This is a genomic window from Pseudomonas sp. S04 (assembly GCF_009834545.1).
GTDB lineage: Bacteria > Pseudomonadota > Gammaproteobacteria > Pseudomonadales > Pseudomonadaceae > Aquipseudomonas.
Genome location: NZ_CP019427.1, coordinates 1920041 through 1976192 on the forward strand (window position 1 = coordinate 1920041; position 56152 = coordinate 1976192).

A 56152-nucleotide genomic window follows, 5' to 3' on the forward strand; every position below is an offset into this window, starting at 1 on the left:
GAACACTGTTTCCGAGCCGAAACTGCCTGAATTGACCGAAGAATTCTTCGCCCAGTTCGGTATCAAAGAGTCTGGCATCGACGGTTTCCGCGCCGAAGTTCGTAAGAACATGGAGCGCGAGCTGCGTCAGGCGATCAAATCCAAGGTCAAGAATCAGGTAATGGACGGTCTGCTGGCCGCCAACCCGATCGAAGTGCCTAAGGCCCTGCTGGAGAACGAAGTGAACCGTCTGCGCGTGCAGGCTGTTCAGCAGTTCGGTGGCAACATCAAGCCTGATCAACTGCCTGCCGAGCTGTTCGAAGAACAAGCCAAGCGTCGCGTTGTGCTGGGTCTGGTCGTGGCTGAAGTGGTCAAGCAATTCGACCTCAAGCCTGACGAAAACCGCGTACGTGAACTGATCCAGGAAATGGCTTCGGCCTACCAGGAGCCAGAAGCAGTAGTGTCCTGGTACTACAAAAACGACGAGCAGCTGAACGAAGTTCGTTCGGTTGTGCTGGAAGAGCAAGTTGTGGATACTGTTCTGCAGAAAGCTAGCGTGACCGACAAATCGGTCTCTTACGAAGAAGCGGTCAAGCCGGTAGAAGCTCCACAAGCCGACTGATTGTTTTTGCGTTAGAAGCACACACATAAGCCAGCCTTCGAGCTGGCTTATGCGTATTCAAGACATAACTATTTGGGAGTGACTGCAGAGCATGTTCCGTAATTCGTATATTCAGCAGAACTCTGATATCCAGGCCGCAGGCGGCCTGGTCCCGATGGTTGTCGAGCAGTCTGCTCGTGGCGAACGCGCCTATGACATCTACTCGCGCCTCCTCAAGGAGCGGGTGATTTTTCTGGTTGGTCCGGTAGAGGACTACATGGCCAACCTGATCTGTGCGCAGCTGCTGTTCCTTGAAGCGGAAAACCCGGACAAGGACATCCATCTCTATATCAACTCCCCGGGCGGTTCGGTGACAGCGGGCATGTCGATCTACGACACCATGCAGTTCATCAAGCCAAACGTGTCGACTACCTGTATCGGTCAAGCGTGCAGCATGGGTGCATTCCTGCTGACGGCCGGTGCTGCCGGCAAGCGTTATTGCCTGCCGAACTCGCGTGTGATGATTCACCAGCCACTGGGTGGTTTCCAGGGCCAGGCCTCGGATATCGAAATCCATGCCAAGGAAATCCTCTTCATCCGTGAGCGTCTCAATACGCTGATGGCCAAGCATAGCGGGCACACGCTGGAAGAAATCGAGCGTGACACCAACCGCGATAACTTCATGAGTGCAGAAGCCGCGCGTGAGTACGGCCTGATCGACGAAGTGATCGCCCAGCGCCCAGCTTAAAAATAAGCAGCTCAAAATAGGCTTGGTGGGCTGGTCTGATCACCGGCGGGCTTGAAAAAGCCCGCAATAGCCTTCATCTTGTGTTGCAAGCCTATCGGATTTGGATCGAACGAATGACTGACACCCGCAACGGCGAGGACAACGGCAAGCTGCTCTATTGCTCCTTCTGTGGCAAAAGCCAGCATGAAGTGCGCAAATTGATTGCCGGCCCCTCGGTCTTTATCTGCGACGAGTGCGTCGACCTGTGCAATGACATCATCCGTGAGGAGGTGCAGGAAGCCCAGGCCGAGAGCAGCGCGCATAAATTGCCTTCGCCTAAAGAAATCAGCGGCATCCTTGATCAATATGTGATTGGTCAAGAACGTGCGAAAAAGGTTCTGGCCGTAGCGGTATACAACCACTACAAGCGCCTGAACCAGCGTGACAAGAAGAATGACGACGTCGAACTCGGCAAGAGCAACATCTTGCTGATCGGCCCGACAGGCTCGGGTAAAACCCTGCTTGCCGAAACCCTGGCTCGTCTGCTGAATGTACCGTTCACCATCGCTGACGCGACCACCCTCACCGAGGCGGGTTACGTAGGCGAAGATGTCGAGAACATCATTCAGAAGTTGCTGCAGAAGTGCGATTACGACGTAGAGAAAGCTCAAATGGGCATCGTCTACATCGATGAAATCGACAAGATTTCGCGCAAGTCTGACAACCCGTCCATCACCCGGGATGTTTCCGGTGAAGGCGTGCAGCAAGCCTTGCTCAAGTTGATCGAAGGCACGGTCGCTTCCGTTCCACCACAAGGTGGTCGCAAGCATCCGCAGCAGGAATTCCTGCAGGTCGACACTCGTAACATCCTGTTCATCTGCGGTGGTGCGTTCTCCGGTCTGGAAAAGGTTATTCAAAACCGTTCCACCAAGGGCGGCATCGGTTTCAACGCAGAAGTTCGCAGCAAGGAAGAAGGCAAGAAGGTGGGTGAGTCCCTGCGTGAAGTCGAGCCTGACGATCTGGTCAAGTTCGGTCTGATCCCGGAATTCGTTGGCCGTCTGCCGGTGCTGGCGACGCTGGACGAGCTCGACGAGGCTGCTTTGATGCAGATTCTCACCGAGCCGAAAAATGCTCTGACCAAACAGTATGCCAAGCTGTTCGAGATGGAAGGCGTTGATCTGGAGTTCCGCTCCGACGCCCTGAAATCGGTCGCCAAACGTGCCCTGGAACGCAAGACCGGTGCCCGTGGATTGCGCTCGATCCTCGAAGGTGTACTGCTCGACACTATGTACGAAATCCCCTCGCAGTCCGAGGTGAGTAAAGTAGTGATCGATGAAAGCGTTATAGAAGGCAAGTCCAAGCCACTGTATATCTATGAAAACAGTGAGCCGGCTGCCAAGGCAGCGCCAGACGCGTAAGCGTCGCACTGCTGGATAAAGAAGGGGCCTTCGGGCCCCTTTGCTTTTGTACAGGCTGTTGCCGGCTGCGATCTTTATCGAGCGCTGCTAATCAGCTTGTTTTTTTGCAAGGCAGCCCCCATCTTGGTTTCAAGCTTACTTCCATCTGTTTACGGCCTTATGGCCGCCGTAGAGGCGAAATCATGAAGACAACCATCGAATTGCCTCTCCTGCCATTGCGTGATGTCGTGGTTTATCCGCACATGGTTATCCCGCTGTTCGTGGGGCGCGAGAAATCTATCGAAGCCCTCGAGGCCGCGATGACGGGCGACAAGCAGATCCTGCTGCTGGCCCAGAGAAACCCTGCCGACGACGATCCCGGAGAAGACGCGCTGTATCGCGTCGGGACCATCGCCACCGTGCTGCAATTGCTCAAGCTGCCTGATGGCACCGTCAAGGTGTTGGTCGAGGGTGAGCAACGTGGTGCTGTCGAGCGTTTCATTGAAGTGGACGGCCACTGCCGTGCCGAAGTTTCCCTGATCGACGAAGTCGACGCGCCAGAGCGCGAGTCGGAAGTGTTCGTTCGCAGTTTGCTGTCGCAGTTCGAACAGTACGTTCAACTGGGCAAGAAAGTCCCTGCCGAAGTCCTGTCGTCGCTCAACAGCATCGACGAGCCAGGTCGCCTGGTCGATACCATGGCCGCGCACATGGCGCTGAAAATCGAGCAGAAGCAGGAAATCCTCGAGATTCTCGACCTGTCGGCCCGTGTCGAACACGTGCTGGCGTTGCTGGATGCGGAAATCGACCTGCTGCAAGTCGAAAAACGCATTCGTGGCCGGGTCAAGAAACAAATGGAGCGCAGTCAGCGCGAGTACTACCTGAATGAGCAGATGAAGGCCATTCAGAAAGAGCTCGGCGACAGCGAAGAAGGCCACAACGAAGTCGAAGAGCTGAAAAAGCGCATCGATGCCGCCGGCCTGCCAAAAGATGCACTGGCCAAGGCCCTGGCTGAGCTGAACAAGCTCAAGCAAATGTCGCCGATGTCGGCCGAAGCGACCGTAGTGCGCACCTACATCGACTGGCTGGTCCAGGTGCCATGGAAGGCGCAGAGCAAGGTCCGCCTGGACCTGGCGCGTGCCGAAGACATTCTCGACGCCGACCACTATGGTCTGGAAGAAGTCAAAGAGCGGATCCTCGAATACCTCGCCGTGCAAAAGCGCGTGAAGAAAATTCGTGGTCCGGTGTTGTGTCTGGTCGGTCCTCCTGGGGTCGGTAAAACTTCCCTGGCCGAGTCGATTGCCCACGCCACCAACCGTAAATTTGTCCGTATGGCCCTGGGTGGCGTGCGTGACGAAGCGGAAATCCGTGGTCATCGCCGTACTTACATCGGTTCGATGCCAGGAAGATTGATTCAAAAGATGACCAAAGTAGGGGTGCGCAACCCGCTGTTCCTGCTCGATGAAATCGACAAGATGGGCAGCGACATGCGAGGCGATCCGGCATCGGCCTTGCTGGAAGTGCTCGACCCCGAGCAGAACCACAATTTCAACGATCACTATCTGGAAGTCGACTACGACCTGTCCGATGTGATGTTCCTGTGCACCTCGAACTCGATGAACATTCCCGCGGCGCTGCTCGACCGTATGGAAGTGATCCGCCTGCCGGGTTACACCGAAGACGAGAAGATCAACATTGCGGTCAAATACCTGTCGCCCAAACAGATCCAGGCCAACGGCCTGAAGAAGGGCGAGTTGGAATTCGAAGCCGAAGCGATCCGCGACATCATCCGCTACTACACCCGCGAAGCCGGTGTGCGTGGGCTGGAGCGCCAGATTGCCAAGGTCTGCCGCAAGACTGTCAAAGAGCACGCGTTGGAAAAACGCTTCTCGGTGAAAGTCACGGCCGACATGCTCGAGCACTTCCTGGGCGTGCGCAAATTCCGCTACGGCCTGGCCGAGCAGCAGGACCAGGTGGGCCAAGTGACGGGCCTGGCATGGACCCAGGTGGGCGGTGAATTGCTGACCATCGAAGCGGCCGTGGTCCCGGGCAAGGGGCAATTGATCAAGACCGGTTCGCTGGGCGATGTGATGGTCGAATCGATCACCGCAGCCCTGACGGTTGTACGCAGTCGGGCCAAGAGCCTGGGGATCCCCCTGGACTTCCATGAGAAGCGCGACACCCACATCCACATGCCGGAAGGGGCTACGCCCAAAGACGGTCCTAGTGCGGGTGTAGGCATGTGCACGGCACTGGTGTCGGCACTGACCGGGATCCCGGTACGGGCGGATGTCGCCATGACCGGCGAAATCACCCTGCGCGGTCAGGTCCTGGCCATCGGTGGCCTGAAGGAAAAACTGCTGGCGGCACATCGCGGCGGGATCAAGACGGTGATCATTCCTGAAGAGAACGTACGCGATCTGAAGGAAATTCCCGACAACATCAAGCAAGATCTTCAGATTAAACCGGTTAAATGGATTGACGAGGTCCTGCAAATTGCGCTGCAATACGCGCCGGAGCCCTTGCCCGATGTGGCTCCCGAGATAGTTGCAAAGGATGAAAAACGCGAGTCTGACTCTAAGGAAAGAATTAGCACGCATTAGTACGTATTAGCCTGGGGGGCTTCCTTGACAGTTTTTTAGAGCCCTTGATATAAAGCGGCTCTTAAGTGTCTGTAGGCCATTCAGCACTCGTTTTTGCTTTCACCAAAAAACTTAGAATCATCTCAAATAGATATAAGGGGACTTAGAGTGAACAAGTCGGAACTGATTGATGCTATCGCTGCATCCGCTGATATCCCGAAAGCTGCTGCTGGCCGTGCGCTGGACGCTGTAATCGAATCCGTCACTGGTGCCCTCAAGGCCGGCGACTCTGTAGTTCTGGTAGGTTTCGGTACTTTCTCCGTGACTGACCGTCCAGCTCGTATCGGTCGTAACCCACAGACCGGTAAGACTCTGGAAATCGCTGCTGCCAAAAAGCCAGGCTTCAAAGCCGGTAAAGCACTGAAAGAAGCTGTCAACTAAGCCTCACTCGGTTTTTTGCCTATCCGGGTCGGGGTCATGCCTGACCTGGCAGCGGGGCGGTAGTACAGGCGATTGGAATATTGCCTGGTGCGCCGGGGATCGCGGGTTCGAGCCCCGTCCGCTCCGCCAGTTACGAGAAGGCGCATCCTCGGATGCGCCTTTCTTCTATCCGGATTCTACCCACGCTCCACGGTTGCCTAATTTTGAAGTTCAACCGTTTCTGGGGGACGCATGCTGCAAAATATCAGGGACAATTCACAAGGCTGGATTGCCAAGACTATTATCGGGGTCATCGTTGCACTGATGGCCTTGACCGGTGTCGATGCCATTTTCCAGGTCTCCAGTTCGAAAAACGAAGTGGCCAAGGTCAACGGTGAAGAAATCAGCCAGAACGAGCTGAGCCAGGCGGTTGATATGCAACGTCGCCAACTCATGCAACAGCTGGGCAAGGACTTCGACGCGTCCTTGCTGGATGAAAAAATGCTGCGCGAATCGGCCCTCAAAGGCCTGATCGATCGCAAACTGTTGCTGCAAGGCGCCCATGATTCGAAGTTCGCTTTCTCCGAAGCGGCTCTGGACCAGGTGATCCTGCTGACACCTGAATTCCAGGTCGATGGCAAGTTCAGTGCCGAGCGTTTTGACCAGGTGGTTCGTCAGCTGGGCTACAGCCGCCTGCAGTTCCGCGAGATGCTGGCTCAGGAAATGCTGATCGGCCAATTGCGTGCCGGCCTGGCAGGCAGCGGTTTTGTCACCGATGCCCAAGTGCTTGCCTTCGCCCGTCTGGAAAAACAGACCCGTGATTTCGCGACCCTGAACGTCAAGGCTGATCCTGCCTCGGTCAAGCTGACCGATGCCGAGGTCAAGGCTTACTACGACGAGCACGCCAAGGAATTCATGACACCTGATCAGGTAGTCATCGACTATCTGGAATTGAAGAAGTCGTCCTTCTTCGACCAGGTCACCGTGAAAGACGAAGCGCTGCAGGATGCGTATCAGAAAGAAATCGCCAACCTGGCCGAACAACGCCGGGCTGCGCACATTCTGATCGAAGTCAACGACAAGGTGACCGAGGCGCAAGCCAAGGCCAAGATTGAAGAGGTGCAAGCGCGCCTGGCCAAGGGTGAAAGCTTCGAGGCCGCGGCCAAAGAGTTCTCCCAGGATCCGGGTTCGGCTGCCAATGGCGGTGACCTCGGTTACGCAGGCCCAGGTGTCTATGACCCGGACTTTGAAACAGCGCTGTACGCGTTGAACAAAGACCAGGTCTCGGCGCCGGTTCGCTCCAGCTTTGGTTACCACCTGATCAAGTTGCTGGGTGTTGAAGCGCCAGAAGTCCCGAGCTTCGCCAGCCTCAAGGACAAGCTGACGCGCGACCTGAAAACCCAACAGGTCGAACAACTGTTCGTCGAGGCGACCAAGCAACTGGAGGACTCCTCGTTCGAAGCCTCCGACCTGGCCCAGCCAGCAGCTGATCTGAAGCTGACCGTACACACTTCCGCGCCGTTTGGCCGTGAAGGTGGCGAAGGCGTTGCGGCCAACCGTGCCGTGATCGCTGCAGCGTTCAGTCCAGAAGTGTTGGATGAGGGTGCCAACAGCACCGCCATCGAACTGGATCCGGAAACCGTGATCGTGCTGCGCGCCAAAGAGCATCGCAAACCTGAGCAAATGCCTCTGGCCAGCGTTGATACCGTGATTCGTGCGCAATTGGTCAAGGAGCACGCCAGTGCTGCGGCCAAGACCAAGGCCGAGGAGCTGGTTACCGGCCTGCGCGACGGCAAGACCGCGATTGACAGCCTGGGCTGGAAAGTTACCGAAGCGGCCACCCGTGGTCAGGAAGGTATCGAACCTGCTGTGCTGCAAGCCTTGTTCCGCATGCCCAAGCCTGCTGCCAAGGACAAGCCGAGCTTCGACAGCGTGACCCTGGCTGATGGCAGCCTGGTGATCGTGCGCCTCAATGGGGTGAACGAAGCTGCTGCGCCTACTGACGAGGAGAAGGCTGAGTACCGCCGCTTCCTCGCGTCCCGCGTCGGCCAGCAAGACTTTGCCGCCTACCGCAAGCAGTTGGAAAGCGAGGCCGACGTCAAGCGTTACTGATGCCTGACTGACGCGTAAAGCTGCAAACAAAAAACCCCGGCCACCAGGCCGGGGTTTTTTGTTGGCCGTCAATCAGCTCCGGGCGGGAAACCCATGCTGGCGGGCGTTGAAAACCACCAGCAGGCACAACAGCAGTAAGGCGCTGACCAGCCAGGGGAATGTCACTGCGCCCAGGTGCTCGAGCACCACGCCGCCGGCCAGGCCACCACCGGCCATCCCCAGGTTCCACATGGTCACCAGCATCGACTGTGCGGTATCCGCCGAGTCGCCGGCCGCTTTCGCCAGGGCGGTTTGCAGCAGGGTGCCCAGAGCGCCAAAGCCCAGGCCCCAGATGGCCACCGCGGCATAGATCAGCGGCGCCGACTCGGTGGCCGTCGCCATCAGCAGCGCCGCCACGATAAACAGCAAGCAACTGAGCAGCATCAGGGGGCGCAGCCAGCGGTCGATCAGCAGGCCAGCGATCCAGATACTCAAAAGCGCCGCGAGGCCAAACACTAGCAGCACCTGATCAGTTTGCCCGGTGAGGCCGGCGGGCTCGAGGAATGGCGCAATGTACGTGTACAGGATCGTGTGGGCCAGCACGTAGGCCAAGGTCACGAACAGCACCGCCTTCAAGCCGGGCAGGGCGATGACCTGGCGGAGCGGCAGGCGCTTGTCGGCGCTTTGTCCGGGGAAGTCCGGGACCTGCCAGCGGACCCAGGCGATCAGCGCCACGGTGATGACACTGATCAGGGCGAAGCTCGTGCGCCAACCCAGCATATTTCCCACATAGGTGCCCGCTGGAACGCCTAGGGACAGGGCCAGTGGTGCCCCCAACATGGCCACGGCGATTGCCCGTCCCTGCAGGTGAGGCGCCACCATGCGGCTGGCGTAACCGGCCAGCAGCGCCCAGAGCAACCCGGCGAAGACCCCGGCAAAAAAGCGCGCTACCAGGGTCAACCCGTAACTTTCGGACAGGGCGGTGACGCTGTTGACGATGCTGAACCCGGCAATGGCGATCAGCAGCAACGGACGGCGGCGCCAGCCGCGTGTGGCGATCACCAGCGGAATGGCTGCCAGCAACGAACCCACGGCATACAGCGTGACCAGTTGTCCGATCAGTCCGTGCGAGACATTCAGGCCCTCGCTCATGGGCAGCAGTAGACCAGCGGGCAGGGCTTCAGTCATCACGGTGATGAAGCCGGCGATGGCCAGCGCCAGCAATCCCCCTAAGGGCAGGCGTTCGGTGCGCTCCGGCGCCACCGAGGGCAAGGGCGCGAGCAGTTCGGGTTCGTTCATGGGCATGAGGTCCGTTTCAGAGGGTGTGTAGATGGCGCCAAGGGTAGTGCGCTGCACGCTCTGGAAAAACAGGCTAAGGTTCCGAACTTATCGGACCTGGATGTCCGCAATGGGGGGATTGAAGAATGGATAGCCTGGGCAGTATCTCGGTGTTTGTGCAGGTCGCCGATGTTCGCAGCTTCACTGAAGCGGGGCGGGTACTGGGGATTTCGTCATCGGCGGTGGGCAAAAGCATCGCCCGCCTCGAAGAGCGGCTGACGGTACGCCTGTTTCATCGCAGCACCCGCAGCATCACCCTGACCGCCGAAGGCGCGTTGTACCTGGAGCGCTGCCGGCGCATCCTGGCGGAAGTCGAGGCGGCCGAGTTCGAGTTGTGCAGCGCCGCCAGCGCGCCGAAGGGCAAGCTCCGTATCAGCGTGCCCCAGGTGCACAGCCTGGTGATGCCGGTGCTTACCGAATTCATGCAGCGCTACCCCGAGATCGAACTCGACATCGACCTCACGGACCGCATGGTGGACGTGGTCGAGGAGGGCTTCGACGCGGTGGTGCGCACCGGCAATCCCAAGGATTCACGCCTGATGGCCCGGGCCCTGGGGCGGTTTCGCCAGGTGCTGGTCGGTACGCCGGAGTACTTTGCCGAGCATGGCACCCCGCATGTGCCCCAGGACCTGGCGACCCATGGCTGCCTGCGCCATACCTTTCATGCCAGCGGCAAACTCGAACCCTGGCCGTTGCACGGCGAGGAAGATGGCAGCGACCCGGTATTGACCACCCGCTTCATCAGCACCTCCATCGAAGCCTTGTTCCACGTCGTGCAGCAAGGCCTGGGGATTGCCTGCCTGCCGGACTTCATGGTGCGCGAGGCGGTGGCGCAGGGGCGTTTGGTGCGCGTGCTGGACGCGCACCTGGAACACCAGGGCACTTTCTGGATCCTCTGGCCGTCCAGCCGTTATGCGGCCGCCAAGGTCCGGGTGTTCATCGATCACCTGGGTGCGCGACTTTTTCCGCTAAACGATGGTCAGTAGAGGGGTCAGGTGTGCAACTCACTAATCCATGCGCCGTCACGGGGTGAACTGTTGCACAATACGCCCCGTACCGATTTCCTCAGGATGTTCAATGTTCACATCATTCCCTATGCGTACCGCGGGACTGGCGCTGGTGCTGGCTGCCGCAGCTGGTTGCGCGAAGGACCAGGCCATTTATGAGCATGAGAACTTCGACGACTCCGGAACCTTCTCGCGCAAGTATCCGGTGACCGACACCGCTTCCTGTGAAGCTGCTCGCCGGGCCTTGTTGAGCCAGGGCTACATCATCACCAGTTCCGATCCGAAACTGATCAGTGGCCACAAGAGCTTCCAGCAGACCGGCGACACCCACATGGAGATTAGTTTCAGCGTGGTCTGCGCCGAAGACAGCAGCCATCACGCGACCATGTTTGCCAACGCCTTGCAAGACCGCTACGCGTTGAAGAAGACCAACAACTCCGCCAGCCTCGGGGTAGGGGTGCTGGGGTCGGTATCGATGCCGATCGGCTCCTCCGACGATTCGATGGTCAAGGTTGCGAGTGAAACCGTCACCTCGGGTAAGTTCTATGAGCGTTTTTTTGCCCTGGTGGAATTGTTCCTGCCACCGGATGTAAAAAAGGCCGCCCATATCACCGAAAAACCCAAGACGGACCTCGGCGTACCAGAAGCCAAGCCCGCGCCAGTCACACCGACGCCTGCCGCACAACCTGCGCCAGAACCTGTGCCAGTGCCTGCCGCCGAACCCGTTGCCCCTGCGACGCCTGAGCCAGCGCCCACTGCGCCGGCGGCATCCGAACCGGTAGCACCACCGCCCGAAGCCGCACCGATCACGCCTGCGAATGTCATCGAGCCCGCCCCGCAACCAGCGCTGGAGCCAACACTGGAATCCATGCCGCAAGCCGTGCCGCCAGTGATCTCACCCCCGGCCAACCCAGATTCGCTGCCCGCCCCGAGCGAGCCGATCACACCTATGCCGTCCTCCGGCCAGTAACCTGTCAGCCAGCGCTGCGGCCCCTGTGGGTTAGCGCAGCCGGGCGCTTGACCTGCATCAAACTGCGCTATCCGGCGCCCATGATAAATTCTTCAGGGTCTGCTACGTTTTATTGGCAGGAGCCACCGTGTACCCGCGTCATTTTTCTTTCATGCGGGCACTTTATGCTGATGGCGTAGGTCATTGGTGCAACGGTTTTCGACACGACTAAAAGGGAATTCGCAATGGACGATTATCAAGAAGAGCTGCTGGAATATCAGGCATTCGAACTCGACCCGCTGGAGCCTGCGGACGACGCTACCGAGTTGTAGGGGGGGCAGTTGCAAGCGACAAGCTACACATGCAGGCGCTTCAGGCCGATTGCCGATGGCTGCGGCGAAACTCGCCGGGCGTCTGGCCGTTCCAGCGTTTGAAGGCGCGTTGAAAGGCTTCGGCCGAGGCAAACCCCAGCAAGTAGGCGATTTCGCCAAAGGCCAGTTCCGTGTCGCGGATATAGGTCATGGCCAGGTCGCGACGCGTGTCGTTGAGAATCGCGCGAAACTGCGTGCCCTCTTCAGCGAGCTTGCGGCGCAAGGTCCAGGTCGGCAACTTCAAGCGTGCCGCCACTTCTTCCAGGTCGGGTTCACGACCGCCATTGAGCAACGGCCCCAGTAGCTGCGTGATGCGTTCGCGCAGGCTCCGGGTGCGGGTCAATTGCTCCAGCTCCCGCTCACACAGCTGGAGCAGCAGGCGCCAGGTGCTGGGGCAGTGCTCGGGGTTGCGTTGCGCCAGGCTGGCCTGGCTCAGGCGCAACTGGTTATGCTCGGCGCCAAACTGCAAGGCGCAGTCCCCCAGCACGGCATAGCGCTCGGCGTAGTCGGGTGCCAGGAATTCGATCTCGATGCGCTCGGCCCGCAGTGGTTGGGGGCAGAGACTTGAGAGTTGCTGCAACCAGCCGGCGATGATCGAGTCCACCACAAAACGGTTGTAGGCGTTGTACGGGCTGATGGAGTAGAACCGCAGCCAGGCCCCTTGGGTATCCTCATGGAAGCTCGACTGGCCGCGATAGTTGGAGCCATACAAGGCTTCGAAGCGAATCAGGCAGCGCGCCGCTTCGCGCACCGTCGGTGCCTGGGCGGCAGTGACCCCGGCCAGCCCCGCCTGACCCAACCGACTGAGCTGGCCCATGCGCAGGCCCAGGGCTGGGTCTCCCGTCATCTGGATGGCCGCGTGGCCCAGGCGCATGTAGCGCGGAATCGACAGCCGAGCGCCGGCCTCGGCCAGGCGCGCAGGGTCCAGGCCGTATTGCTCCAGCAGCGGTTGTGGATCGCAGCCGTGACTGCGCACGGCATCCGCCAGGCTATGGACAAAGCCGACGGACAGGTCCCCCAGGCGCATCGGCAGCGGTTTCATGGGTTACAACCAGATATTCAGCAAACGGGCACCGCGGGCTTCGCCATCGGCGAAGTGCTGGCCGTTGCTGCTGAGGAAACTCTGGCCGGCGCTGCCCTGGTTCCAGAACTGGCCACGCAGGAACACGCTGACCCCGGCATTGGCCAGGCTGCTCGGCGGCTGTGCGGTCAGGGTCAGGCGGTGCCAGGCCTGGCCTTCGCTGAGTTCGCCGGGCTTGAGGCTGATTTCACTGGGAGTGGAGGGTCCCTGGTAACCGCGCCAGGGTTGATCCCAGGTACTGCGACCGGTGACGAACGCCGGTACGGCGATCAATTCGGCACCTTGGTCGTTGAGCTTGCGGTAGTTGTCCGGGTACCAGCTGTCGTTGCCGATCAGCACTCCCAGGCGTCCGGCGGGCGTCTGGATCACGTTGACGGCCCGGTCGCCACTGGGCCGGATAAACTCTTGCTCGGTGAGGGTCGGGCTCAACTGCCGCTGCGGCTGGCCGATGGGCGCACCGTCCCGGCCAAACACCAGGCTGGTGTTGTACAGCGGACCCCGGCCAATGCTCAGGGCGCCGTCTTTGACCGTCGGCTCCGGCAGCACGATGCTGCCCGCGACCAGGGTAATGTCGAATTCCCGGGCCAGGCCGCCGAACAGCGCCTGGTACTGGCGGGCCATGATCTTGGCCTTCATGCGCAGGTGGGCATCCTCCAGGCGGCTCTCACCCTGGGCGCCGATCAGCGCCCGCAGGAACGGCAGGGGGTTGCTCACCGCCAGCCAGTTCATGGCTTCCTCGAACGTGCTGGCCTGGTACAGCTCGTCCTTCTCGCCGCTGACCATCAACCAGGTGCCGATGTGCTCAGGCAGCACGACGATGGTCTTGGCGTTGAGCAGGCCTTGATCGCGCGCTTGCTGCAAGTAGGCCGCGAGCTTGCGGTGCAGGCGTTCGGGACTTTGATAGTCGGTGGGGAACAGCTCTGGCTGGATCCCCAGCAGGTTGCCCCGGTCACCGGGTACGCCCTGATCCACTGCGAGCTGGATGCGCAGGTCGGACAGGTAATGGCCCACCGGTCGTTCGGCGGTCCACATGGCGTAGGTGGTGAGGGCGGCGAGCAGGGCCATGGCGAATGTCAGGTAAAGAAGTTTGCGCATGAGAAAACTAAAGATCAGCCGTGTGCAGGGTTCGTCGACTAGGGTAGGCCCCATGCCGGCGAATGCCAAGGGGGGCTGCACATTTGGATCAGTAACTTGTCAGTTACGGTCATTGAGTGCAGGCGGGCCGGCTCTTAGTCTGTGACCCATAACCGATGGACGCCCAAGAGCGTTCGCACTTTTTCCGTGATCACTCGTTGTGGAGTTACCGATGGCCGCCGCTCACTACCCGCACCTGTTGGCCCCGCTGGACCTGGGTTTTACCACGTTGCGCAACCGCACCCTGATGGGTTCGATGCACACCGGGCTGGAAGAGAAACCGGGCGGTTTCGAGCGCATGGCGGCCTACTTTGCCGAGCGTGCCCGTGGCGGCGTTGGCCTGATGGTCACTGGCGGTATCGGCCCGAACGAAGAGGGCGGGGTGTACGGCGGCGCGGCCAAGCTGACCACCCTTGAAGAAGCGCTAAAACACCAGATCGTCACCCGTGCGGTGCATGAGGCCGGTGGCAAGATCTGCATGCAGATCCTCCACGCCGGGCGTTATGCCTACAGCCCGAAACAGGTGGCACCGAGCGCGATCCAGGCGCCGATCAACCCGTTCAAGCCCAAAGAGCTGGACGAGGAAGGTATCGAGAAACAGATCAGCGATTTCGTCACCTGCTCCACCCTGGCGCAAACCGCCGAATACGACGGCGTCGAGATCATGGGCTCGGAAGGTTATTTCATTAACCAGTTCCTCGCCGCCCACACCAACCACCGTACCGACCGCTGGGGTGGCGCCTACGAAAACCGCATGCGCCTGCCGGTGGAAATCGTGCGCCGCGTGCGTGAAGCTGTCGGCCCGAACTTCATCATCATCTTCCGCCTGTCGATGCTCGACCTGGTGGAAGGCGGCAGCACCTGGGAAGAAATCGTGCAGTTGGCCAAGGCCATCGAGCAGGCTGGTGCAACGATCATCAACACCGGGATCGGCTGGCACGAAGCGCGGATTCCAACCATCGCCACCAAGGTGCCGCGTGCAGCCTTCAGCAAGGTCACCGCCAAGTTGCGGGGTTCGGTGGGTATTCCGCTGATCACCACCAACCGCATCAACACCCCGGAAGTCGCCGAGCAGATCCTCGCCGAAGGCGATGCCGACATGGTCTCGATGGCACGGCCGTTCCTCGCCGACCCGGAGTTCGTCAACAAGGCGGCTGCCGGGCGTGGCGATGAAATCAACACCTGCATCGGCTGCAACCAGGCCTGCCTGGACCACACCTTCGGCGGTAAGCTGACCTCCTGCCTGGTCAACCCGCGTGCCTGCCACGAAACCGAACTCAATTACCTGCCGGTGCAGCAGATCAAGAAGATCGCCGTGGTCGGCGCCGGGCCTGCGGGGCTGGCGGCCGCCACTGTTGCCGCCGAGCGCGGGCACCAGGTGACGCTGTTCGATTCGGCCAGCGAAATCGGCGGTCAGTTCAACGTCGCCAAACGTGTGCCGGGCAAGGAAGAGTTCTTCGAAACCCTGCGCTACTTCAACCGCAAGTTGCAGACCAGCCATGTCGAGCTGTGCCTGAACACTCGCGTCGATGTGCCACAACTGGTCGCCGGCGGCTACGACGAAGTGATCCTGGCCACCGGTATCGCGCCACGGCTGCCGGCGATTCCCGGCATCGACAATGCCAAGGTGCTGAGCTACCTGGATGTGATTCTGCAGCGCAAGCCGGTCGGTAAAAAAGTCGCGGTAATCGGCGCCGGCGGTATCGGTTTCGACGTGTCGGAATTCCTCGTGCACCAGGGTGTGTCCACCAGTCAGGACCGCGAAGCCTTTTGGAAGGAGTGGGGCATCGACACTCACCTGCAAGCGCGCGGTGGCGTGGCCGGCATCAAGGCCGAGCCGCATGCCCCGGCGCGCGAGGTGTTCCTGCTGCAACGCAAGAAATCCAAGGTCGGCGACGGCCTGGGCAAGACCACCGGCTGGATTCACCGCACCGGTCTGAAGAACAAGCAGGTGCAGATGCTCAACAGCGTCGAGTACCTGAAGATCGACGACGCCGGCTTGCACATTCGCATCGGCGAGACTGGCGAGCCGCAACTGTTGCCGGTGGACAACATTGTGATCTGCGCCGGCCAGGACCCGCTGCGTGAACTGTATGACGGCCTGCTGGCCGCTGGGCAGAACGTGCACCTGATCGGCGGTGCGGACGTGGCGGCGGAGCTCGATGCCAAGCGCGCGATCAACCAGGGATCGCGTCTGGCGGCTGAGCTCTAAGTCAACCCACGTTGGCCCTGTAGCAGCTGTCGAGCCCGCGAGGCTGCGTTCGAGGACGCAGTCCTCGCCGGGTTGGCGTGGGTCCTTGGCGCCTGCTTCGCAGCCGAACGCAGCCTCGCAGGCTCGGCAGCTGCTACGAGGTGCATGGCTGGTAGACTGACGTTCCACTTCTGGTGAACGATGTTGCCGATGTTTTGCGTACCTGCCGATTGGTCTCCCCGCGCTCCCCTCGAACCCCTGCACCTGGACTGGCTCGACCGTGCCGGTGTCGAGGTCGCGGTGCTGCGCCTGGACCTGATCGACCCGCTGATCTGTGGCAACAAGTGGTTCAAGCTGATGGATCACCTCCGGCTCGCCAGCGAGGCGGGAGCGCAGGGCGTCATCAGCCTGGGCGGTGCCTGGTCCAATCACCTGCACGCCCTGGCGGCGGCCGGCAAGCGATTTGGCTTTGCCACCGTCGGCCTGTTGCGCGGGCATCCCCAGTCCAATGCCACGGTGCAAGACCTGCAGGCGTTCGGCATGCACCTGCACTGGCTGGGTTACGGCGGCTATCGAGCCCGGCATGAACCTGGGTTCTGGCAGCCGTGGTTGGCGCAGTACCCGGGGTTTGCGCCAATCCCCGAGGGCGGTGGCGGCTTGGCGGGTGCGCGGGGTTGCGGGCAACTGCTGGACCTGGTCGCTGAGCAGTTGCCTGGCCTGGGGTGGACCGATCATCACGGTTGGTGGCTGGCCTGCGGGACCGGTACCACCCTGGCGGGCCTGGTACTGGCCGAGGCGGGCAAGCATGCGGTGCAGGGTGTGTTGGCGGTGCCGGACGACCACGGAGTGGCCGGGCAGGTCGCAGCGATCCTGGCGCAGGGCGGCTGGTCAGGTGGCGACTATCGGCTGATCGATGGCAGCCGTGGCGGTTTTGCCAAGGTCGACCCGGTGCTCCTGGCGTTCATCGAGGCCACCGAGCAGGCCAGCGGTCTGCCGCTGGAGCCGCTGTACACCGGCAAGGCCTTGCTGGCGCTCAAGCAACAGGTCGAGGCGGGGCACGTGGCCCCCGGCACACGCTGGATCTTTGTGCACACCGGCGGCTTGCAGGGCCGCCGGGGATTTACCTCCCAGGCAGGTGGTTAACCGCGCTTGGGCATCATCCGTAGCAGGGTGTTGTCGCGGTAGAAATAATGGTGCGCCAGTCCGGCCACGGCATGCAGGCCGATCAGCCAGTAACCGATGGTGCCCCCCAGCACGTGCCAGCCTTCGATCTGCTTGGCCAGCTCCTTGTCTTCGCCGATCAGCATTGGCAGGTCGATGCCATAGAACATCACTTGATGGCCTGCGGCGCTGGTGATCAGCCAGCCGAGAATCGGCATGCCGATCATGAATACATACAGCGCGACGTGCATCAGGGTCGCCAGCAGGCTTTGCCAGCGCGGTGGAGTGGGTACGATTTTCGGTGCCACCCCCAGGCTGCGGGCGAACAGGCGCAACCAGACCAGGACGAACACGGTCAGGCCGAGCATGAAGTGCGCTTCCTTGATCAGGGTCCGACCGCCACTGCCTTTGGGAAAGATCCCCCGCAGTTCGATGGTGGCGTATACCACGGCCAGCAGCACCAGCATCAACCAGTGCAGCGCGATCGATACGCTGCTGTAGCGTGAGACAGAGTTCTTCCAGGGCATAGGGTTTTTTCCTCACTGTTCAGGTCACAAATCTCCATTCTTGTGCGACGGAGTGCCTTCACTGTAATCCTGTTAGGAAGGAATTGCCTGAGCCAGGTCAGGCTTTTGTCCTACGTAGAGCGCTCTGTCACAGGGCTTTACCCAAAAAAAAGCGCCAGCCCCGGTCAAGGGCTGGCGCTTTGTCGGGCGCGAGGGTGATCAGCTGCTTTGTGGCATCTCACCCTGGGCCAGGCGTTTGTTGATGTCGGCGATCACCTGCGGCAGGTCGGTGATGGTGTCGATCATGTAGTGCGGGCGCGAACCTTCGAACAGGCGATGAATGCGCTCGCGCTCGATAGCCAGGGTGTCGCTGCCCAGGGCGCGATAGCCCTCGTACGTCAGGCCCAGCGCGTTGCCGGAGCAGATCAGGGCGACGGTCCACATCCCGGCGCTTCGGCCTTCGAGGATCCCGGGTACGGTGTCATCGATCTTCACGCAGGCGGCGACGTCGTTGATGCCCAGGGCGATGACGTTGGCCAGGGCCTGGGCCGGCCATGGGCGACCGTTGGGCACTTCGTCGGTGGCGACCACGTGATCGGCGATGTAGCCGTTGGTGGCTGCCAGCTCGACCACCTTGTCCATCACCTGTTTCGGATAGCCGGAGCAGGAACCGATCTTGATGCCTTGCTGGCGCAGGTTGGCAATGGTCTCCAGGGCGCCAGGGATCAGCGCCGAGTGCTCGGCGATCTTTTCGATCTGCAGCGGCATGAAACGTTGATAGATGGCGGTCACGTCATCGTCGGTCGGGGTGCGGCCAAACACCTTGCGATAACGCTCGGCCACTTGTGGCTGGTCACACAGGGTGCGGATGTGGTCCCACTTGCCCATGCCCATCGGGCCACGGGCTTCTTCGATGGAGACCTGCACGTCGAATTCGGCGAACGCCTCGACAAAGATCTGGGTCGGCGCGAACGAGCCGAAGTCGACTACGGTGCCGGCCCAGTCGAGGATGGCGGCTTGCAGTTGAGTTGGGTTGTTGTAGTTCATGGTTTGCGAATCCTGTATTTGGGAAATAGTGAACCCTGCAGCAGCTGGCGTAGCCTGCGTCCGGCTGAGCACTGAACAGTCAGATGTCGAGCACTTCCATCTCGCGCAAGACCTCGGCCACGGCGGCCACTGCGGCGCGCATCTCGGCCTGGTTGACGTGACCGATGCAGCCGACGCGGAAGGTTTCGACCTGGGTCAACTTGCCCGGGTAGAGGATGAAACCCTTGGCCTTGACCCGTTCGTAGAACTCCTTGAATTGATAGCGTGGGTCCTGCGGGGCGTGAAAGGTGACGATGATCGGCGCCTGGATGGCCGTCGGCAGGAAGCTGCGCAAGCCAAGCCTGGCCATTTCTTCGAGCAGCACCTGGCAGTTGTCGGCGTAGCGTTGGTGGCGAACCGCCAAGCCGCCTTCTTCGTTGTATTGCAGCAGGGCTTCGTGGAGCGCCGCGACCACGTGGGTCGGCGGGGTGAAGCGCCACTGGCCGGTCTTGGCCATATAGCTGTGCTGGTCGAACAGATCCATGGCCAACGAATGGGAGTTGCCGGCCGCATTGGCCAGGGCGTCCTTGTTGGCGAAGACAAAACCCATGCCGGGCACGCCTTCCAGGCACTTGCCGCTGGCGGCGATCAGCGCGTCGAAGGGCACTTGCCGGGCGTCGATCGGTAGCGCACCGAACGAACTCATGGCGTCGATGATCAGGCGTTTGCCGTGCTCGGCAATGACCTGGGCAATCTCTGCCAGCGGGTTGAGAATCCCGGTGCTGGTTTCGCAGTGGATCAGCGCAACGTGGGTGATGCTGGTGTCGGCCCGCAGCAGGCGGTCGACGTCGGCGGCGGTGGTCGGCTCGTCTTCAGCGGTTTCGAAGGTGCTGAACGAGCGGCCCAGGTATTCACAGATTTTCGCCAGGCGCTTGCCGTACGCGCCGTTGATCAGCACCAGCACTTTACCGTCGCGGGGCACCAGGGTGCCGATCGCCGCTTCGACGGCGAAGGTCCCGCTGCCTTGCAGGGGCACGCAGTGGTGGCTGTCGGCGCCGTTGACGATGCTCAGCAGTTGTTCGCAGAGGCTGGCGGTCAGTTGGTTGAAGCGGTCATCCCATGAACCCCAGTCGACCATCATCGCCTGGCGGGTGCGGGCCGAAGTCGTCAGTGGGCCGGGGGTGAGCAGGATGGGTTCGGCAGTGCTCATTCGCGTGTCCTCGTTATCGATGGGATGAAGCTACGGGAGATAAATTGCAATTTGCCGCGCCATCAATCAAATTGTTTGTTGTTATGCCAATCATCAGTAAGGCTTATTCATGAACCTGTTCCAGCTGCGCGCATTCGATGCGGTGGCCCGTGAGGGCAGCTTTACCCGGGCCGCTGCCCGTCTGTTCATCAGCCAGCCGGCAGTCACCGGGCACATCAAGGCGCTGGAGGAGCACTACCAGATCACGCTGTTGCGGCGCACCGCACGGCGGGTCGAACTGACGGAGGAGGGCACCAAGCTGGCGGCGATCACCCGGGCGATGTTCGGCCTGGCCGAAGAAGCCCAGGTGATGCTCGAGGCCAACCGGCAGCTGCTGACCGGGCGCCTGGAAGTGGCGGCGGACGGGCCGCACATGGTCATGCCGATGCTCGCCAGCCTGCGGGCGCGCTACCCGGGCATCACGGTCAACCTGCGCTTGGGCAACGCCCAGGAAACCCTCGCGGCGCTGCTGTCCGAGCACGCCGACGTGGCGGTCCTGACCGAAGTCGAGCCGCGCAAGGGCCTGCACCTGCAAGCCCTGAGCGAGTCGCGCATCTGCGCACTGGTGCCCGCCGGTCACCCCTGGTCGAGCCTGGACCAGGGCATCAGCCTCGAGGCGCTGGACCAGGTGATCATGGTCCTGCGGGAGCCGAGTTCGATCACCCGCCGTACCTTTGATGAGGCCTGCAGCCAGGCGCGGATCACCCCTCGGGTGCTGCTGGAACTGGACAGCCGCGAAGCGGTGACCGAGGCGGTGGCGGCGGAACTTGGGGTCGGGGTGGTGTCGTCGGTCGAGGTCAGTCACGACCCGCGGGTGCGCGCGGTGCCGATCATCGGTGAGGGGTTGGTCAATCGGCACTTGATCGGCTGCATGGAGCGGCGCCGGGACCTGCGTCTGATCCAGGCGTTTTTTGCCCTGGCGCCCGCCTGATGGAATGTGGCGCGTCTATCGCTAGCAGGCTCACATTGATGGAGCTGAGTGGATGTCCCCCAAATCTGCGAACACCCAGAGCCACTGTGGGAGCGGGCTTGCCCGCGATAGGGCCGGACCTGCCTACTCCAGGCTCTCACGCACCATCTGCAAAAACGTCGCCACTACGCGCCGTGAACTCTGTTCGCGCAGGCACACCAGGGTTTCGGTCAGACGCCGGGTGCAGTCGATAATCGGTAAGGCGCAAACCCGTGAGTCGGCGCCGAACTCGGCGGCCGAGACCACGCCCACGCCAATCCCGACCACTACGGCTTCCCGTGCGGCCTCACGGCCTTCCACCTGGATCGCCGGGCGAATGCGCAGGCCGGCCCGGGCCATTTCTTCTTCCAGGGTCTGGCGGGTCACCGAACCGATTTCGCGTAATACCAGCGGAGTGTCGTCCAGGTCCGCCAGGCAGATCGATTCGCGGTCGGCCCAGGGGTGGCTGCGGGAAACGAATGCCACCATCGGGTCGTTGCGCAGCGGTAGTGTCAGCAGGCGCGCATCGCTGACGTCCCGTCCGAGCAAGGCCAGGTCAGCCTGATAGTTGAACAGGCGAAACAGTGACTCGTCGGTGTTGCCGGTTTCGATCTTCACGCTGATGCCGGGATAGCGCTCGCAGAACCGGGCGATTTGCGGCAACACGTGGACCGGGGCATCCACCGCCAGGATCAGGCTGCCGGTCTGCAGTGCCTGGGAGTCGTGCAGCAGTTCCTGGGCCTCGGCTTCGATCACGAACAGGCGTTGTGTGATGCTCAACAGGCGCTCACCCAGGTCGGTCAGGCGCACTGAGCGCTTGTTGCGATGAAACAACAACACACCAAAACGCTCTTCGAGTTTGCGCACCTGGTCGGAGATTGCCGGCTGAGTCAGGAACAAGCGTTCGGCGGCTTTGGTGAAGCTGCCGTGTTTGGCCACGGCATGGAAAGCTTTGAGCTGGGCGTGGGATACCGACATCGCGTGACCTCTTACAGGCTGAGCGTATATTTGAAATACGATAAATCGATTTCTCTTATTCAACAGTAACTGTTTTTATCGTACCTAGCCCCGCAGGCCGGTCAGTCGACCCACGGCGGTGGCCATGATCCTGGCGCGCATGGAACATCTCGAGACAGGGATGGAGCAGGACTCATCTGACCGGTAACGCCCGCCCTCCAAGGGGCCCTGGCGCAGTGCTGAACAATAAAAATACAGGCGTTTGGCTTTCGGAATCTGCCGGCACACTCACACCCTGAGGTCAGATCCACCATGCAAAAGCACATCGGCACCCTCAAGCGTTGGCGCGTGCAAATCTTCGCCATTACCTGGCTCGCCTACGCGGCCTTCTACTTCACTCGCAAAGCGTTCTCCGTGGCCAAGCTGGGGATCGGTGAAGACCCTACCTTTCACCTCGACAAAATGGCCATGGCCAACCTCGACGGGCTCTACCTGGCAGCCTATGCCGTCGGCCAGTTCACCTGGGGCATCCTCGCCGATCGCTATGGGCCGCGGGTGGTGGTGTTCGGCGGATTGTTGATCTCAGCCTTGGCGGCGTTGGTGATGGGCAACTTTGCCACCTTGCCGATCTTCGCTACCTGCATGGTTATCCAGGGCCTGGCGCAGGCCACCGGGTGGTCCGGTCTGTGCAAGAATCTCGGCAGTTTCTACCCCGCCGAACAACGCGGCCGGGTGCTGGGCCTGTGGAGTTCGTGCTACGCCTTTGGCGGCCTGGTGGCTTCGCCTTTTGTCGGCTGGTGGGCCTATACCCTGGTGGGCAGTTGGCATGCGGCGTTCATTTCCAGTGCCGCGGTGGTGGCAGTGGTGGCGCTGCTGTTTTTTATCTTTCAGCGCAACCAGCCTGAAGACGTCGGCTTGCCGGCAGTGGAGCCGCAGCCGCAACTGACAGCTGCCGAGGCAGATGCGCAAAGCCGGATCAGTATGTGGGCGCCGCTGCGCGAAATTCTGCGCAACCGCACGGTGCTGACCCTGGGCCTGGCGTACTTCATGCTCAAGCCAGCGCGTTACGCGATTCTGTTGTGGGGACCAGTGATCGTCTTCGAGCAAATGCCCTCCGTGGGCAAGGTGGGGGCAGCGATCATCCCTACCGCGTTCGAGCTGGCGGGGTTGCTGGGGCCGATCATGATTGGCCTGGCCTCGGACAAACTGTTCGGTGCGCGGCGCTTGCCGGCCTGCGTCCTGAGCCTGCTGGCGCTGACCGTGTCGCTGGCGCTGTTCATGGGCGCCTTGCAGACCGGTAGCGTGTTGCTGGTAGTGGCCTTGTTGTTTGTCATGGGCCTGACCCTGTACGGACCGGACTCGATGATCAGCGGTGCGGCCGCGATTGACTTCGGCACCGCCAAGGCCGGCGCCACCGCCGCTGGTTTCGTCAACGGCTGCGGTTCGGTCGGGGCGATCCTCGGCGGCCTGCTGCCCGGCTACTTCGACACGGTCACGGTGTTCATCGTGTTTGCCGGTTGCGCGTTGTTTTCTGCCCTGGTGCTGATCCCCCACTGGAACAGCCGCCCGGCAGGGCTGCAACCTAACCGTGCGCTTGTGCCCACGGTGCCGGTAACGATTTAGCCACTGCACAGCTGATTGCTCCCTGCCGCCGCTCTTAGCCTGACCGGGGCGCCTTGCCGGCGTGGGGCAGCAACCAGTCGAACAACAGTTGGTTGTGCCCCGTGCGTGCAGACGGGCTGGTGGGCCTGGCACTCTCAATGAAGCTCAGGCGTTGCTCGCTGTTCCAGTGTTGCTGGAAGTACTCGGCCAGCGCCACGCATTGCCCCGGATAGAGCAGGCACAGTTGGTCCGGGGTGCGGGCGAACTCGCAGGCCAGCTGTTTTTTCTGCGCGGGTGAAAGCGCCAGGTTGCCCGACGCCAGGCTGGTGCCCTGCATGACCACGTCGCTGCGATCCAGGCCGCTCAACTCCTTGAGGCCGGGGCGCGGCATACGCACGATGTACCAGTTGGCGTGGGCCAGGCGGTCGGTGGTCGCTGGCGGGCGTTCGAACAGCGAGATTTCACCGCTCCAGCCGCTGTGCTGGGGCTGAGGTAGCCTGGATTGTTCGAGGGGGTCCACGCCAGGGGTGGGTGTGGGGCTGAACAGTGGGCCGGCCAAGGTGATGCTGTCTGCAGTCAAGTGCAGCACGTTGCCATTGGCTGTGAGGCTGATGGGGTGTTCTTCAGCGTGCCGTGCCGGGCCATTGCGCACCGCGCCGAGGTCGGTGGCATACAACACTGGTCGATCGGGATCGTCATCAAGGAAGCTGACCTGGACTTCGCTGCCGCCTGCGGGCACCTGCGTGGCGGCAGCGGCCACCTGGACCCTGGGCAACCAGAGCCCCGAGGGCGCATCACCCACGTCCTGCTCAGGCCACAACCGGACCTCCACTCGACCCAGTGCGTCGAGCACTGCTGGCTCTGCCACCCGACCGATTTGCTGGCCGTGGATGCGCGGCTTGGGGTGCTTGAGCGCCGGGCGGAATTCGCTGGACCAGGGAATGGCGGTGAATTGACTGCGGTAGTGGTTCGCTGAGCCTTGGTGCTCAACCTCGCAGAGCAACCACTGGTCATTGAACACCGCGACAGGATGGCCACTGACTTGCAGGATGCCGCCACTGCACAGACCCGGCTGGGTACTGTGCCCCTGGACTTGCCGGTGCAGGCACCGCAGCCGTTCGAGCTCGCGCCGGCTCAACTGGAGCTGGTGCTGCTGGGTCAGGGTTGCCCGGGCTGTGGCCTGGGCGATTTGATTGGCGGCGTCTGCCGGCGCGGGGCGCGACTCCTGTGGTTCGCCCCGTGGCTGAACGCTGTGGCGCGGCGCGGAGTCGAGCGGGCTGTGACATTGAAACAACTGGCTGATCACCGGCTGGTCGGCACTGGGCGCAAAGGCGGTCTCTAGCGGGTGCTGGGTGAAGCTGGCGCTGTCCTCGGCGAACACCAGTACATGTCGGTCGTGCTGGTGTTCAAAGTGAAAGTGGATGCCTTCCTCTTCACACAGCCGATGCAGCAGGTGCAGGTCGGTTTCGTCGTACTGGATGCACAGCGCCCGCGGTGGGTACTCGCCATGGTGCAGCTCGAAGCGGTAACTGTCGGCGGGCAGGTTGTGCTCTTCGAGCAACTGGTGCAGCAGTTGTGGCACGCTCAACTCACGCCGCACACGCCGTCGTGGCGTTTGCTCCAGGGCTATCAGGCGAGGTGCCAGGGTCAGACGATAAGTGATCTGCTGTGCGCTTGCCTCGATCAGAGCGGCGCACTGGACGATCCCGTGGCGACCGCAATCCGCACCCAGGCTGAGGTAGGCCGGCTGGTGCAGCCACTGCTCCAGCCGAATCGCCGGTGCGGGGCCGAGCAATTCGATCTCCAGTTGGTACAGCTGGTTGAGTGCTTCGTGCCCTTTGAACTGACGCACCGCAAAACTCAAGGCGAGCTCGGGGAGGGTCAGGGTTGGGCTCAGGCCCGGGGGGCTTTCCATGTCGTTGTGCATCACACACCCTTGTGCCTTGAAGTTCGGGACATCGAGGGTACGAAACACTGAGGGTTAATAGTCAGCCCCTAAGCGCATTTCAGAAAGCCCCTACAAGCGCTTGTGGTGATGTCGCTCATCCACTGCAGTTTTTGGTCGATTGCCAACTTTTTGCCGTATAAACTTGCGCAAAGCGTCGGCCAATAGATGTCTCGGCGCCACAGATCAAGAGAGTGAGTTATGGGCGCACAGTGGAAGGTTAAACACAAAGAAGCGGCAGCCAACGCCAAGGGGAAAATCTTCGGCAAGCTGGTGAAGGAAATCACCATTGCTGCGCGTAACGGTGCCGATACCGCAACCAACGCGCATTTGCGCCTGGTGGTGGAACAGGCCAAGAAGGCCTCGATGCCCCGTGAAACCCTGGAACGGGCGATCAAGAAGGGTTCGGGTCAACTGGGCGAGACCGTGCAGTACCACCGTGTGACCTACGAAGGGTTTGCCCCGCACCAGGTACCGCTGATCGTTGAGTGCGTGACCGACAATATCAACCGCACCGTGGCGGAAATCCGCGTGGCGTTCCGTAAGGGTCAGTTGGGGGCTTCCGGTTCCGTGGCCTGGGACTTCGACCACGTGGGCATGATCGAGGCATCGCCGGACACCCCGGACGCCGATCCGGAGATGGCTGCAATCGAAGCCGGTGCCCAGGATTTCGAACCCGCCGAAGACGGCGCGACCCTGTTCATCACCGAAGCCACCGACCTCGATTCGGTGCAGAAAGCCTTGCCGGAGCAGGGTTTCACCGTGTTGTCGGCAAAACTGGGCTACAAGCCGAAGAACCCGGTCAGCGGCTTGACTGACGCGCAGATGGAAGAAGTCGAAGCGTTCCTTGAAGGCCTGGACAACCACGATGACGTGCAGGACATGTTTGTCGGGTTGGCGGGTTGATCTGATTCGCCAGTGACACCGTCATCGCGAGCAGGCTCGCTCCCACATTAGATCGCGTCCGACCAGGCAACTCGGTCAACTGTGGGAGCGAGCCTGCTCGCTATTGACCGCGCAGCGGTCACAGACTTTCCAATTGCTCCACGACTTCGTTGAACCCGGGCCGTGCCAGCACTTGGGGCTGACAGCACTGGCGCTGCAACCTCTCCAGTACCTCGCGTCGTGCGGCACTCAGGCCGGAGTCGATCCGCGCCAGTAACTCCCCCAGCAGAATCCCGAAGGCGCGCACTTCGATGCGTTGCAGTGCGCGGGTTTCCAGGGTCTCGGCGCGGGCATGGAAGGACGCTGCGCCGAAGTCCCCCAGCAGGCAGTCGCCCTGATCGTTATACAAAGTGTTGTGGCCATACAAATCGCCGTGGGTGATGCCCTGTCGATGCAGGTGCGCAGCGGCCGAGGCGATGCCACGGGCGATGTTCAATGCCACTTCGGCGCTAAAGCGCGTGTCGGGCTCATACACGTCGCGGCTGCAGGAATCCAGGCTGGGCAAGGCGGCCAGGTTGCGATAACTGCGGTCGATCAGCCCCATCACCAGGCCGGACTGTTGCTGTGGATGGTCGACGATGCGCCCCAGCACGCTGATCAGCTGCGGATGAGTGCCGGCGCTGAGGCAGGCGTTCATCTCATGCAGGGGCGAACCGTCGCTGGTTATCGAGCCTTTGTAGAGTTTCACCGCGACCTCGCGCTCCGGCAGTGATGGCGGCTGCCACCGTGCCTGATGAATCACCCCCGAAGCGCCTTCGCCCAGGCGCTGCTGCAGCTGCAATTGCGCCCAGGGGATGTGTGCGGTGGCGGCCAGCGCGCTGGCATCGGCCTCGGTTTCCAGCGGGTTGCCGGCATACGCCAGCCAGGCCAGGGACGGCAAAGTCAGCAACCACTGGGGCAGTTCGCTGAGTTGGTTTTCGGCAATGCGGATCAATTCCAGCCGATGGCACTGGCCCAGGCTGGCGGGCAGGCTGCGCAGCCGGTTGCCGGCGAGCATGAGTTTTTGCAGCAGGGGGCGTTGCCCCAGTTCGCTGGGCAATTGCTCCAGTTCATTGTCGGTCAGGATCAACCAGCGCAACTGTGGCGGCAGGGCCGTGGCCGGGACCCGCTGCAGGCGATTGCTCTTGCAGCCGATCATGCTCAGTTGCTGGCATTGACCCAGGCTGGCCGGCAGTTCGCGCAAGAGATTGTTCGAGCAGAACAGCACCCGCAAGTGGCGCAGTCGGTGCAGGTCGTCCGGCAATTGGCGCAAGGCGTTGCCGCTGAGGTTGAGCACCTCGAGCGAGTCCGCCAGGCTGTAAATTTCCTCGGGAAACTCCTCCAGGCCGCACGACAGGTCCAGTCGTTTGATCCCGGCCAACTCGCCGGATCGCAGTTGTGCAAGGGTATGCATGAACACATCCAGTCAATGGAAGAGAGGGCGGCGTCGAGCCTGCAAACGTTGGAATGATAACGGTAAACGTCCGGGTCTGGCGGCTAGAACTTCAGCGTTTGCTGGATGACCTGGGTAGCCGGGTCGCGGGCTTCGCTGACCATCGCATAGTTGTAGCCGGCCCCTGACCAGTATTGCGCCTGCAATTCTCCGTCGCTGCGACTGCCTTTGGGGAGCAGGTAGTTCCGCGGGCCGGGCGGGCGGATGTAGAAGCTGATCTTGCGCCCGCCTTGGTCTTCATACATCACCATGGCCGCCGGGCCCTGGTCGGTGCTCAGCAATCGTGCACTGACCGGCTGGAAACCCGCGTTGGCGAGGTCCGGCAGGCGGTTGGCGCGGGCAAAATAATGATCGAGCCAGCCCTGCATGTCGCCATCATCGCTGACCCGATAGTCGGCCGGCAGCAGGCCTTGCTGGGCGAACATCCGATACGCCTGCATCGCGTCAGTCATCGGCAGGGTGCCACCGCTGAGCGTCATTTGCCGTGCTTGCCAGCCACCCAGGCCGCCGACACTGACTGCGATCAGCAGCAGGGCGGCACTGGCCAGGTGGCGCCGGGACTGGCGCTTGCGGCGTTGGCGAATCAGCCCCGGGTCGAGGTCGGGGTTGTCCGGTTGTTGCAAGGCGCCGCCCAGGGCTGCCCGCAGTTGCTGGGCGTCCTGCTGCCAGGCGCGTACCTGCCCGGCCATCTGCGGATTGGCCGCCAGGTACGTCTCCACCAGGCGCCGGTCGGCATCGTTGAGCTGATGGTCGACGTAGGCGTGCAGGTCATTGACGCTGGGCGGCATGCTGATCATTTGAGTCTCCGCAGGGAAGGGCTACTGATTTCACCGTCGCTGAGCTGACGCAAAGCCTGGCGCGCCCGGGACAGACGAGACATTACGGTGCCGGTCGGGACGTCGAGGATCTCGGCGACCTCTTTATAACTCAAGCCCTCCACCGCAACCCAGAGCAACAGCGCCCGCTGCTCGGTGGGTAACCGGTCGAAGGCTTCCAGGGTGTTCTGCGCAATCACCGTGCGCTCCAGCGAAGGCTGCGGCTCGTCGCGACCGGTGAAAAACTCAAGCATCCGCGCATAACGCCGGGAGCGGCGATGGGCGTCGAGAAACTGCCGGTACAGAATCGCAAACAGCCAGGCCCGCAGATCGCCCTCCGGGTGTTTGCTGCCCCAACTCGACAGCGCGCGCTCCAGGCACGACTGCACCAGATCGTCGGCGCTGCTGGAATTGCGGGTCAGCGAGACCGCAAAGCGGCGCAGCCTGGGGATCAGTTCACGTAACTGTTCGTCGAGAGGGTTCATGGTGGGCGGGCCAGTCACTACGCTTGGGACTAGAGAGACGCTTGGCAGTGGAGGTTATTCCCGTGGCGCAGAAATAAACACCGGGCCATGGAATAAACGTCGAAGGGCAACGTCTGCCTGATCCTTGCCACACGCCGTTCCCGGCCCTGGAGTGTTACATGGTAGATCGTTCCCCCCCCCCCGACAGGCTTCCTTTAAGTCCCGTCAGCCTGGCCCTGCGCCTGGCAGCGATTGGCCTGGTGGTTGGCGCCATGGCCGTGGCCTTTGCCTACGTCAACGGTTCTCTCGACCCACAGCGCTTGACTCCCAAGGCACTGGTCAACGTGCTTGAAACCAACAATGGCGTTCACCCAGGGTTTCGCCGCAACCACGCCAAGGGGGTGTGCGTGATCGGCTATTTCGAGAGCAGCAACGAGGTGCGTGCCTATTCCACCGCGCAGGTGTTCAACGCTGCACGAACCCCGGTGGTCGGGCGGTTTGCCTTGCCCAGCGGCAATCCTTACGCACCGGATACCAGCGTGCCGATCCGTAGCCTGGCGCTGCGCTTCACTCAGGCCGATGGGCAACAATGGCGCACGGGCATGAACAGCATGCCGGTGTTCCCGGTGGGTACACCCCAGGCGTTTTATCAGTTACAGCAGGCGCAGAGCCCGGATCCTGCAACGGGCAAACCGGACCCAGCGGCCGCCCCGGCATTTTTTGCCGCGCACCCGGAAACCGCGCCGTTCCTGCGCTGGATCAAGAGCGCCAAACCCTCGGCCAGCTACGCCACCGAGACCTATAACGGCATCAATGCGTTTTATCTGGTGAATCCGGCGGGTCAACGCCAGGCCGTGCGTTGGGGGGTCGTTCCGCAGGCCCGGGACGGCGCAACCACCAGCGCCGCACAAGGCGCTGATGTTCTCGAACAGGACTTGCGCGAGCGCCTGCAGGCCGGGCCGTTGCGCTGGCAGTTGCTGATCACCCTGGCCGATCCGACGGACCCCACTGACGATGCCAGTCAAGCCTGGCCGGCTGAACGCAAGGTACTGAACGCCGGGACGCTGGTGCTGCAAAGCAGCCAGGCGCAAAACAGTGGCGAGTGCCGGGATATCAACTACGACCCGCTGATCCTGCCCAGTGGCATCGAGCCCTCGAAAGATCCGTTGCTGGCCGCGCGCTCGGCCGCCTACGCGAGCTCCTATCTGCGCCGGACGAGCGAAGTCGGTCAGTTGCCTGACGCTAAACAGGAGGCCGCCCAATGAGCGCGCAACCGAACCACTTCGCGCCCCTGGCGCGGCTGCTGCACTGGCTGATGGCGTTGCTGGTGATCGCCATGCTGTTCATTGGCGCCGGCATGGTCGCCTCGGTGTCCGAGCGCCATGAATGGCTGATCCACCTGCACAAGCCGTTGGGCGTGGCGATCCTGTTGCTGGTGATCGTGCGCCTGTTCGTGCGCTTCTCGACGCGTCAACCGCCCTTGCCGGCGGACCTGCCCGATTGGCAGGTGCTCGCGGCCAAGGCGTCCCATGGGCTGCTGTATGCCCTGATGCTGACCTTGCCAGTGCTCGGCTGGGCGATGATTTCGGCAGCGGGTGATCCGGTCACGCTGGGCATTGGCGTGCAATTGCCAGCAATCGTGCCGGCCAATGCCGCGCTGTTCGCCTTCCTGCGCAGGGCCCATGGGTACCTGGCCTACCTGCTGTTCCTCACGGTATTGCTGCACCTGGCCGCAGCGCTGTTCCATGGCTGGATCCGGCGTGACGGCGTATTGCAGAGCATGCTGTCCGGCAAGGATCACTGATCGGGCAGGGCGCTGCTGGCGAGGCCTGAGGGCCGCATGCGCTGTGGCATGCGGCCCGTTGAGCGATCAGCGCAGGGTTTTCACCAGTGCGGCGACGGTCGACAACACATCCTTGCCCAATTGCATCGAGCGCTTGCCGGACCAGCCGGTGTGGGGGTTCGGGGCGTCGTTGTGGTCCTTGAACGGCATCTCCAGGGTCAGTGACAGGCAGTCGAATTTCTGTCCGACGCTGTTGCAGGCCAGGGTCATGTTGGCTTTCCCCGGCAAGTCGCGGGTGTAGCCGTGGGTGGTCTGGAAGTCGCGGGTCTGGTGTTTCAGATGGCTGCGAAAGTGCTCCTCAAGCGCAGCCAGGCGTGGCGTGTAGCCAGGGTTGCCTTCGCAGCCGGCCGTGAACACGTAGGGGATTTCTTCATCGCCATGGATATCCAGGAACAGGTCAACGCCGTATTGGTCCATGTGCTGCTGCACGAACCACACTTCCGGACTGCTTTCCTGGCTTGCGCTCTGCCAGGCACGGTTGAGGTCCTGGCCCATGGCGTTGGTGCGCAGGTGGCCGTGGAACGCCCCGTCCGGGTTCATGTTCGGCACCAGGTACAGGTCGGCACTGGCCAGCAGGCTGTTGAGCTCTGGGTCATTGTGCTGTTGCAGGCGTTCGATCACTCCCTCCATGAACCATTCGGCCATGTGTTCGCCGGGGTGTTGCTGGGCGATGATCCAGACCTTGCGCTGGCCTTCGGCGCCACTGCCTTTGCGCAACAGTTGAATGTCACGGCCCTCGACGCTCTTGCCGGTGGCCAGTAACTCGGTACCGGCCTTGCTCAGCGCCTGCTCGATCAGCCAGTCATGGCGGCCGCGACTGTAGGGCTCGAAGTAGGCGAACCAGGCGTGAGTCTCGCGGGCTTCCAGGCTGAAGCGCAAGCAGTCGCCTTCGAAAATGGTCGGCACCCGGAACCAGTTGACGTGGTCGTAGGAGGCCACCGCCTGGTAACCGTCCCAGGCCTTGTTGTAGGAGGACTTACTGGCGTTGCTCAGGCGAAACCAGTGTTCTTCGCCCACATGCAGGCCGCTGGCCTTGAAGTGGAACCACTGGAAATGCGGGCTGCGGGTGTCGGGCTTGATGGCCAGCAAGGCCTGTAGCGGATTGCTGAGGTCCAGCACTTCGATGTTGCCGCTGTCGAAGTTGGCAGTGATATCAAAGGAGCGTTGAGCCACGGTCATAATCTCATCCTGGATATGATTTTTATGGCGCTACTTTACACGGGCGAGGGGTAAAGCCGAGGGCAATTTACCGGGAAAGGAGGGGGGCGTCGTCCTTGACGCTGCAGCAGCTTAGTGGCTATGCGATTGATTCTCAAGTGCTATTTGTCAGTGTTTAATTCGGGTTTTTGTGAGTCATGTTGCAAAAAGGTGGTCTTTTGATATCATGCGCGCCATCGAATTTAGCAGTACCAGTCTTCATTAGCCTGAAGCCAAAGCCAGAATAACTGGCAAAAAAAAGACCCGGCAAAAAGCCGGGTCAAAAACCGTGATTAGCCTGATGAGGAGATATTCCAAGAGTCCGACCTAAGGTCCCTTGGTCTATCAACTGATCTCGCGACCAGCTGCATGCAATAATAATCATTATCATTTGCAAGTCAACTATTTTTACCCACCTCATAGGAAATATCTTTCCTGTCGTTTTGCCAGACGCCGCGACCTGCCTCAGGTTCCGACGTTTTACCTCGGTTTCAACCGCGTAATCTCAGTAGATCCGCTCTGCGTCCAGTGACCTGTCCACCATGGCTTTTGCCATGTCGATCATGTGCACCACCGAAAACGCCAGGTCGCGGCGTGGGCCCTGCAGGTTGTCCGCTGACTCATGGGCGGAGGCGGCCGCACAGCGCAACAGGTCCGAGGCATGTGCCAGGGCCTCCTCGCGACTGACGTGAGGGCTGACATCGAAGAAGCGTTCGATGACTTGGGGATCTGAAACAGCGGGTTTCAAGTAATAGTCCAGCGCGCGTTGGGCGGCGGCGCAGTTATTGAGTGAACTGAAGTCGCTGGTGGTTTCCGGCGCGGGCAGCGTGTTATCGGTGATATCCATGGTGAGTACCTATTCCGAGGGTGGGGCCGTTGGTGTTGGTAGAGAATAGTACTAACTGTATTCATGACCAAAAATTAAATACTACAATGTGTGTGTTGAGGGTCAGCCAGCGCGAAGTATTGTTCCGCCCATGGATAAATGGATTGAATTGGTCAAGGCCAAGATGAGTGAACTACGGATCACTCAGGAAAAACTCGCAGAGCGTCTCGCCATGTCACAGGGTGGCGTCGGGCATTGGCTGAACAAGCGCCGGCAGCCCAGCCTCGATGACATGAACCGGGTGTTGCAGGAACTCGGATTGGGTTTTCTCGAGGTGGCCATGGTGCTCAGGGAGGTCGAGCAGGCGCAGGACGAGGGTGCAGAACCGGGATCGCTGGCGCAAAAGTACAACCCATACTTTCGTTACCCGGTGAGCGATTGGCGGGTCCTGTCGCAGGTGCGCGAGGCCCAGGTGCCGGCCTACGGCAACGGGCGCTCCGAGATGACGGATTACCATGCCCAGGGCGCAGCTTTCTGGTTGGTGGTGGTGGGGGATGCGATGACCGCACCCACAGGCATCAGCATTGCCCAGGACATGCTGATCCTGGTCGACCCGGCGGTGGAAGCGGTACCGGGCAAACTGGTGATCGCGCAATGGGTCGACAGCGCCGAAGCGACCTTTCGCAAATTGATCGAGGAAGGCGGGCAACGTTATCTGGTGCCCTTGAATCCGACCTACCCCAAAGCCCTGTTTACCGAGCAGTGTCGGATCATCGGCGTGGTGGTACAGGCCACCGCGCGGTTTTAAACCTGCAGGTCCTGGCTCACAGGACCTGCAGGTGACTCTCGGTTACTCCAGCTCGACCAGCGCGCTGCCTTCGGTGACCATCTCGCCTTCCTGGCAATACAAGGCCTTGATCACGCCATCCTGGGGCGCCCGAATGCTGTGCTCCATCTTCATCGCTTCGAGCACCACCAGCGGCGCACCGGCTTCCACAGTCTGCCCAGGTTCGACCAACACCCGGACAATGCTGCCGTTCATCGGGGCGGTCAGGCCGCCTTGATGGCTGTGGCTGGCTTCAACCGCGGCAATCGGATCGTACTCGCTGATGCAACGCAACTCGCCTGCCCACTGCAGGTACAGATGCTGGTCCTGGCGAATCGCCCGCAACTGGCGGCGCAGCCCCTGATGCTCGACACGCAACTGCTCATCCTTGAGCTCGGCGGTGTGGGCGTTGGTCGGCGCCAGGGTAGTGGCCCGGTCCTGGCCTTCACAGCACAGGTGCAGGGTGGTTTCAGCCGGCAAGCCGGCACGAAAGCCATTGCCGTTGGCCCAAGGTGAGCTCGGGTCGTCGCCGCGCACGTTGGGGCGCCGGCTTTGGGCGAAGGCCTGGGCGGCAGCGTGCCAGAACTCATCGCTGAGTGCCTGGGGCGCCGGCAGCAATTGTTCCTGGTAGCGTGGGATAAATCCGGTGTCCAGTTCGGCTGCGGCGAATGCCGGGTGTGCGACGATTCTGCGCAAGAAGCTGATGTTGGTCTTCAAGCCGCCAATGGCGAACTCATCGAGCATGCTCAGCAAGCGCAGGCGTGCCTGTTCGCGGTCCTCGCCCCAGGCAATCAGCTTGCCGAGCATCGGGTCATAGTACGGCGAAACCACGTCGCCTTCCTCGACGCCACTGTCAACTCGACGTCCCGGGCCCGGGGCTGATTCGCGGTACAGCGCCAGGTGCCCGGTAGCCGGCAGGAAGTCGTTGCTCGGGTCTTCGGCGTACAGACGCACTTCGATCGCATGGCCGATCAGCGGCACCTGCGCCTGGGTCATCGGCAGTTGCTCGCCCTGGGCGACGCGAATCTGCCAGGCCACCAGGTCCAGGCCGGTGATGGCTTCGGTAACCGGGTGTTCAACCTGCAGGCGGGTGTTCATTTCCATGAAGAAGAACTCGCCACGCGAGTCCAGCAGGAACTCCACGGTGCCGGCCCCGACATAACCGATGGCCTGGGCAGCCCGTACCGCCGCTTCGCCCATGGCTTTACGCAGCTCGGCGCTGAGGCCGGGGGCCGGGGCTTCTTCCACCACCTTCTGGTGGCGACGCTGAATCGAGCAGTCCCGTTCGTTGAGGTACAGGCAGTTGCCGTGTTGGTCGGCGAACACCTGGATTTCCACGTGGCGCGGCTTGAGCAGGTACTTTTCCACCAGCATCCGCGAGTCGCCGAACGATGACAGCGCTTCACGCTGGGCCGAGGCCAGGGCTTCGGCCAGTTGGCTGGTGTCCTCGACCACTTTCATGCCCTTGCCGCCGCCACCGGCCGTGGCCTTGAGCAGCACCGGGTAGCCGATGCGCTCGGCGGCAACGCGGAAGGTTTCCAGGTCCTGGGCTTGCCCGTGATACCCCGGGACCAGCGGCACGCCGGCGGTTTCCATCAAGGCCTTGGCGGCAGACTTGCTGCCCATGGCGTCGATGGCCGAGGCCGGTGGGCCGAGGAAAATCAGCCCGGCGTTTTCGATGGCGCGGGCAAAGCCGGCGTTCTCCGAAAGGAAGCCGTAGCCGGGGTGAATCGCCTGGGCGCCACTGGCCTTGGCCGCGGCCAGCAATTTGTCGATCTGCAGGTAGCTGTCGGCCGCTTTGCTGCCGCCCAGGTCCACGCGGATATCCGCTTCGCGGCTGTGGCGTGCGTCACGGTCAGTGGCGCTGTGCACGGCCACGGTGGTCAGGCCCAGGGCCTTGGCGGTGCGCATGACCCGGCAAGCGATTTCGCCGCGGTTGGCCACCAGCAGGGTGGTGAGTACAGGTGCGCTCATCAACGCGGCTCCTTGGTGGTGGATGCTGTCTGCCAGCTCGGCGGACGTTTGTGCAGGAAGGCGCGCAAGCCTTCCTGGCCTTCGGGGCTGACGCGGATCCGGGCAATGGCGTTTTCGCAGTAGCGGCGCAGGGCTGGGTTCAGTGCGCCGCTGCCGACTTCACGCAGCAATTCTTTGCTCGAGCGCATGGCTTGCGGGCTGTTGAGCAGCAGGTTGCTGATCCAGCTTTCGACCTGTGACTCCAGCTCGCTGGCCGGATAGCTTTCGCTGAGCAGGCCCAGTTCCCGGGCCCGCTGGCCACTGAAGCGCTCGGCTGTCAGCGCATAACGACGGGCTGCACGCTCACCGATGGCTTGCACGACGAAGGGGCTGATCACCGCTGGCGCGAGACCGATGCGCACTTCCGACAGGCAGAACTGCGCGTCGTCGGTGCCGATCGCCAGGTCGCAGCAACTGACCAGGCCCACCGCGCCGCCAAAGGCCGCGCCCTGGACCACGGCCAGGGTCGGCAGCTTCAGTTTGGCCAGGTTGTACATCAACTCGGCGAGCTCGCGGGCATCGTCCAGGTTGGTGTGGTAATCGAGCTCGGCCGATTGCTGCATCCAGGCCAGGTCGGCGCCGGCACTGAAGTGCTTGCCGCGGCCGCGCACCAGCAGGAAACGCAGGCTTGGATCGGCCTGGACCTTGTCCAGCGCCAGGATCAGTTCACGAATCATCTCGGCGTTGAACGCGTTGTTCTTGGCTTCGCGGCTGAGCCAGAGCGTGGCGAAACCACGGGGATCGGTCAGCAGTTCCAGGGTATTGAAGTCGCTCATGTGTAACCTCTGCACAACTCTTCGATGCAGGCGTCGGGCTTGCCGGCGAACGTCATTGCGCTTATCTCAAGCGCTCTTTTCGCGGGTAGCCTGGCGCCCGCGGGATCACATCCGGAACACGCCAAAGCGGGTCGGTTCGACCGCTGCGTTCAGCGAAGCGGACAACGCCAGCGCCAGCACGTCACGGGTTTGCGCCGGGTCAATGACCCCGTCGTCCCACAAACGCGCACTGGAGTAGTAGGGGTGGCCCTGTTCTTCGTACTGATCGAGGATCGGCTGCTTGATCTCGGCTTCCTGGGCTGCGCTGAAGTCCTGGCCGCTGCGTTCGGCCTGCTCGCGCTTGACCTGCACCAGCACGCCTGCGGCCTGCTCGGCCCCCATCACGCCGATGCGCGCGTTGGGCCACATCCACAGGAACCGTGGATCGTAGGCGCGCCCGCACATGCCGTAGTTACCGGCGCCGAAACTGCCGCCAATGATCACCGTGAACTTCGGCACCTTGGCACAGGCCACCGCCGTCACCAGTTTGGCGCCGTGCTTGGCGATGCCGCCGGCTTCGTACTTCTGGCCGACCATGAAACCGGTGATGTTTTGCAGGAACAGCAGGGGAATCCCGCGCTGGCAGGCCAGTTCGATGAAGTGCGCGCCTTTCTGCGCGGCTTCGGCGAAGAGGATGCCGTTGTTGGCGAGGATTGCGATCGGGTAACCGTGCAGATGGGCAAAACCGCAGACCAGGGTGGTGCCGAACAGCGCCTTGAACTCATCGAATACCGAGCCGTCGACCAGGCGCGCGATCACTTCACGCACATCAAACGGTTGCTTGGCGTCAGCCGGAACCACGCCGTACAGCTCGTCGCTGGCAAACAGCGGGGCAATCGGCGTGCGCTGCTGCAGCTCGCCCAGCTTGCGCCAGTTGAGGTTGGCGACGCTGCGCCGGGCCAGGGCCAGGGCGTGTTCGTCGCTGTCGGCGTAGTGGTCGGCAACCCCGGAAATCTTGCAGTGCACATCGGCCCCGCCGAGGTCTTCGGCACTCACCACTTCACCGGTCGCGGCTTTCACCAGCGGTGGCCCGGCGAGGAAAATCGTCGCCTGCTCACGCACCATGATGGCTTCGTCGGCCATGGCCGGCACATAAGCCCCACCGGCGGTGCAGGAACCCATGACCACGGCGATCTGGGGAATGCCCATGGCGCTCATGTTGGCCTGGTTGAAGAAGATCCGGCCGAAGTGCTCACGGTCCGGGAACACCTCATCCTGGCGTGGCAGGTTGGCTCCGCCGGAGTCCACCAGGTAGATGCACGGCAGGCGATTCTGCTGGGCAATGGTCTGGGCCCGCAGGTGTTTTTTCACCGTCAGTGGGTAGTAGGAGCCGCCTTTGACCGTGGCATCGTTGGCAACGATCATGCATTCAACGCCTTCGACCCGGCCGATACCGGCAATCACACCCGCTGCCGGCACGTCTTCGCCATACACCTGGTACGCCGCCAACTGGCTGATTTCCAGGAAGGGTGAGCCGGGGTCGAGCAAGCGGTTGATCCGCTCGCGGGGCAGCAGTTTACCCCGTGAGGTATGCCGCTCCTGGGCCTTGGCGCCGCCGCCTTGCTGGACCTGGGCGAGCAGGGTGTGCAGCGCGTCGACCTGGGCAAGCATCGCCGCGCTGTTACTGGCGAACTCCGCCGAGCGGGGGTTGAGCTGGGTGTGCAGGATGGCCATGGACAGCTCCGTTAGCGGGTTTCGTTAAACAGTTCGCGACCGATCAGCATGCGACGGATCTCACTGGTGCCGGCACCGATTTCGTACAGCTTCGCGTCGCGCAGCAGGCGGCCGGCCGGGAATTCGTTGATGTAACCGTTGCCCCCCAGGATCTGGATCGCGTCGAGGGCCATCTGGGTAGCACGTTCGGCGCTGTAGAGGATTACCCCGGCGGCGTCCTTGCGGGTGGTTTCGCCACGCTCGCAGGCCTGGGCCACCGCATACAGGTAGGCGCGGCTGGCGTTGAGCTGGGTGTACATGTCGGCGACCTTGCCCTGGATCAGCTGGAATTCGCCGATGCTCTGGCCGAACTGCTTGCGGTCGTGGATGTAGGGCACGATCAGGTCCATGCAGGCTTGCATGATCCCGGTCGGGCCGCCGGACAGGACCACGCGCTCATAGTCCAGGCCGCTCATCAGGACTTTGACGCCACCGTTGAGCACGCCGAGGATGTTCTCCTGCGGGACTTCGACGTCGTCAAAGAACAGCTCGCAGGTGTTGGAGCCACGCATGCCCAGCTTGTCGAATTTGTTGCTGCGGCTGAAGCCTTTCCAGTCACGCTCGACGATGAACGCGGTGATCCCGTGTGGACCCTTTTCCAGGTCGGTCTTGGCGTAGATCACATAGGTATTGGCGTCCGGACCGTTGGTGATCCAGGTCTTGCTGCCGTTGAGCACATAGTGGTCGCCGCGTTTATCGGCACGCAGCTTCATCGATACCACGTCGGAACCGGCATTCGGCTCGCTCATGGCCAGCGCGCCGATGTGTTCGCCGCTGATCAGCTTGGGCAGGTACTTGGTTTTCTGCTCGTGGTTGCCGTTACGGTTGATCTGGTTGACGCACAGGTTGGAGTGGGCGCCGTAGGACAGGGCGACCGACGCCGAACCGCGGCTGATTTCTTCCATCGCGACCACGTGGGCCAGGTAACCCAGGCCGGCACCGCCGTACTCTTCCGCGACCGTGATGCCCAGCAGCCCCATGTCGCCGAACTTGCGCCACAGGTCCGCGGGGAACAGGTTGTCGATGTCGATCTGGGCGGCGCGGGGCGCGATCTCTTTGCTGACGAATGCGCGGACCTGATCACGCAGCATGTCGATAGTTTCGCCGAGGGCAAAGTTCAGAGACGGATAGCTCATGGGGCACCTTTAAACTTGTTTTTATCAATGGAGAATCGGCCTGCGATGCGCGCCGAGTCGACTGTCACCTTTACGTTAACGTAAACCTGAGACGAATGGCTGTCAATCGCCCTTTACGTTAACGTCAACTTGAGCGACTCTGTAGGAGCTGAGCTTGCTCGCGATGAACGATAATGTGCACTTTCAGCCTAACTGCGGCAGGCCTATCGCGGGCAAGCCTCGCTCCTAAAATAAAGACAATAGGGGTCGTCATGGATCAACACAGTGCTCACCCACAGCACAGCTACACCCGTGGCTCACAGGACAAAGCCTTGCTGGCGATGACCATTGGCCAGGCATTCGACAACACGGTCGCCCGCTACCCGCAGGGCGAAGCGTTGGTGGTCCGCCACCAGCAGTTGCGCTACAGCTGGACGCAACTGGCCGAGGCGGTGGAGCTGCACGCCAGGGCGCTGCTGGCGCTAGGCCTGCAGGCCGGGGACCGCCTCGGTGTCTGGGCGCCCAATTGTGCCCAGTGGTGCATCAGCCAGTTCGCCAGCGCGAAGATCGGGGTGATCCTGGTCAACATCAACCCGGCCTATCGCAGCTCGGAGCTGGAGTACGTGCTCAAGCAGTCCGGTTGCCAGTGGCTGGTATGTGCCGGCTCCTTCAAGACCTCCGATTACCACGCCATGCTGCAAGGCCTGGCGCCGGAGCTGGCGCAACACCCGGTCGGCCAATTGCAGTGCGAGCGCTTGCCGCAACTGCGCGGCGTCATCAGCCTCGACCCGCAGCCACCCGCAGGCTTCCTGCCCTGGTCGCAACTGACGGAGCTGGGGGCTGGGGTGCCGCCCGAACAGCTCAAGGCGCGGCAGAACAGCCTGCATTTCGACCAGGCCGTGAACATTCAGTACACCTCCGGCACCACCGGTTTCCCCAAGGGCGCCACCCTCAGTCACTACAACATCCTCAACAATGGCTACATGGTCGGCGAAAGCCTCGGGCTGACGGCAGACGATCGCCTGGTGATCCCGGTGCCGCTGTATCACTGCTTCGGCATGGTGATGGGCAATCTGGGGTGCATCACCCATGGCACCACCATGATCTACCCCAACGACGCTTTCGACCCCTTGCTGACCCTGGAAACCGTAGCCCAGGAACAGGCCACTGGCTTGTATGGCGTGCCGACCATGTTCATCGCCATGCTCGATCACCCGCGGCGCAAGGAATTTGACCTGTCGTCCCTGCGCACCGGCATCATGGCCGGGGCGACCTGCCCGATCGAAGTGATGCGCCGGGTCATCAGTGAAATGCACATGAACGAAGTGCAGATTGCCTACGGCATGACGGAAACCAGTCCGGTGTCGTTGCAGACCGGTCCTGCGGACAATCTGGAGCTGCGGGTGACCACCGTCGGCCGCACCCAGCCGCAATTGGAAAGCAAGATCATTGATGAGGCCGGCAACCTCGTGCCCCGCGGCACCATTGGTGAACTGTGCACCCGCGGCTACAGCGTGATGCTCGGCTACTGGAACAACCCCGAAGGCACCGCTGAAGCCATCGACCAGGCGGGCTGGATGCACACCGGCGACCTGGCGACCATGAACGAAGAGGGCTATGTGTGCATTGCCGGGCGTAACAAGGACATGATCATTCGTGGCGGTGAGAATATTTACCCGCGCGAGCTGGAAGAGTTCTTCTTCACCCACCCGGCGGTGGCGGACGTGCAGGTAATTGGCATTCCGTGCGAGAAGTATGGCGAGGAGATTGTCGCCTGGATCAAGTTCCACCCTGGCCACAGCGCCAACGAGCTTGAACTGCAAACCTGGTGCAAGGAGCGCATTGCCCACTTCAAGACGCCACGTCACTTCAAGTTCGTCGAGGAGTTCCCGATGACCGTGACCGGCAAGATCCAGAAGTTCAAGATGCGCGAGATCTCTATCGAGGAGCAGCGCAAGACCAAGGGCTGACGGTGGGGGGCGGGGCGCAAGCGGGCGCCGCAAGCGGGCACCGCAAGCAGGCGCCGCAAGCGGGCGCCCAAAGCCACTGTAGGAGCGAGCTTGCTCGCGAAGGCGATCGTACATCCAGCATGGGTGTTGAATGCATCGACGCTATCGCGAGCAGGCTCGCTCACACGGTGGGCGATGGGCGCACCCAAACCCCAGACAGCACAAAGGGGAGCCGAAGCTCCCCTTTAATTTGTCGTTGCGTGCTCTTTTTTTATTATTAAGGGGCGGTTTATTGTTGTTTTTGGCAACCGTGGCCCTTTACCGCTGTTTTGTGCGACCCCCATGCGGGGTCAAGAGCAAACGTATTTTTTTGAGCGCTGATCTGCTTTCTCGCCAAGCGATCCAACCAGTTCGGGAGCTACCTGAAGGTAGTTTTATTGTTCTCTGCCCGGTTGCGGGTCACTGCAAGCAGCACCCTGAAAAGCACACCTTCTCCAAAAAAATCTGTTAGCTGCGTCTCTGCCGTGTTGTTTTTGTTATGTCAGAGTCGTTACGTCTTATTTTTATTAGGTTTGCCGCTTTTTTTGTTCTTGTTATGCCATAGAGATAGCAGAACCCGTGCCAACTTTTAAAATTCCTTTAAAATCAAAGATTTAGTATTTTGTCGAAAAAAACCTGGCTCAAAAACCCTGCAGGTTGTTTCCGTGTTACTCGTTTTGTTGCGGGGCGGTAACACCCCGCGACACATTTACTGGGCGCTGCGGGCCTTGGCCACGCGCGAACCCGTTACTCGCCCCAGGACGTCGCAGATCTGCTGGCCGGCCACCAGCAACTGCTGCATATCCACCCCCGTCTCGATCCCCAGGCCGTTGAGCAGGTACAGCACGTCTTCGGTGGCCACGTTACCGCTGGCGCCCTTGGCGTACGGGCAACCGCCCAGGCCGGCGATGGAGCTGTCGAACACCGCGATGCCTTCCAGCAGGCTGGCATAGACGTTGGCCATGGCCTGGCCGTAGGTGTCATGGAAGTGGCCGGCCAGCTTGTCCCGTGGCACCTGCGCGCCCACTACCTCGAACATCCGGCGGGTAGCGCCGGCGGTACCGGTGCCGATGGTGTCACCCAGGGACACCTCATAGCAGCCCATGGCATACAGCTCGCGGGCGACCAGGGCCACCTGCTCCGGGGCCACGTCACCTTCGTACGGACAGCCCAGCACACAGGACACGTAACCGCGCACGCTGACGCCGTGTTGGCGGGCGGCGTCCATGATCGGCACAAATCGCTCCAGGCTTTCGCTGATCGAGCAATTGATGTTGCGTTGCGAGAAGGCTTCGGAGGCGGCGGCGAACACCGCGACTTCCTTGACCCCGGCGGCCATGGCGTCTTCGAACCCCCGCAGGTTGGGCGCCAGCGCGCCGTAGGTGACCCCGGGCTTGCGCTGGATTTGCGCGAACACCTCGGCGGAGCCGGCCATCTGCGGGACCCACTTGGGCGAAACGAAGCTGCCGACTTCGATGTAATCGAGGCCTGCGGCCGTCAACGCGTCGACCAGCCGCACCTTGTCGGCGACGCTGATCGGCTGGGCTTCGTTTTGCAGGCCATCGCGCGGGCCGACTTCGATCAGGCGTACATGGGAGGGGAGGGACATATCAGGTTCACCTGTGGTTAGGAGTGTGAAGGCGCGGCCTGCTGGCTCTTGAGGGTCTGTTCCAGCGCCTGGACGCAGCGCTCTTCGGCGGTGTCGAGTTCCAGCTTCATCTGTTCGATGTCCAGCAGTTGCTGTTCCAGCTGTTCACGGCGCTCGCTGATTTTTGCCAGCATGCTGTTCAACTGCTTGGTGTTACCGCTGGTGGGGTCGTAGAGTTCGATCAGTTCGCGGCATTCGGCCAGGGAAAAACCAATGCGCTTGCCCCGCAGGATCAGCTTCAGGCTGACCTTGTCCCGAGGCGAGTAGATCCGCTCCTGCCCGCGCCGCTCGGGACTCAGCAGGCCTTGCTCTTCATAAAAGCGAATGGCGCGGGTGGTGATGTCGAGCTCGCGGGCGAGGTCGGAAATGCTGTAGGTCTGGCTGCTCATGGCGCGCTCGAAAAAGGGGCTTGGCGCTAAGCTAATGTCAGCTTGACGTAAACGTCAAGCTGCAAGCACTGCGCCAGCCCTGATTGTCCGATACCCGCCCTCAAGTTTGCTGCTTGTCCAGCTTCTTCTCGTGCGCGGTGACCTGCTGGCACAACTCGATCATCTGCTCGCGCATCCAGCGGTTGGCCGGGTCCTGGTCGGTGCTTTCGTGCCAGTACAGGTGCGTTGCCACCGGGGGCACATCGTTGACCGGCAGCAAGAATGATTGCAGTTCATGGCGGCGGGCAAAACGCTCCGGCACGGTCATCACCATGTCGGTTTGCTGCAGGACCTGGGAGGCCATCAGGTAATGCTGCGACCGCAGGGCGATCTTGCGCTGGATGCCCATCTTGCCCAGTGCCAGGTCGACATGGCCCAGGCCGCTGCGGCGGCTGGAAATATGGATGTGGGTCAGGGACAGGTAATCGTCGAGACTGAATTTTTCCTTGCCGGCCATGGGGTGGCCCTTGCGCATGGCGCAGACGTAGCGGTCTTCCATGAGTTTGACGTGGCGCACTTGCGGGTCGGTGTTGAGCGGCGCATCGACGGCGAAGTCCAGGCGACCGGCGGCCAGTTCCTTGGTGGTTTCGCGGCGCTTGGACAGGAAACTCTCGATGATTACGCCCGGGGCCAGGCGGCGCAGGCGCTGGAACAACGGCGGCAGGATCACCGCTTCCGTGAGGTCGGTCATGCTGATGCGGTAAGTCTTGACCGCCTGCAGCGGGTTGAAGATCCGACTTTCCTGGACCGATACCCGCAACAGCGAGAGCGCGTTGCGCACCGGGCCGATGATGTTCTGCGCCATGGGTGTTGGCACCATGCCCTGGGCCGTGCGTACGAATAGCGGGTCGTTGAAGGTCTCGCGCAGGCGGGCCAGAGCGTTGGACACTGCGGGTTGGGTAATGCCGACGATCTGCCCGGCACGGGTCAGGTTGGCTTCGGTGTAGATGGCATCGAAGACGATGAAAAGGTTGAGGTCGACCTTGCTCAGATTCATGTCACTACGCTCTTGTTTTAGGTGGGCTCGATAAGTCGATCATATATCGGTGATGAATGTTAATACACGCCGAGAATAGGCTAGGTAAATTATCAACGCTGATCTAGCATCAATTCATGCCCTCAAATACGACTTCATCACCTCGTCAAAAAAGGTAGCTGCCCATGGATTTCGCTTATTCGCCCAAGGTTCAGGAATTGCGTGAACGCGTGACTGCGTTTATGGATGCTTACGTTTATCCAGCCGAAGCCGTGTTTGAGCGCCAGGTCGCCGAAGGCGATCGCTGGCAGCCCACCGCGATCATGGAAGAACTGAAAAGCAAGGCCAAGGCCGAAGGCCTGTGGAACCTGTTCCTGCCGGAATCGGAACTGGGCGCCGGCCTGAGCAACCTCGAATACGCACCGTTGGCGGAGATCATGGGTCGCTCCCTGCTGGGGCCGGAACCCTTCAACTGCTCGGCGCCGGACACCGGCAATATGGAAGTGCTGGTGCGCTACGCCAACGAAGAGCAGAAACAGCGTTGGCTCGAACCGCTGCTGCGCGGCGAGATTCGTTCGGCGTTCGCCATGACCGAGCCAGACGTAGCTTCATCCGATGCCACCAACATGGCGGCCCGCGCCGAGCGCGATGGCGACCAGTGGGTAATCAATGGCAAAAAATGGTGGACCTCCGGGGCCTGCGACCCGCGCTGCAAGATTCTGATCTTCATGGGCCTGAGCAACCCGGATGCGCCGCGCCATGCGCAGCACTCGATGATCCTGGTGCCAGTGGACACCCCCGGGGTAAAAATCCTGCGTCCGCTGCCGGTGTTCGGCTACGACGATGCACCTCACGGTCACGCCGAGGTGCTGTTCGAAAACGTCCGTGTGCCCTATGAAAACGTGCTGTTGGGCGAAGGTCGTGGATTCGAGATTGCTCAGGGTCGCCTCGGCCCGGGCCGCATTCACCACTGCATGCGTTCGATCGGGATGGCCGAGCGCGCGCTGGAATTGATGTGCAAGCGCTCGGTCAATCGCACCGCCTTCGGCAAACCGCTGGCACGCCTGGGCGGTAACATCGACAAGATTGCCGACTCGCGGATGGAAATCGACATGGCACGCCTGCTGACCCTCAAGGCTGCCTACATGATGGACACCGTGGGTAACAAAGTGGCGAAAAGCGAAATCGCCCAGATCAAGGTGGTCGCCCCGAACGTGGCCTTGCGCGTCATCGACCGGGCGATCCAGATCCATGGCGGTGCCGGGGTGTCCAACGATTTCCCGCTGGCCTACATGTACGCCATGCAACGCACCTTGCGCCTGGCCGATGGCCCGGACGAAGTGCACCGTGCGGCGATCGGCAAGTTCGAAATCGGCAAGTATGTGCCCAAGGAAATGCTCCGTAGCGGCCAGTAAACCACGCCCCTCCCGGCACCCGCCCGCGCCTATGGTGTGGGCGGGTGCTGGCGTTTCTGTCCTAGGCCGGCAGCGCCTGCTCGCCGCGACCAAAACGCTCGCGATACACCGACGGCGCCAGCCCGACCACCGTGCGAAATGCCACACGAAAACTTTCCACACTGCGATAGCCGCACTGCTGCGCGATCTGCTCTGTGGTGTGCCGGCTGCTTTCCAGCAGTTCGCGGGCGCGGGCCAGGCGTTGCTGTTGCAGCCAGGACTTGGGCGAGGCCCCGGTGGCTTCGCTGAAACGGCGCAGGAAAGTACGCTCGCTCATTGCTGCCTGGCTGGCCAGGTCGCGCACTTCCAGCGGTTCATGTAAACGCTCGCGAGCCCATTGCATCACCCGTGACAGGTCGCTGCGGGGTGTGCGACTGACGGGGGCGGGGATGAACTGCGCCTGGCCGCCGGTGCGTTGCGGTGACATCACCAAGCGGCGCGCCACCGAGTTGGCCACCTGGGTGCCAAAATCTCGCGCCACCAGGTGCAGGCAGGCATCGATGCCGGCGGCACTGCCGGCCGAGGTGATCAACTGGCCCGAGTCCACGTACAGCACGTCCGGGTCCACCAGGATGTTGGGGTAGCGCGCGCCCAATTCGTCGGTGTAGCGCCAGTGGGTCGTGGCGCGCAAGCCGTCGAGCAGACCGCTGGCCGCCAGGACAAATACCCCGGAACAGATCGACACCAGGCGCGCCCCGCGCCCGTGGGCCCGGCACAATGCCGCCAACAGGGCGGCGGGCACCGGCTCGCTGCGGCTGCGCCAGCCGGGAATAATGATGGTGCGGGCGGTTTCCAGCAGTTCCATGCCGCCATCGGCCAATACCTGAATGCCGCCGGTAGCCCGCATCGGACCCTGGTCGACGGCGACGATCTGGTGCTGGTACCAGGGGAAGTCGAACTCGGGCCGTGCCAGGCCGAAGATCTCCACCGCAATGCCAAACTCAAAAGTGCAGAGGCCGTCGTAGGCCAGGATCGCTACAGAACCGGGGGTGCGGTGCATTTGGCGGAAAGTTCCCAGTGAGTGTCTTGTGCGCCACTGTAGCGCTTCAGGTCGATTCGATACAGTGCTGGCAAGCCCACACTTGCTTTGGAGAACACCCATGACCAGCCTGGTTCGCGCCATTCCTGCCGCCCCTTGCGCCGTTGCGCTGATGCATTTCAGCAACCGCCTGACCTTTGAAACCGATTGTTCCGACGTCTTCAGCAGCCAGGAGGCGGGTGCAGTGGATTTTGTTCTGGTGGATGTGCGTGGGCCTTTGGCTTACCAGCGCGGACATCTACCGGGGGCGATCAACATTCCCGGCCGCCTGATCACGGCCGGATTGTTGGCGGGCTACCCCAAGGACACTTTGTTCGTGGTGTATTGCGCCGGCCCCCATTGCAACGGCGCCAACAAGGCCGCGGTGAAACTGGCGGCGCTGGAGTACCCGGTCAAGGAAATGATCGGCGGTGTGACCGGGTGGCTGGATGAAGGATTCGAGTTGAGTGACACAGGCGCAGCGCGGGCCGAGGTGGCGATTGGCTGCGAGTGTTGAGCGTGCGTTACCGGGAGGCCGCGGTTGCGGCGAGGTGCCACTGATCCAGCGTCACTTGCAGCCAGTCGTACACCTGGCGGTACGCCGCGCTGTGGTCCTGGTTGCGGGGCAGGGGCGATTCGTCGGCGAAATGGACGTTGAGCTCGGCAACCGACTCGGCATTCCATTCCGGGTGGAACTGCAAGCCGACACGGGTCGGGCCGACGTCATACATTTGCTCTGCACATATCGCGCTGCTGGCCAACAGCCGGGCATCGGGCGGCAGGTCAATCGCGTCTTCGTGCCACTCAAGGACCTTTAATGCCGCGCCATCGGCAAAGTTGACGGCGGTCCAGCCGGTTTCAGTCGTGGCCATGCGCCGCACCTGGCCGCCCAGGCTCAGGGCCAGCAATTGCGCCCCCAGGCAGATGGCGAACACCGGCGCCCCCTGCGCCAAGCTGGCAGCCAGCCACTGGCGTTCTTGCGCCAGCCACGCGGGACCGGCGTTGGATTCGTAAGGCCCTCCCAGGATAATCACCGGCGTCGCACTCGCTGCAGGCAGGTGCCCGAGGTCAGCGCGGAATATCTCCAGGGTCAGGCCCCGGGATTGCGCCCAGGTGGCAATGGCTCCCGGGCCTTCGGCAGGGTGGTGCTGAATCAACTGCAATGTATTTGAAGGTGCGGACATGGGCTGGAAACCGTCGCAGGTGAATGTCGGACTGCGCAGGCATCATGACGCAAAGCGTCGCGCGTCTGTAGGCCATTTCAGCGCGTCGGCGCAGGGGGGGCATTGACGCTCCTACCTTCGCCACTTTTCTATAACTATTTGTCGCATATACACAATTTGCTCGCTGGGTGCAGCTCTAGACTGCCGGCCACTTCGATAAATACTAGCCACAAGCTACCGTCGAAGTTGCCAATAAGAGTCTCCGCACACAGGAGTTATAAATGAAGAAGCTAGTGATGTTCGGTGCTCTGGCACTGTCCGTGTTGTCCCTCTCGGCTGTAGCCGCAGACGCCAAGCCGATCCGTATCGGTATCGAAGCCGGTTACCCGCCGTTCTCGATGAAAACCCCTGACGGCAAGCTGACCGGTTTCGACGTGGACATCGGCGACGCGCTGTGCGCGCAGATGCAAGTCAAGTGCACCTGGGTCGAGCAGGAATTCGATGGCCTGATTCCCGCGCTCAAGGTCAAGAAAATCGACGCGATCCTGTCGTCCATGACCATCACTGACGACCGCAAGAAGAACGTCGACTTCAGCATCAAGTACTACCACACCCCGGCACGCTTCGTGATGAAGGCTGGATCCGACATCAAGGACCCGCTGACCGAGCTCAAGGGTAAGAAAGTCGGGGTTCTGCGTGCCAGTACCCACGACCGTTTCGCCACCGAAGTGCTGCAGCCGGCCGGTATCGTCCTGGTGCGCTACGGCTCACAGCAGGAAGTCAATTTGGACATGGTCTCCGGCCGCCTCGACGCGATGCTGGCCGACTCGGTCACCCTGGACGACGGTTTCCTGAAAACCGACGCCGGTAAAGGTTTTGCGTTTGTTGGCCCGACCTATGAAGACGCGAAGTACTTCGGCGGCGGTGCGGGCATTGCCGTGCGCAAGGGCGATAAGGAGCTGGCGGACAAGTTCAACACCGCTATCACTGAAATCCGCGCCAATGGCAAGTACAAGCAAGTACAGGACAAGTACTTCAATTTCGACGTTTACGGCGAGTAATTTCAGCGTTGGAAAAGGTGGCCACCGTTGATACGGTTGCCACTTTTTTTACAAGCACCGGAGTGCCGGCCCAGCAAAAACCACAGATCTCGGCAATACCCCCATCCCCCGTAGCAGCTGTCGAGCCCACGAGGCTGCGTTCGAGGACGCAGTCCTTGCCGCCCTTGACCAAGGTCGCTGCACTCCGGCCTCCATCCATTCCCCACTTCCGCTCGCATGCTACGCTGCCCCGCGAACCCGCCCGATTAAAGGAAGGTCCATGCTCAAGTTGTTTGCCGTATTTCTGTTGCTGGTATCCCCGGTCGTCCAGGCCCAATCGGTGCTGCACGACGATCTGCCGCTGCAATACCTCGAACAATCGACCCCCGGCTCGGCCAATCAGCCGCTGGTGATTTTTCTTCATGGCTACGGCAGCAACGAGGCGGATCTGTTTAGTCTCAAGGAGGGATTGCCGGCGTCCTATACCTATTTGGCAGTACGTGCGCCGCAGGTGCTGGAGCAGGGCAGTTATCAGTGGTTTCACAAGAAGGGGGACGGGGCGTACGACGGCGACAGCGATGACTTGCAGCGCAGTGCCGCGTTGCTGGCGGACTTTGTCACGAAGGCGGCGAACAAGTATCACACCACGGCCGATCGGGTATTCCTGGTGGGCTTCAGTCAGGGCGCGATCATGTCTTACGAGGTCGCGCTGCGTCATCCCACGGCGGTGCGTGGGATAGCGGCGTTGAGTGGCAAGGTGCTGCCGGTGCTGCGCAGTCAGCTCAAGGCCGACCCGGCGCAGGCCTCGCTGGCGATTTTCATCGGACACGGTACGGATGACCAGCGCTTGCCTTTCACCGATGGCAGTGACGCCAACAGCCTGTTGTCGGGGCTGGGCCTGGTGCCCGAGTTCCATGCGTATCCGGGGCTCGGGCACAGTATCAGCGAGCGGGAGATCGAGGACCTCAACGCCTGGCTGTTACGACTTAATCAGTAGCTCACCGGGTTATTTTTCGCCGAGGATGCTCTTCACCAGGGCCGCGTGCCCGGCCTGGTCGTCGGCGCGGGAGATGATCTGAATCAGCATCATCTGCGTGCCGGAGCCGGCCAGCAGGCTGGTGTTGAGGGTCGGGCCGCCGCCCTGGGTGGCAGTGAAGTCGATCTGGCGCAGGCCGAGGCCTTTGATGGTCAGACTTTTTTCGCTTTGTTTGTTGAAACCGGCCAGGGCTTCGCGTTGCTGGCTGGCGAAACCGGAGATGGACTCGTCGAGAAATACTGCGTCGTTGTCTTTGACGCTGAGGCCTTCGGGCAGGGTGTTTTCGGCGATGATCAGCACGGTTTTGCTTTGCTGATTGGTGTACATGGTGCCCTTGGCGCCGGACGTGCCATTGGACGCATCACCGCCGGGCAATGGGTTGGCAATAAAGCCCTTGGGTAGGCTGAAGGTGAATTTGTTGCCCAGCACCGCGACTTTTTCCGCGGTTGCAGTCTTGGTCGTCGGCTGGCTGGCGGCGTAGACGCTGGCGGCGCCGAAGGTGGTGAGCGCTGTCAGCAACAGAACAGCGGCTTTACTGACGATGATTTTTTTCAGCAGCGACATGCGAGTCTCCGGGTGTGATCGCGCGGGGTGACGATCATCCCACGGGGTCCCTCACTCACTCCAGCACGAACTTGCCGGCGGCTCGGTCCTCAGGGTTTGACCGACGGCGCCGTCCCGCTGCGCAGGTGTGAGGGCGCGGCCCGCCGCTTGGTTAGCAGCAGCATCACCAGCGCCACCGCCACTGCGAGCACAAAGGCCCAGCCGCCCCAGCGCGGCAAGGTCAAGGCCAGGGTCAGGCAAAAGGCCGCGAAGGCGTACATGCCGGTAGCGGTGGCGCGGAGCAGCGCGGCGGTGAATGCCGGCCCCCGGGTTTGCTGGGAGAACACCGCCATTACGCTGCCAAGCACCGGGAACACCGCGAGCAAACCGCTCCAGCGCTCACCCAGGGTGCTGGCGAACCAGGTCACCGCCAGGGTCAGCAACGCCCCGGCCAGCATGCGCAGCAACAGTTTATCGGACTTCGGCGCGGGGCCTGCGAGCAAGGGCTGTACGGTGGGGAACAGGTGGGGTGCCGCGAGCAAGGCGGTGGCCGCAGCGATCGTCGACAACAGCAGCGACGCGGGCAGCACTGACAGCACTACCGCCACCAGGCTCCAACTCAACAGGGCAATCAGCAGCGCCGCCGGCCAGTTGCAGCGTTGCGCGGCCTGGGCGTAGACCACGCAGAAGGTAATCATCGCCGCCATGGCCGACAGCGCCGCAATCGCCGACTGGGTCGCAAATGCCGGACCTTGCTCGACCGCGAGGAAAAACAGGATCGGCCCGACCACGACCGGCAACCCCGATAGCCATCCCGCGACGCTCGGTCCCCAGCGCTTGCCGGCCAGGGAAATCAGCAGGAGAAAACCGGGGATCAGCACGAGTTTCAACAGCAGCACGGAGCGTTCCTTGTTCGATGGCGGGGCACACAGCATACAAGGCTTCGCCCTGGCGCCTGAAGCCTCTAACCTGCAACATCACCGCGGCGAACAGTTGGCTGATCGTGCAACTGCTGCGATAAACCCGCTGCGCCTTACTGGTCCCAGTAGGGCACCGTGCCAAAACGCTCGACGAAAAAATCGATCACCGCGCGCACTTTCACCGACAAGCGTCGACTGCCAGGCCAGAGAATGGCGATCTGCTGGGGTTCGAGGCTGTTGGATGCCTGGAAGTCGCCGAGCACCTGCACCAGCTTGCCCCGGCCCAGGGCCTCGCCGATCAGCCAGGAAGGAAACATCACCAGGCCCATACCCTGTTCGGCAGCCTGGGTCAGGGTGTCGGCGTGGTTGCCGGTGAGTGGACCCCTGACCGAATAGGGGGTCCAGTCGCCCTGGTCCTGGCGGAAGAACCAGCGTTGCAGACCGGAGTCACCCTTGTAGGCCAGGCATTGGTGCCGCACCAGTTCCGCGGGATGCCGAGGGGTGCCATGGCGTGCCAGGTACGCTGGGCTGGCGGCGACGTGATAGCGCTGCGGCGCGACCACGCGGCCCTGCATGCTGGAGTCGTGCAGGGCGCCGATGCGAAACACCAGGTCGCAGCCTTCCTGCAGCGGATCGACGTAGCGGTCGGTTTGCTGGATATCCAGTTGCAGCCGGGGATATCGCTGGCACAACTCGGCGATCCAGGGCGACAGGTGCAACTGGGCGAACACCACTGGCGCGTTGATACGCACCAGGCCACTGGGTTCGCTGGCCTGTTCCTGCAAGGCTTGTTCGGCTTCTTCCAGTTGCACCAGCACCAAGCGGGCATGCTGGCCGAGCAGGCGCCCGGCTTCGGTCGGGGTCACAGCCCGGGTATGGCGGTAAAGCAATTGCTGACAGAGGGCCTGCTCCATTAACTGGATCTGCCGCGAGATCGATGAAGGCGCCAGGCCTTCGCGGCGCGCGACCTCGGAAAAACTGCCGTGATCGAGAACCGCGACGAACAGCCGTAGCGCCTTGAAACTGAGTTCGTTGAGACCTTGCATGTAGCAGCCTGCTGTGCGAGTTGCGCAAAAGTGTTGTCGACAGAGTCGCATTTATCGCAAAGGTCGGGCAATTGATAATGCCCGTCATTCTTTTCACCCTTTGCAGGAGTTGTCATGTCTTCAGGTTCTATCAGTGAGGCCACCGGGGCCGCTGTCACCCCGCGGCCTAACCCACTCACCCGCCTGTTGCTGCTACCGCTGGTGATCCTCGCGGGCATGGGCCTGTCGGTGGAGGCGGGCTTGCTGGGGCCGCTGGGCGTCCAGGTGGGGCATTTGTGGGCGACCCTGAGCATTTTCGGGGTTGGCTCGGCCATCCTGTTTCTGGTGTTGCTGTTCAGCGGTCCGCAACCGGGGCCGGCACTTTGCAGCTTGCCGCGCTGGCAGTTGATCGGCGGGTTGCTCGGGCCGATGTACGTGGTGGTGCTCACCTTGGCGACCCCGGTGATCGGGATTGCCATGACGATGATTGCGATCCTCTCCGGCCAGGTTGGCAAGAGTGTGCTGATCGACCATTTCGGCTGGTTCGGGGCCGCGCGCAAACCGGTCAACCGGGAGCGCTGGTTGGCCTTGCTGCTGATCGTTGTTGCTCTTGTCCTGATTGCGCGGGGTTGAACATGAATCTGTTTGGGTTGTTGCTGGTGGTCGTCGCGGCCGGTGCGGTATTGAGTGTGCAGGCAGCGATCAACGGCCGGCTGGGCCAGGCGGTCGGTGTGTTGCGCAGTAGCCTGTTGACCTTTGTGGTGGGAGCCATCACTACCGCCTTGCTGATTCTGTTCTTCGAGCCGGCCCATGCCGTCAGCCTGCTGGAGGTGCCGAAGTGGCAGCTCAGCGGAGCGCTGTTCGGCGTGGTGTATATGCTGGTGATGGTCGGCGCCGTGCCTCGGGTCGGAACGGCGGTGGCGACGGTGGCAGTGATCGTCGGCCAGTTGGGCATGGGCATGCTGATCGATAATTTCGGCTGGCTGGGTAATCCGCCCATCGAGTTGTCCACCAATCGCCTCCTGGCCATGGTCTGCCTGGGGCTGGCGCTGGTGTTGATGTACCGCAGCAGTAGCCGGCAGGCCGCCTGAGGTTTATCGACTACCCTCTATCAGGAGCGAGGGCCGCAAGGGCATGTCGGTGGGTGCGGTCAGTGCTTGAGAGGCGACCTTGGGTTCGCTTCTGGACGACCACACCCATGGAGTCAGACTGATGAAAGCAGACACCTGCGCCTGTCCCAACTGCAAGTGCAAACTGGGCGAGCATTCGATTGTCCGGCATGGCAAGCACTACTGTTGCGAGGGTTGCGCCAAGCATCATGAGCACGGCGAAGCCTGCACGACGGCGGGTTGCCAATGTGCCAAAGGGACTCACGGCTAGTGGCTACGACCTCACCGTGGGCGCCATCTCGGCGCCCGCGGCGAGGTCGTGCACGCTTCAGCTGGTGGGCCGCCACGTGACGTTTTCGATGCCGAACTTCTCCGCCGCCGGCTTGCTGGTCTTCTTCACTTTCTCTCGGCCGAAGCGGCCAATGCGCCCAACCCCAGCGTCGCAACTGGCCCAGTGCCAGGCCTCGGCGTTGTCCATCTTTTCCTGGCGGATGATGAAAGACTTGGGCACACCGTGAAGGGTGTATTCGATGACGAACAATTTTGCGTTGATCATGTGCCGCTATTCCTCCCTGTCGTACTAGAGTGATCCCCCGTCGCTGGAAAAATTCATTCCAATTGCTCGGCGGTCCTCAATGGGCTGGTTGTCGAGTGGGGGCAATGGGCTCTGTTAGACTGGCCGATCTTTATCTGCCGAGGTGCCCCCATGAGCGAGCCCATTCGCCTGACCCAATACAGTCACGGCGCAGGCTGTGGCTGCAAGATTTCACCCCAGGTGCTGGAAGTGATCCTGGCCGGCAGCGGCGCCCAGAACCTCGACCCGAAACTCTGGGTGGGCAACGCTTCGCGCGATGATGCGGCGGTGTATGCAATTGATGAAGAGCGCGGCGTGGTCTCGACCACCGACTTCTTCATGCCGATTGTCGATGACCCCTACGACTTCGGCCGAATCGCCGCGACCAATGCCATCAGCGATATCTACGCCATGGGCGGCGATCCGTTGATGGCGATTGCCATTCTCGGCTGGCCGGTCAATGTACTGGCGCCGGAGATTGCCCGGGAAGTGATTCGCGGCGGCCGTGCGGTGTGTGACGAGGCGGGTATTCCATTGGCGGGCGGTCATTCGATCGATGCCCCGGAGCCGATCTTCGGCCTGGCCGTCACCGGGCTGGTGCAAAAGCGCCACATGAAGCGCAACGACACCGCCACCGCCGGTTGCCTGCTGTACCTGACCAAGCCGTTGGGGATCGGCATCCTCACCACCGCAGAGAAGAAGGGCAAGCTGCGTGACAGTGACGTGGGCCTGGCTCGCGACTGGATGTGCACCTTGAACAAGCCTGGGAGTCGCTTCGGCAAGCTTGACGGCGTGACCGCCATGACCGATGTCACCGGATTTGGCCTGCTCGGGCATCTGGTGGAAATGGCCGACGGCAGTGCGCTGACTGCTCGCATCTACTACGACCGCGTGCCGCGCCTGCCGGGTGTCGAGTACTACCTGGACCAAGGGTGTGTGCCGGGTGGCACCCTGCGCAATTTCGACAGTTATGCCAGTAAGCTCGGGCGCGTCCAGGAGCTGCACAAGCGTGTGTTGTGCGACCCGCAGACCAGTGGCGGCTTGCTGGTTGCCGTGACACCGCAGGGCAACGAGCAATTTCTGGCGGTGGCCGCCGAGTTGGGGTTGGACCTGGCGCCTATCGGTGAACTGGTCGAGCGACAGAGTAACGCGGTCGAGGTGATTTGATGCCCGTCGATATCACCGATTACCGCGACATCTTTCTCAGCGAGCGGCCGATGATGGACACGCGGGCGCCGATCGAATTCACCAAGGGCGCGTTTCCCGGGGTGGTCAACCTGCCGTTGATGACCGACATCGAACGTCAGCGTGTCGGCACCTGTTACAAGCAGCAAGGCCAGCAGGCGGCCATTGTCCTGGGGCACCAGTTGGTCTCGGGGGGGATCAAGGCCGAGAGGATCCAGGCCTGGGCCGATTTCGCGCGGGCCCATCCCGAGGGTTATCTGTATTGCTTTCGCGGAGGCCTGCGCTCGCAGATCGTCCAGCAATGGCTCAAGGACGAAGCGGGCATCGAATACCCTCGGGTTGGCGGTGGCTACAAGGCAATGCGTACCTTCCTGCTGAATACGCTCGACCAGGCCGTCGGCCAGTGCGATTTCGTCTTGCTCGGTGGCATGACTGGTACCGGCAAGACCGATGTCCTCACGCGTTTGAACAATGGCCTGGACCTGGAGGGACATGCCAATCACCGTGGCTCCAGCTTTGGCAAACGGGCGAGCGGGCAGCCTTCCAATATCGACTTCGAGAACCGCCTGGCAGTAGATGTACTGAAAAAGCGCGCCAGGGGCATCGAGCAGTTTGTGCTAGAGGACGAAAGCCGCATGGTGGGCAGTTGCGCCTTGCCGTTGCCGCTGTATCAGGGCATGCAGCGTTTTCCGATGGTCTGGCTGGAAGACAGCGTGCAGGGGCGGGTAGAGCGCATCCTGGGTGATTATGTGGTGGACCTGTGCGCCGAATTTGTCGCGGT

52 protein-coding genes (2 of these 52 cut by a window edge) are annotated in these 56152 nt (G+C 61.8%); 26 read left to right on the forward strand and 26 right to left on the reverse strand.

Translation table 11 applies throughout. The annotated features are described in order from the left end of the window. From tig to PspS04_RS08575, 6 genes are all read left to right on the forward strand, one after another. On the forward strand, window positions 1-601 hold the 3' portion of the coding sequence (gene tig, locus PspS04_RS08550; RefSeq protein WP_095167793.1) for a trigger factor. It extends 710 nt beyond the left edge of the window; only the last 601 of its 1311 coding nucleotides appear in the window; the start codon falls outside the window, past its left edge; it ends in the stop codon at window positions 599-601. Window positions 602-692: 91 nt separating this feature from the next. Next, a complete protein-coding gene (gene clpP / locus PspS04_RS08555; protein ID WP_095167796.1) occupies window positions 693-1328 on the forward strand; it encodes an ATP-dependent Clp endopeptidase proteolytic subunit ClpP in 636 nt (211 codons plus the stop codon). A 113-nt stretch (window positions 1329-1441) separates the two neighbouring features. After that, complete coding sequence (gene clpX / locus PspS04_RS08560) at window positions 1442-2725, forward strand: ATP-dependent Clp protease ATP-binding subunit ClpX (RefSeq protein ID WP_095167797.1); 1284 nt, start codon at window positions 1442-1444, stop codon at window positions 2723-2725. A gap of 182 nt (window positions 2726-2907) precedes the next feature. Further along, complete coding sequence (lon, locus tag PspS04_RS08565) at window positions 2908-5304, forward strand: endopeptidase La (protein ID WP_095167799.1); 2397 nt, start codon at window positions 2908-2910, stop codon at window positions 5302-5304. A gap of 147 nt (window positions 5305-5451) precedes the next feature. Continuing rightward, window positions 5452-5724: an HU family DNA-binding protein gene (locus PspS04_RS08570; RefSeq protein ID WP_002552737.1), complete on the forward strand. Its 273-nt coding sequence runs from the start codon at window positions 5452-5454 to the stop codon at window positions 5722-5724. Between the two features lie 231 nt (window positions 5725-5955). Further along, the gene (locus tag PspS04_RS08575; protein ID WP_159994591.1) at window positions 5956-7815 is read left to right on the forward strand and encodes a SurA N-terminal domain-containing protein; all 1860 of its coding nucleotides are present in this window, start codon (window positions 5956-5958) and stop codon (window positions 7813-7815) included. 72 nt (window positions 7816-7887) lie between these two features. Here the strand turns inward: PspS04_RS08575 and PspS04_RS08580 are convergent, their stop codons facing one another. Further along, the gene (locus PspS04_RS08580; protein WP_159994593.1) at window positions 7888-9093 is read right to left on the reverse strand and encodes an MFS transporter; all 1206 of its coding nucleotides are present in this window, start codon (window positions 9091-9093) and stop codon (window positions 7888-7890) included. A gap of 125 nt (window positions 9094-9218) precedes the next feature. Here PspS04_RS08580 and PspS04_RS08585 point away from each other — a divergent pair, with 125 nt between their 5' ends. Both PspS04_RS08585 and PspS04_RS08590 read left to right on the forward strand, forming a co-directional pair. Beyond that, complete coding sequence (locus PspS04_RS08585) at window positions 9219-10118, forward strand: LysR substrate-binding domain-containing protein (protein ID WP_159994595.1); 900 nt, start codon at window positions 9219-9221, stop codon at window positions 10116-10118. A 91-nt stretch (window positions 10119-10209) separates the two neighbouring features. Further along, complete coding sequence (locus PspS04_RS08590) at window positions 10210-11109, forward strand: DUF2242 domain-containing protein (RefSeq protein ID WP_159994597.1); 900 nt, start codon at window positions 10210-10212, stop codon at window positions 11107-11109. A 351-nt stretch (window positions 11110-11460) separates the two neighbouring features. Here PspS04_RS08590 and PspS04_RS08595 read toward each other — a convergent pair whose 3' ends face one another. Both PspS04_RS08595 and PspS04_RS08600 read right to left on the reverse strand, forming a co-directional pair. Next, window positions 11461-12501 (reverse strand): AraC family transcriptional regulator, encoded by a 1041-nt coding sequence (locus tag PspS04_RS08595; RefSeq protein ID WP_095167808.1) that lies wholly within the window; start codon window positions 12499-12501, stop codon window positions 11461-11463. Window positions 12502-12504: 3 nt separating this feature from the next. Continuing rightward, window positions 12505-13635 (reverse strand): carbon-nitrogen hydrolase family protein, encoded by a 1131-nt coding sequence (locus tag PspS04_RS08600; RefSeq protein WP_159994599.1) that lies wholly within the window; start codon window positions 13633-13635, stop codon window positions 12505-12507. 211 nt (window positions 13636-13846) lie between these two features. Between PspS04_RS08600 and PspS04_RS08605 the strand changes: the two genes are divergently transcribed. Further along, window positions 13847-15886: an NADPH-dependent 2,4-dienoyl-CoA reductase gene (locus PspS04_RS08605; protein WP_159994601.1), complete on the forward strand. Its 2040-nt coding sequence runs from the start codon at window positions 13847-13849 to the stop codon at window positions 15884-15886. Between the two features lie 189 nt (window positions 15887-16075). Next, window positions 16076-17008, forward strand: coding sequence for a 1-aminocyclopropane-1-carboxylate deaminase/D-cysteine desulfhydrase (locus PspS04_RS08610; RefSeq protein WP_159994603.1), 933 nt, complete (start codon window positions 16076-16078; stop codon window positions 17006-17008). Here PspS04_RS08610 and PspS04_RS08615 read toward each other — a convergent pair. The 3 genes from PspS04_RS08615 to PspS04_RS08625 all read right to left on the reverse strand — a co-directional run bounded on the left by PspS04_RS08615 (window position 17005) and on the right by PspS04_RS08625 (window position 19768). Continuing rightward, on the reverse strand, window positions 17005-17553 hold the full coding sequence (locus PspS04_RS08615; RefSeq protein WP_159994605.1) for a cytochrome b: 549 nt from the start codon (window positions 17551-17553) through the stop codon (window positions 17005-17007). The genes PspS04_RS08610 and PspS04_RS08615 overlap by 4 nt on opposite strands. 198 nt (window positions 17554-17751) lie before the next feature. Then, window positions 17752-18579, reverse strand: a complete 828-nt coding sequence (phnX, locus tag PspS04_RS08620) for a phosphonoacetaldehyde hydrolase (RefSeq protein WP_095167817.1) — start codon at window positions 18577-18579, stop codon at window positions 17752-17754. A gap of 79 nt (window positions 18580-18658) precedes the next feature. Continuing rightward, a complete protein-coding gene (locus tag PspS04_RS08625) occupies window positions 18659-19768 on the reverse strand; it encodes a 2-aminoethylphosphonate--pyruvate transaminase (protein WP_095167819.1) in 1110 nt (369 codons plus the stop codon). A gap of 109 nt (window positions 19769-19877) precedes the next feature. Between PspS04_RS08625 and PspS04_RS08630 the strand changes: the two genes are divergently transcribed. Further along, on the forward strand, window positions 19878-20738 hold the full coding sequence (locus tag PspS04_RS08630) for a LysR substrate-binding domain-containing protein (RefSeq protein WP_159994607.1): 861 nt from the start codon (window positions 19878-19880) through the stop codon (window positions 20736-20738). Between the two features lie 123 nt (window positions 20739-20861). Here PspS04_RS08630 and PspS04_RS08635 read toward each other — a convergent pair whose 3' ends face one another. Continuing rightward, window positions 20862-21734, reverse strand: a complete 873-nt coding sequence (locus tag PspS04_RS08635) for a LysR family transcriptional regulator (protein WP_095167822.1) — start codon at window positions 21732-21734, stop codon at window positions 20862-20864. Window positions 21735-22025: 291 nt separating this feature from the next. Between PspS04_RS08635 and PspS04_RS08640 the strand changes: the two genes are divergently transcribed. After that, window positions 22026-23336 carry an MFS transporter gene (locus PspS04_RS08640; RefSeq protein ID WP_159994609.1) on the forward strand — a complete coding sequence of 437 codons (1311 nt, stop codon included), beginning with the start codon at window positions 22026-22028 and terminating at the stop codon, window positions 23334-23336. 34 nt (window positions 23337-23370) lie between these two features. On the opposite strand, the gene PspS04_RS08645 is transcribed toward PspS04_RS08640, so the two are convergent. Further along, complete coding sequence (locus PspS04_RS08645) at window positions 23371-25230, reverse strand: type VI secretion system Vgr family protein (protein WP_159994611.1); 1860 nt, start codon at window positions 25228-25230, stop codon at window positions 23371-23373. Window positions 25231-25461: 231 nt separating this feature from the next. Between PspS04_RS08645 and PspS04_RS08650 the strand changes: the two genes are divergently transcribed. Further along, entirely contained in the window at window positions 25462-26166 is a 705-nt protein-coding gene (locus PspS04_RS08650; RefSeq protein WP_095167828.1) for a YebC/PmpR family DNA-binding transcriptional regulator, read from the forward strand. A 118-nt stretch (window positions 26167-26284) separates the two neighbouring features. On the opposite strand, the gene PspS04_RS08655 is transcribed toward PspS04_RS08650, so the two are convergent. From PspS04_RS08655 to PspS04_RS08665, 3 genes are all read right to left on the reverse strand, one after another. Next, complete coding sequence (locus PspS04_RS08655; RefSeq protein WP_159994612.1) at window positions 26285-27598, reverse strand: leucine-rich repeat-containing protein kinase family protein; 1314 nt, start codon at window positions 27596-27598, stop codon at window positions 26285-26287. A gap of 83 nt (window positions 27599-27681) precedes the next feature. Beyond that, on the reverse strand, window positions 27682-28434 hold the full coding sequence (locus tag PspS04_RS08660; protein WP_159994614.1) for an anti-sigma factor family protein: 753 nt from the start codon (window positions 28432-28434) through the stop codon (window positions 27682-27684). Next, the gene (locus PspS04_RS08665; protein WP_159994616.1) at window positions 28431-28937 is read right to left on the reverse strand and encodes a sigma-70 family RNA polymerase sigma factor; all 507 of its coding nucleotides are present in this window, start codon (window positions 28935-28937) and stop codon (window positions 28431-28433) included. Before PspS04_RS08665 ends, PspS04_RS08660 begins: the two co-directional genes overlap by 4 nt. A 158-nt stretch (window positions 28938-29095) precedes the next feature. On the opposite strand from PspS04_RS08665, the gene PspS04_RS08670 reads away from it, so the two are divergent. Together PspS04_RS08670 and PspS04_RS08675 are read left to right on the forward strand one after the other, a co-directional pair. Then, window positions 29096-30181, forward strand: coding sequence for a catalase family peroxidase (locus tag PspS04_RS08670; RefSeq protein ID WP_159994618.1), 1086 nt, complete (start codon window positions 29096-29098; stop codon window positions 30179-30181). Continuing rightward, complete coding sequence (locus PspS04_RS08675; protein WP_159994620.1) at window positions 30178-30720, forward strand: cytochrome b; 543 nt, start codon at window positions 30178-30180, stop codon at window positions 30718-30720. The genes PspS04_RS08670 and PspS04_RS08675 overlap by 4 nt, the downstream gene beginning before the upstream one ends. Before the next feature lie 66 nt (window positions 30721-30786). On the opposite strand, the gene PspS04_RS08680 is transcribed toward PspS04_RS08675, so the two are convergent. Together PspS04_RS08680 and PspS04_RS08685 are read right to left on the reverse strand one after the other, a co-directional pair. After that, window positions 30787-31938, reverse strand: a complete 1152-nt coding sequence (locus PspS04_RS08680) for a M14 family metallopeptidase (RefSeq protein WP_159994622.1) — start codon at window positions 31936-31938, stop codon at window positions 30787-30789. Between the two features lie 523 nt (window positions 31939-32461). Next, window positions 32462-32803, reverse strand: a complete 342-nt coding sequence (locus PspS04_RS08685; RefSeq protein ID WP_159994624.1) for a DUF6124 family protein — start codon at window positions 32801-32803, stop codon at window positions 32462-32464. A 130-nt stretch (window positions 32804-32933) separates the two neighbouring features. On the opposite strand from PspS04_RS08685, the gene PspS04_RS08690 reads away from it, so the two are divergent. Then, on the forward strand, window positions 32934-33590 hold the full coding sequence (locus PspS04_RS08690; protein ID WP_159994626.1) for a LexA family transcriptional regulator: 657 nt from the start codon (window positions 32934-32936) through the stop codon (window positions 33588-33590). A 42-nt stretch (window positions 33591-33632) separates the two neighbouring features. Here the strand turns inward: PspS04_RS08690 and PspS04_RS08695 are convergent, their stop codons facing one another. The 4 genes from PspS04_RS08695 to PspS04_RS08710 all read right to left on the reverse strand — a co-directional run bounded on the left by PspS04_RS08695 (window position 33633) and on the right by PspS04_RS08710 (window position 39285). After that, window positions 33633-35582, reverse strand: coding sequence for an acetyl-CoA carboxylase biotin carboxylase subunit (locus tag PspS04_RS08695; protein ID WP_159994628.1), 1950 nt, complete (start codon window positions 35580-35582; stop codon window positions 33633-33635). Continuing rightward, entirely contained in the window at window positions 35582-36397 is an 816-nt protein-coding gene (locus PspS04_RS08700) for a gamma-carboxygeranoyl-CoA hydratase (protein ID WP_095167844.1), read from the reverse strand. Before PspS04_RS08700 ends, PspS04_RS08695 begins: the two co-directional genes overlap by 1 nt. Window positions 36398-36502: 105 nt before the next feature. Further along, window positions 36503-38110, reverse strand: a complete 1608-nt coding sequence (locus PspS04_RS08705) for a carboxyl transferase domain-containing protein (protein WP_159994630.1) — start codon at window positions 38108-38110, stop codon at window positions 36503-36505. Between the two features lie 11 nt (window positions 38111-38121). Further along, window positions 38122-39285 carry an isovaleryl-CoA dehydrogenase gene (locus PspS04_RS08710; protein ID WP_095167847.1) on the reverse strand — a complete coding sequence of 388 codons (1164 nt, stop codon included), beginning with the start codon at window positions 39283-39285 and terminating at the stop codon, window positions 38122-38124. Window positions 39286-39536: 251 nt separating this feature from the next. Between PspS04_RS08710 and PspS04_RS08715 the strand changes: the two genes are divergently transcribed. After that, complete coding sequence (locus PspS04_RS08715; RefSeq protein ID WP_159994632.1) at window positions 39537-41234, forward strand: AMP-binding protein; 1698 nt, start codon at window positions 39537-39539, stop codon at window positions 41232-41234. A gap of 727 nt (window positions 41235-41961) precedes the next feature. Here the strand turns inward: PspS04_RS08715 and PspS04_RS08720 are convergent. The 3 genes from PspS04_RS08720 to PspS04_RS08730 all read right to left on the reverse strand — a co-directional run bounded on the left by PspS04_RS08720 (window position 41962) and on the right by PspS04_RS08730 (window position 44325). Then, a complete protein-coding gene (locus PspS04_RS08720) occupies window positions 41962-42861 on the reverse strand; it encodes a hydroxymethylglutaryl-CoA lyase (protein WP_159994634.1) in 900 nt (299 codons plus the stop codon). A gap of 17 nt (window positions 42862-42878) precedes the next feature. Beyond that, window positions 42879-43289, reverse strand: a complete 411-nt coding sequence (locus PspS04_RS08725) for a MerR family transcriptional regulator (RefSeq protein ID WP_095167852.1) — start codon at window positions 43287-43289, stop codon at window positions 42879-42881. A gap of 100 nt (window positions 43290-43389) precedes the next feature. Beyond that, window positions 43390-44325, reverse strand: coding sequence for a LysR family transcriptional regulator (locus PspS04_RS08730; RefSeq protein ID WP_159994636.1), 936 nt, complete (start codon window positions 44323-44325; stop codon window positions 43390-43392). A 164-nt stretch (window positions 44326-44489) separates the two neighbouring features. Here PspS04_RS08730 and PspS04_RS08735 point away from each other — a divergent pair, with 164 nt between their 5' ends. Next, window positions 44490-45719 (forward strand): acyl-CoA dehydrogenase, encoded by a 1230-nt coding sequence (locus PspS04_RS08735; protein WP_159994638.1) that lies wholly within the window; start codon window positions 44490-44492, stop codon window positions 45717-45719. A 61-nt stretch (window positions 45720-45780) separates the two neighbouring features. Here the strand turns inward: PspS04_RS08735 and ftrA are convergent, their stop codons facing one another. Continuing rightward, complete coding sequence (ftrA, locus tag PspS04_RS08740; protein ID WP_159994640.1) at window positions 45781-46758, reverse strand: transcriptional regulator FtrA; 978 nt, start codon at window positions 46756-46758, stop codon at window positions 45781-45783. A 100-nt stretch (window positions 46759-46858) separates the two neighbouring features. On the opposite strand from ftrA, the gene PspS04_RS08745 reads away from it, so the two are divergent. Beyond that, complete coding sequence (locus PspS04_RS08745) at window positions 46859-47293, forward strand: rhodanese-like domain-containing protein (RefSeq protein ID WP_159994642.1); 435 nt, start codon at window positions 46859-46861, stop codon at window positions 47291-47293. 7 nt (window positions 47294-47300) lie between these two features. Here PspS04_RS08745 and PspS04_RS08750 read toward each other — a convergent pair whose 3' ends face one another. Further along, window positions 47301-47960, reverse strand: a complete 660-nt coding sequence (locus PspS04_RS08750) for a type 1 glutamine amidotransferase (RefSeq protein WP_159994644.1) — start codon at window positions 47958-47960, stop codon at window positions 47301-47303. Between the two features lie 260 nt (window positions 47961-48220). Here PspS04_RS08750 and PspS04_RS08755 point away from each other — a divergent pair, with 260 nt between their 5' ends. Both PspS04_RS08755 and PspS04_RS08760 read left to right on the forward strand, forming a co-directional pair. Then, entirely contained in the window at window positions 48221-49000 is a 780-nt protein-coding gene (locus PspS04_RS08755; protein WP_095167862.1) for an ABC transporter substrate-binding protein, read from the forward strand. Window positions 49001-49259: 259 nt separating this feature from the next. After that, window positions 49260-49976, forward strand: coding sequence for an alpha/beta hydrolase (locus PspS04_RS08760; protein ID WP_159994645.1), 717 nt, complete (start codon window positions 49260-49262; stop codon window positions 49974-49976). A gap of 9 nt (window positions 49977-49985) precedes the next feature. Here PspS04_RS08760 and PspS04_RS08765 read toward each other — a convergent pair whose 3' ends face one another. From PspS04_RS08765 to PspS04_RS08775, 3 genes are all read right to left on the reverse strand, one after another. Further along, window positions 49986-50579, reverse strand: coding sequence for a hypothetical protein (locus PspS04_RS08765; protein ID WP_095167865.1), 594 nt, complete (start codon window positions 50577-50579; stop codon window positions 49986-49988). Between the two features lie 89 nt (window positions 50580-50668). After that, window positions 50669-51457 carry a hypothetical protein gene (locus tag PspS04_RS08770; protein ID WP_159994647.1) on the reverse strand — a complete coding sequence of 263 codons (789 nt, stop codon included), beginning with the start codon at window positions 51455-51457 and terminating at the stop codon, window positions 50669-50671. 134 nt (window positions 51458-51591) lie between these two features. Beyond that, the gene (locus PspS04_RS08775; protein WP_159994649.1) at window positions 51592-52524 is read right to left on the reverse strand and encodes a LysR family transcriptional regulator; all 933 of its coding nucleotides are present in this window, start codon (window positions 52522-52524) and stop codon (window positions 51592-51594) included. 114 nt (window positions 52525-52638) lie between these two features. On the opposite strand from PspS04_RS08775, the gene PspS04_RS08780 reads away from it, so the two are divergent. The 3 genes from PspS04_RS08780 (at window position 52639) to PspS04_RS08790 (ending at window position 53883) form a co-directional block, all read left to right on the forward strand. Beyond that, window positions 52639-53136: a DMT family transporter gene (locus PspS04_RS08780; RefSeq protein WP_237234968.1), complete on the forward strand. Its 498-nt coding sequence runs from the start codon at window positions 52639-52641 to the stop codon at window positions 53134-53136. 2 nt (window positions 53137-53138) lie between these two features. Beyond that, window positions 53139-53594 (forward strand): DMT family transporter, encoded by a 456-nt coding sequence (locus tag PspS04_RS08785; RefSeq protein ID WP_159994651.1) that lies wholly within the window; start codon window positions 53139-53141, stop codon window positions 53592-53594. Between the two features lie 121 nt (window positions 53595-53715). Beyond that, entirely contained in the window at window positions 53716-53883 is a 168-nt protein-coding gene (locus PspS04_RS08790; RefSeq protein ID WP_095167873.1) for a metallothionein, read from the forward strand. Window positions 53884-53940: 57 nt separating this feature from the next. Here PspS04_RS08790 and PspS04_RS08795 read toward each other — a convergent pair whose 3' ends face one another. Further along, window positions 53941-54168 (reverse strand): DUF6555 family protein, encoded by a 228-nt coding sequence (locus tag PspS04_RS08795; RefSeq protein ID WP_095167875.1) that lies wholly within the window; start codon window positions 54166-54168, stop codon window positions 53941-53943. 150 nt (window positions 54169-54318) lie between these two features. Here PspS04_RS08795 and selD point away from each other — a divergent pair, with 150 nt between their 5' ends. Beyond that, window positions 54319-55353 (forward strand): selenide, water dikinase SelD, encoded by a 1035-nt coding sequence (gene selD / locus PspS04_RS08800; RefSeq protein WP_159994653.1) that lies wholly within the window; start codon window positions 54319-54321, stop codon window positions 55351-55353. Beyond that, on the forward strand, window positions 55353-56152 hold the 5' portion of the coding sequence (gene mnmH, locus PspS04_RS08805; RefSeq protein ID WP_159994655.1) for a tRNA 2-selenouridine(34) synthase MnmH. Its footprint extends 304 nt past the window's final position; only the first 800 of its 1104 coding nucleotides appear in the window; the start codon lies at window positions 55353-55355; the stop codon falls past the right edge of the window. The genes selD and mnmH overlap by 1 nt, the downstream gene beginning before the upstream one ends.

Coding starts and splice junctions, on each gene's coding strand:
- PspS04_RS08680 (WP_159994622.1), bottom strand. CDS start 31,938: ATGACCGTGGCTCAACGCTCCTTTGATATCACTGCCAACTTCGACAGC.
- PspS04_RS08595 (WP_095167808.1), bottom strand. CDS start 12,501: ATGAAACCGCTGCCGATGCGCCTGGGGGACCTGTCCGTCGGCTTTGTC.
- PspS04_RS08690 (WP_159994626.1), top strand. CDS start 32,934: ATGGATAAATGGATTGAATTGGTCAAGGCCAAGATGAGTGAACTACGG.
- PspS04_RS08790 (WP_095167873.1), top strand. CDS start 53,716: ATGAAAGCAGACACCTGCGCCTGTCCCAACTGCAAGTGCAAACTGGGC.
- PspS04_RS08695 (WP_159994628.1), bottom strand. CDS start 35,582: ATGAGCGCACCTGTACTCACCACCCTGCTGGTGGCCAACCGCGGCGAA.
- PspS04_RS08795 (WP_095167875.1), bottom strand. CDS start 54,168: ATGATCAACGCAAAATTGTTCGTCATCGAATACACCCTTCACGGTGTG.
- PspS04_RS08610 (WP_159994603.1), top strand. CDS start 16,076: ATGTTTTGCGTACCTGCCGATTGGTCTCCCCGCGCTCCCCTCGAACCC.
- PspS04_RS08765 (WP_095167865.1), bottom strand. CDS start 50,579: ATGTCGCTGCTGAAAAAAATCATCGTCAGTAAAGCCGCTGTTCTGTTG.
- PspS04_RS08780 (WP_237234968.1), top strand. CDS start 52,639: ATGTCTTCAGGTTCTATCAGTGAGGCCACCGGGGCCGCTGTCACCCCG.
- PspS04_RS08640 (WP_159994609.1), top strand. CDS start 22,026: ATGCAAAAGCACATCGGCACCCTCAAGCGTTGGCGCGTGCAAATCTTC.
- PspS04_RS08585 (WP_159994595.1), top strand. CDS start 9,219: ATGGATAGCCTGGGCAGTATCTCGGTGTTTGTGCAGGTCGCCGATGTT.
- selD (WP_159994653.1), top strand. CDS start 54,319: ATGAGCGAGCCCATTCGCCTGACCCAATACAGTCACGGCGCAGGCTGT.
- PspS04_RS08745 (WP_159994642.1), top strand. CDS start 46,859: ATGACCAGCCTGGTTCGCGCCATTCCTGCCGCCCCTTGCGCCGTTGCG.
- PspS04_RS08630 (WP_159994607.1), top strand. CDS start 19,878: ATGAACCTGTTCCAGCTGCGCGCATTCGATGCGGTGGCCCGTGAGGGC.
- PspS04_RS08775 (WP_159994649.1), bottom strand. CDS start 52,524: ATGCAAGGTCTCAACGAACTCAGTTTCAAGGCGCTACGGCTGTTCGTC.
- PspS04_RS08710 (WP_095167847.1), bottom strand. CDS start 39,285: ATGAGCTATCCGTCTCTGAACTTTGCCCTCGGCGAAACTATCGACATG.
- PspS04_RS08720 (WP_159994634.1), bottom strand. CDS start 42,861: ATGTCCCTCCCCTCCCATGTACGCCTGATCGAAGTCGGCCCGCGCGAT.
- PspS04_RS08660 (WP_159994614.1), bottom strand. CDS start 28,434: ATGATCAGCATGCCGCCCAGCGTCAATGACCTGCACGCCTACGTCGAC.
- PspS04_RS08725 (WP_095167852.1), bottom strand. CDS start 43,289: ATGAGCAGCCAGACCTACAGCATTTCCGACCTCGCCCGCGAGCTCGAC.
- PspS04_RS08665 (WP_159994616.1), bottom strand. CDS start 28,937: ATGAACCCTCTCGACGAACAGTTACGTGAACTGATCCCCAGGCTGCGC.
- PspS04_RS08705 (WP_159994630.1), bottom strand. CDS start 38,110: ATGGCCATCCTGCACACCCAGCTCAACCCCCGCTCGGCGGAGTTCGCC.
- PspS04_RS08575 (WP_159994591.1), top strand. CDS start 5,956: ATGCTGCAAAATATCAGGGACAATTCACAAGGCTGGATTGCCAAGACT.
- PspS04_RS08730 (WP_159994636.1), bottom strand. CDS start 44,325: ATGAATCTGAGCAAGGTCGACCTCAACCTTTTCATCGTCTTCGATGCC.
- clpP (WP_095167796.1), top strand. CDS start 693: ATGTTCCGTAATTCGTATATTCAGCAGAACTCTGATATCCAGGCCGCA.
- PspS04_RS08580 (WP_159994593.1), bottom strand. CDS start 9,093: ATGAACGAACCCGAACTGCTCGCGCCCTTGCCCTCGGTGGCGCCGGAG.
- PspS04_RS08590 (WP_159994597.1), top strand. CDS start 10,210: ATGTTCACATCATTCCCTATGCGTACCGCGGGACTGGCGCTGGTGCTG.
- PspS04_RS08600 (WP_159994599.1), bottom strand. CDS start 13,635: ATGCGCAAACTTCTTTACCTGACATTCGCCATGGCCCTGCTCGCCGCC.
- phnX (WP_095167817.1), bottom strand. CDS start 18,579: ATGAACTACAACAACCCAACTCAACTGCAAGCCGCCATCCTCGACTGG.
- PspS04_RS08655 (WP_159994612.1), bottom strand. CDS start 27,598: ATGCATACCCTTGCACAACTGCGATCCGGCGAGTTGGCCGGGATCAAA.
- PspS04_RS08715 (WP_159994632.1), top strand. CDS start 39,537: ATGGATCAACACAGTGCTCACCCACAGCACAGCTACACCCGTGGCTCA.
- PspS04_RS08645 (WP_159994611.1), bottom strand. CDS start 25,230: ATGGAAAGCCCCCCGGGCCTGAGCCCAACCCTGACCCTCCCCGAGCTC.
- PspS04_RS08755 (WP_095167862.1), top strand. CDS start 48,221: ATGAAGAAGCTAGTGATGTTCGGTGCTCTGGCACTGTCCGTGTTGTCC.
- PspS04_RS08750 (WP_159994644.1), bottom strand. CDS start 47,960: ATGTCCGCACCTTCAAATACATTGCAGTTGATTCAGCACCACCCTGCC.
- clpX (WP_095167797.1), top strand. CDS start 1,442: ATGACTGACACCCGCAACGGCGAGGACAACGGCAAGCTGCTCTATTGC.
- PspS04_RS08670 (WP_159994618.1), top strand. CDS start 29,096: ATGGTAGATCGTTCCCCCCCCCCCGACAGGCTTCCTTTAAGTCCCGTC.
- PspS04_RS08760 (WP_159994645.1), top strand. CDS start 49,260: ATGCTCAAGTTGTTTGCCGTATTTCTGTTGCTGGTATCCCCGGTCGTC.
- PspS04_RS08650 (WP_095167828.1), top strand. CDS start 25,462: ATGGGCGCACAGTGGAAGGTTAAACACAAAGAAGCGGCAGCCAACGCC.
- PspS04_RS08735 (WP_159994638.1), top strand. CDS start 44,490: ATGGATTTCGCTTATTCGCCCAAGGTTCAGGAATTGCGTGAACGCGTG.
- PspS04_RS08615 (WP_159994605.1), bottom strand. CDS start 17,553: ATGCCCTGGAAGAACTCTGTCTCACGCTACAGCAGCGTATCGATCGCG.
- PspS04_RS08625 (WP_095167819.1), bottom strand. CDS start 19,768: ATGAGCACTGCCGAACCCATCCTGCTCACCCCCGGCCCACTGACGACT.
- PspS04_RS08675 (WP_159994620.1), top strand. CDS start 30,178: ATGAGCGCGCAACCGAACCACTTCGCGCCCCTGGCGCGGCTGCTGCAC.
- PspS04_RS08785 (WP_159994651.1), top strand. CDS start 53,139: ATGAATCTGTTTGGGTTGTTGCTGGTGGTCGTCGCGGCCGGTGCGGTA.
- PspS04_RS08635 (WP_095167822.1), bottom strand. CDS start 21,734: ATGTCGGTATCCCACGCCCAGCTCAAAGCTTTCCATGCCGTGGCCAAA.
- PspS04_RS08605 (WP_159994601.1), top strand. CDS start 13,847: ATGGCCGCCGCTCACTACCCGCACCTGTTGGCCCCGCTGGACCTGGGT.
- lon (WP_095167799.1), top strand. CDS start 2,908: ATGAAGACAACCATCGAATTGCCTCTCCTGCCATTGCGTGATGTCGTG.
- ftrA (WP_159994640.1), bottom strand. CDS start 46,758: ATGCACCGCACCCCCGGTTCTGTAGCGATCCTGGCCTACGACGGCCTC.
- PspS04_RS08685 (WP_159994624.1), bottom strand. CDS start 32,803: ATGGATATCACCGATAACACGCTGCCCGCGCCGGAAACCACCAGCGAC.
- PspS04_RS08700 (WP_095167844.1), bottom strand. CDS start 36,397: ATGAGCGACTTCAATACCCTGGAACTGCTGACCGATCCCCGTGGTTTC.